The 57,671-nt window shown below is 54.0% G+C and carries 40 protein-coding genes and 2 pseudogenes; 12 read left to right on the top strand and 30 right to left on the bottom strand.

Annotation, left to right across the window (positions count from 1 at the left end; translation table 11 throughout):
- Positions 1-412 precede the first annotated feature (412 nt).
- From F1609_RS31485 to zorA, 7 genes are all read right to left on the bottom strand, one after another.
- Complete coding sequence (locus tag F1609_RS31485; protein WP_167081447.1) at positions 413-4,945, bottom strand: PIN domain-containing protein; 4,533 nt, start codon at positions 4,943-4,945, stop codon at positions 413-415.
- A gap of 125 nt (positions 4,946-5,070) precedes the next feature.
- Positions 5,071-6,576 carry a competence protein CoiA family protein gene (locus F1609_RS31480; RefSeq protein ID WP_167081445.1) on the bottom strand — a complete coding sequence of 502 codons (1,506 nt, stop codon included), beginning with the start codon at positions 6,574-6,576 and terminating at the stop codon, positions 5,071-5,073.
- Positions 6,577-6,599: 23 nt separating this feature from the next.
- A complete protein-coding gene (locus tag F1609_RS34935) occupies positions 6,600-7,787 on the bottom strand; it encodes a 3'-5' exonuclease (protein WP_229422164.1) in 1,188 nt (395 codons plus the stop codon).
- A gap of 486 nt (positions 7,788-8,273) precedes the next feature.
- Entirely contained in the window at positions 8,274-12,020 is a 3,747-nt protein-coding gene (locus F1609_RS31470; protein WP_167081443.1) for an SNF2-related protein, read from the bottom strand.
- The gene (locus F1609_RS31465) at positions 12,021-13,631 is read right to left on the bottom strand and encodes an EH signature domain-containing protein (protein WP_267876826.1); all 1,611 of its coding nucleotides are present in this window, start codon (positions 13,629-13,631) and stop codon (positions 12,021-12,023) included.
- Between the two features lie 59 nt (positions 13,632-13,690).
- Positions 13,691-14,407, bottom strand: a complete 717-nt coding sequence (locus tag F1609_RS31460; RefSeq protein WP_167081439.1) for an OmpA/MotB family protein — start codon at positions 14,405-14,407, stop codon at positions 13,691-13,693.
- On the bottom strand, positions 14,404-16,467 hold the full coding sequence (gene zorA / locus F1609_RS31455; protein WP_167081437.1) for an anti-phage ZorAB system protein ZorA: 2,064 nt from the start codon (positions 16,465-16,467) through the stop codon (positions 14,404-14,406). Before zorA ends, F1609_RS31460 begins: the two co-directional genes overlap by 4 nt.
- Before the next feature lie 614 nt (positions 16,468-17,081).
- Here zorA and F1609_RS31450 point away from each other — a divergent pair.
- The 3 genes and pseudogenes from F1609_RS31450 (at position 17,082) to F1609_RS31440 (ending at position 18,951) form a co-directional block, all read left to right on the top strand.
- Positions 17,082-17,243 carry a hypothetical protein gene (locus F1609_RS31450; RefSeq protein WP_167081435.1) on the top strand — a complete coding sequence of 54 codons (162 nt, stop codon included), beginning with the start codon at positions 17,082-17,084 and terminating at the stop codon, positions 17,241-17,243.
- An 84-nt stretch (positions 17,244-17,327) separates the two neighbouring features.
- Positions 17,328-18,079, top strand: a pseudogene (istB, locus tag F1609_RS31445) (IS21-like element helper ATPase IstB).
- A gap of 278 nt (positions 18,080-18,357) precedes the next feature.
- Positions 18,358-18,951 (top strand): hypothetical protein, encoded by a 594-nt coding sequence (locus F1609_RS31440; protein ID WP_167081433.1) that lies wholly within the window; start codon positions 18,358-18,360, stop codon positions 18,949-18,951.
- Here the strand turns inward: F1609_RS31440 and F1609_RS31435 are convergent.
- The 12 genes from F1609_RS31435 to F1609_RS31385 form a co-directional block, all read right to left on the bottom strand.
- Positions 18,919-19,920 carry a hypothetical protein gene (locus F1609_RS31435; protein ID WP_167081431.1) on the bottom strand — a complete coding sequence of 334 codons (1,002 nt, stop codon included), beginning with the start codon at positions 19,918-19,920 and terminating at the stop codon, positions 18,919-18,921. The two genes, F1609_RS31440 and F1609_RS31435, sit on opposite strands and share 33 nt — an antisense overlap.
- Before the next feature lie 82 nt (positions 19,921-20,002).
- Entirely contained in the window at positions 20,003-20,758 is a 756-nt protein-coding gene (locus F1609_RS31430) for a hypothetical protein (protein ID WP_167081429.1), read from the bottom strand.
- Between the two features lie 17 nt (positions 20,759-20,775).
- Positions 20,776-24,048, bottom strand: a complete 3,273-nt coding sequence (locus tag F1609_RS31425; RefSeq protein ID WP_167081427.1) for a RecQ family ATP-dependent DNA helicase — start codon at positions 24,046-24,048, stop codon at positions 20,776-20,778.
- A 439-nt stretch (positions 24,049-24,487) separates the two neighbouring features.
- Entirely contained in the window at positions 24,488-24,856 is a 369-nt protein-coding gene (locus F1609_RS35575; RefSeq protein ID WP_502572667.1) for an AcrVA2 family anti-CRISPR protein, read from the bottom strand.
- Positions 24,840-25,592: a hypothetical protein gene (locus F1609_RS31420; RefSeq protein ID WP_167081425.1), complete on the bottom strand. Its 753-nt coding sequence runs from the start codon at positions 25,590-25,592 to the stop codon at positions 24,840-24,842. The genes F1609_RS35575 and F1609_RS31420 overlap by 17 nt, the downstream gene beginning before the upstream one ends.
- Before the next feature lie 94 nt (positions 25,593-25,686).
- Positions 25,687-26,106: a thioredoxin family protein gene (locus tag F1609_RS31415; protein ID WP_167081423.1), complete on the bottom strand. Its 420-nt coding sequence runs from the start codon at positions 26,104-26,106 to the stop codon at positions 25,687-25,689.
- On the bottom strand, positions 26,103-27,335 hold the full coding sequence (locus F1609_RS31410) for a hypothetical protein (protein WP_167081421.1): 1,233 nt from the start codon (positions 27,333-27,335) through the stop codon (positions 26,103-26,105). The genes F1609_RS31415 and F1609_RS31410 overlap by 4 nt, the downstream gene beginning before the upstream one ends.
- 132 nt (positions 27,336-27,467) lie before the next feature.
- On the bottom strand, positions 27,468-28,442 hold the full coding sequence (locus F1609_RS31405) for a beta propeller repeat protein (RefSeq protein ID WP_167081419.1): 975 nt from the start codon (positions 28,440-28,442) through the stop codon (positions 27,468-27,470).
- A 16-nt stretch (positions 28,443-28,458) separates the two neighbouring features.
- Complete coding sequence (locus F1609_RS31400) at positions 28,459-30,030, bottom strand: PAAR-like domain-containing protein (RefSeq protein WP_167081417.1); 1,572 nt, start codon at positions 30,028-30,030, stop codon at positions 28,459-28,461.
- Between the two features lie 12 nt (positions 30,031-30,042).
- Complete coding sequence (locus F1609_RS31395) at positions 30,043-30,924, bottom strand: hypothetical protein (protein ID WP_167081415.1); 882 nt, start codon at positions 30,922-30,924, stop codon at positions 30,043-30,045.
- A gap of 215 nt (positions 30,925-31,139) precedes the next feature.
- Entirely contained in the window at positions 31,140-32,258 is a 1,119-nt protein-coding gene (locus F1609_RS31390) for a DUF2169 family type VI secretion system accessory protein (RefSeq protein ID WP_167081413.1), read from the bottom strand.
- Positions 32,258-32,572 (bottom strand): hypothetical protein, encoded by a 315-nt coding sequence (locus F1609_RS31385; RefSeq protein ID WP_167081377.1) that lies wholly within the window; start codon positions 32,570-32,572, stop codon positions 32,258-32,260. Before F1609_RS31385 ends, F1609_RS31390 begins: the two co-directional genes overlap by 1 nt.
- Before the next feature lie 2,017 nt (positions 32,573-34,589).
- Between F1609_RS31385 and F1609_RS35570 the strand changes: the two are divergent.
- From F1609_RS35570 to F1609_RS31365, 4 genes and pseudogenes are all read left to right on the top strand, one after another.
- Positions 34,590-35,213, top strand: a pseudogene (locus F1609_RS35570) (transposase).
- A 284-nt stretch (positions 35,214-35,497) separates the two neighbouring features.
- The gene (locus tag F1609_RS31375) at positions 35,498-36,232 is read left to right on the top strand and encodes a YozE family protein (protein ID WP_167081411.1); all 735 of its coding nucleotides are present in this window, start codon (positions 35,498-35,500) and stop codon (positions 36,230-36,232) included.
- 155 nt (positions 36,233-36,387) lie between these two features.
- Positions 36,388-37,230 (top strand): GIY-YIG nuclease family protein, encoded by an 843-nt coding sequence (locus tag F1609_RS31370; RefSeq protein WP_167081409.1) that lies wholly within the window; start codon positions 36,388-36,390, stop codon positions 37,228-37,230.
- Positions 37,231-37,294: 64 nt separating this feature from the next.
- The gene (locus F1609_RS31365; RefSeq protein WP_167081407.1) at positions 37,295-38,140 is read left to right on the top strand and encodes a hypothetical protein; all 846 of its coding nucleotides are present in this window, start codon (positions 37,295-37,297) and stop codon (positions 38,138-38,140) included.
- Positions 38,141-38,700: 560 nt separating this feature from the next.
- On the opposite strand, the gene F1609_RS35475 is transcribed toward F1609_RS31365, so the two are convergent.
- The 3 genes from F1609_RS35475 to F1609_RS31350 all read right to left on the bottom strand — a co-directional run bounded on the left by F1609_RS35475 (position 38,701) and on the right by F1609_RS31350 (position 43,917).
- A complete protein-coding gene (locus F1609_RS35475) occupies positions 38,701-38,841 on the bottom strand; it encodes a zinc ribbon domain-containing protein (protein WP_167081405.1) in 141 nt (46 codons plus the stop codon).
- Positions 38,842-39,932: 1,091 nt separating this feature from the next.
- Positions 39,933-43,040, bottom strand: a complete 3,108-nt coding sequence (locus F1609_RS31355) for a DEAD/DEAH box helicase (RefSeq protein ID WP_206752978.1) — start codon at positions 43,038-43,040, stop codon at positions 39,933-39,935.
- A gap of 46 nt (positions 43,041-43,086) precedes the next feature.
- Positions 43,087-43,917, bottom strand: a complete 831-nt coding sequence (locus F1609_RS31350) for a Hachiman antiphage defense system protein HamA (RefSeq protein ID WP_167081401.1) — start codon at positions 43,915-43,917, stop codon at positions 43,087-43,089.
- Positions 43,918-44,655: 738 nt separating this feature from the next.
- On the opposite strand from F1609_RS31350, the gene F1609_RS31345 reads away from it, so the two are divergent.
- A complete protein-coding gene (locus F1609_RS31345; protein ID WP_167081399.1) occupies positions 44,656-45,615 on the top strand; it encodes a hypothetical protein in 960 nt (319 codons plus the stop codon).
- On the opposite strand, the gene F1609_RS31340 is transcribed toward F1609_RS31345, so the two are convergent.
- From F1609_RS31340 to F1609_RS31315, 7 genes are all read right to left on the bottom strand, one after another.
- A complete protein-coding gene (locus F1609_RS31340; protein ID WP_167081397.1) occupies positions 45,612-46,100 on the bottom strand; it encodes a hypothetical protein in 489 nt (162 codons plus the stop codon). The genes F1609_RS31345 and F1609_RS31340 overlap by 4 nt on opposite strands.
- Before the next feature lie 476 nt (positions 46,101-46,576).
- Positions 46,577-48,076, bottom strand: coding sequence for a competence protein CoiA family protein (locus F1609_RS31335; RefSeq protein ID WP_167081395.1), 1,500 nt, complete (start codon positions 48,074-48,076; stop codon positions 46,577-46,579).
- Between the two features lie 5 nt (positions 48,077-48,081).
- Complete coding sequence (locus F1609_RS31330; protein ID WP_229422162.1) at positions 48,082-49,071, bottom strand: 3'-5' exonuclease; 990 nt, start codon at positions 49,069-49,071, stop codon at positions 48,082-48,084.
- Positions 49,072-49,111: 40 nt separating this feature from the next.
- Entirely contained in the window at positions 49,112-50,044 is a 933-nt protein-coding gene (locus F1609_RS31325) for an OST-HTH/LOTUS domain-containing protein (protein ID WP_167081393.1), read from the bottom strand.
- Positions 50,041-50,190: a hypothetical protein gene (locus F1609_RS35565; RefSeq protein WP_502572668.1), complete on the bottom strand. Its 150-nt coding sequence runs from the start codon at positions 50,188-50,190 to the stop codon at positions 50,041-50,043. The genes F1609_RS31325 and F1609_RS35565 overlap by 4 nt, the downstream gene beginning before the upstream one ends.
- A gap of 53 nt (positions 50,191-50,243) precedes the next feature.
- Positions 50,244-50,579, bottom strand: a complete 336-nt coding sequence (locus F1609_RS31320) for a hypothetical protein (RefSeq protein ID WP_167081391.1) — start codon at positions 50,577-50,579, stop codon at positions 50,244-50,246.
- Between the two features lie 1,274 nt (positions 50,580-51,853).
- Entirely contained in the window at positions 51,854-52,255 is a 402-nt protein-coding gene (locus F1609_RS31315; RefSeq protein ID WP_167081389.1) for a hypothetical protein, read from the bottom strand.
- A gap of 863 nt (positions 52,256-53,118) precedes the next feature.
- On the opposite strand from F1609_RS31315, the gene F1609_RS31310 reads away from it, so the two are divergent.
- Positions 53,119-53,523, top strand: a complete 405-nt coding sequence (locus F1609_RS31310) for a hypothetical protein (protein WP_167081387.1) — start codon at positions 53,119-53,121, stop codon at positions 53,521-53,523.
- Positions 53,524-54,181: 658 nt separating this feature from the next.
- Here F1609_RS31310 and F1609_RS31305 read toward each other — a convergent pair.
- Complete coding sequence (locus F1609_RS31305; RefSeq protein WP_167081385.1) at positions 54,182-54,676, bottom strand: HAD domain-containing protein; 495 nt, start codon at positions 54,674-54,676, stop codon at positions 54,182-54,184.
- Between the two features lie 70 nt (positions 54,677-54,746).
- On the opposite strand from F1609_RS31305, the gene F1609_RS35165 reads away from it, so the two are divergent.
- From F1609_RS35165 to F1609_RS31290, 3 genes are read left to right on the top strand one after another with little or no spacing between them, the layout of a single operon-like run.
- Positions 54,747-55,922: a tyrosine-type recombinase/integrase gene (locus F1609_RS35165; protein WP_308609585.1), complete on the top strand. Its 1,176-nt coding sequence runs from the start codon at positions 54,747-54,749 to the stop codon at positions 55,920-55,922.
- The gene (locus tag F1609_RS31295) at positions 55,919-57,412 is read left to right on the top strand and encodes a tyrosine-type recombinase/integrase (RefSeq protein WP_167081381.1); all 1,494 of its coding nucleotides are present in this window, start codon (positions 55,919-55,921) and stop codon (positions 57,410-57,412) included. Before F1609_RS35165 ends, F1609_RS31295 begins: the two co-directional genes overlap by 4 nt.
- Position 57,413: 1 nt before the next feature.
- Positions 57,414-57,557 carry a hypothetical protein gene (locus tag F1609_RS31290; RefSeq protein ID WP_167081379.1) on the top strand — a complete coding sequence of 48 codons (144 nt, stop codon included), beginning with the start codon at positions 57,414-57,416 and terminating at the stop codon, positions 57,555-57,557.
- Positions 57,558-57,671 lie beyond the last annotated feature (114 nt).

Raw genomic sequence — 57,671 nt, 5'->3', positions numbered from 1 at the left:
GCTGAAATGACTGTCCAGTTCGCGGCGCAACAGATGTCCCGTTTGCGTGAAATACGCACTTCTCTCTATTGGTAAGAGTTGTTCTTGGGGCAAAGATGCCCCCTACCCTGTGAGAATTCCAAGGTTCGCATCTTGCCCCCGTTGTTTCACCATTTGGGGATACCGGTTCGCGCGAATGCGCCGGTATTCCAGCCAGACTTCAAGCAGATTTGCCTGCGCCTACCTCACCTCTAGCTGCTGCCCAGTGTGCGCCCATGGTATCCCGCTTAGCGCGCTTCCAACCTATCGACCGCGGCGTGTTGAGCCCCTCCTTTGATTAAGTCCGTATACGGAACGGTTTTAGCCTTCTTAGGTATTCAAAGTGAATCTAGAGGACTCGTCCGTGAGACCTCGCGCCTAGGTACGCGGACCTTTAACCGGTCGACATGTCTTGAGGGGTGAGTGGGGGGATATCTACGTTGCCCACAATGGCATAGTCGCCTGGTGAGCTAACCGTGTCAGGGTCTTTTCGCTTGGAGGTCTCATCGTTTTGGAAGTAGAACGGACTCGTAAGACCATTGAGCAAAAACGGAGGGCTAGTACAGAACAGGACTCGCGCCTGTATAGGAGCATCCGTAATTTCGCGCCTAGCCGCGCTCTTGGCGGCGTTCACGGCCAAGCGAAAATAGCTTTGCGTGTCGACGTGCCATTCGCCTGAATTGATGGGTTGCCGTAGAAAGTTAAGGACACGTTCGGAAAAATGGTCAGGGCAGGATTTGTGGCGCAACAGTCCTTCAACGAGACGCTCAAGCAGTTCCAAGACCACACCAAACTGACAACCGCCTGAGCGAATAATGAGCCGAAGGAAGTCCAAAGTTACGTAGGCCGCCGAATTGAAATCAGTCGTATCTTGGGCGATGTGTTTAACGAAACGCCGAATGCCGGCGTCCAGCCAGTCACCTCCTTGATACACTAAAACTTGCAGGTCTTGCGCCCGTAGCGAGACGAAGTTTCGATTTCGGAAAAACATTTGGAGGCTCGCCCGAGAGTAGTCTCGTTGGGTCATCTGCCCCTTTGAAAGCTGCTCCATGAGGAAAACTTGAGGCCACACCCCGGTTAGACCGCAGTACTCAGCCATCATGCGGAAGCGCTGGTCTAGCGCAAGCAAAGTAGACTGATGTTCCAAAGCTACCAATAGAACTGCGTATTCCTCATCTGAAACCACGAACTCAACTTCGGAAAGCTGCAAAGGTGGTGTGGTAAGTCCGTATGCTGGCACAACCGTACAGTAGCGCTCAACACTCTCGCAAAATTCCGTCAGGAACGCGATTTCCTGCTTGTGGTTCTTGGCCGTGATTTCATGGAAAACGAGGCGCCCGTTCTCGGTGCCTGCTATGCCAGAAGAGTGGTCTGACTCGGCCCGTAGAAGGCGCCCCTTCAAAACATCAAGTGTCCTGGTGCTGACAAGTACTTTGGGGAGTAGTGCCAAAGCGCTCAGGCTTCCAATCTGGGCCAACTCCGTTAGAGTGGCAGCATCCACCACAAATGATGCATCGGACCGGCGTAGCAGTTCTAGCGCTATATCTCGCATCTCGCCAGAACCCTCCCCGACAACTAGCGCAAGTTTTTGTGCTGGCCACGACCGAACTAAAGTCACGATATCGCGCCCCAGCATTCGAGCAGTAACGCCAAGTGTAAAATGATGCGACTCATACAAGCCTAGAACCCCATTTGCCGCTTCTGCCGTCTTGTTGAGCTGGTCGGTCAACTTGTCGAATTGCAGGACCCCGTCTTTGTCCTCGTCGAGGGTTATCGACCTCAAGTTCTTTGATGGCTCGAGCGAGACGTTCAACGACACCTTAGCTAGTTCCAGCAGTCGTCTATAAGCGGAGCCCACAGATGCGACGGTGTAGGTCTTCCTGCCTCCAAACACATCCTCCACTACGAACTGGTCACCCGTCCTCTTCCCTAACAACTGCTTAAGCGCAGGCGAAGTGGACAACCGAAATTCTTCTGTCTCGGGCAATTCGTTGCACTCATCAGGGTCAAGGGTAAATGTAGACACTACACCATCACTACCTACGATTGTGACCGTTGTGCCGGCCTCGACAGTATCAAATTCTCTATTTAGTAAAGGGAGGTTGTTTGCTTCCAGCATGTGCGTCGAGATATAAGCAGCCGCCGATTCGGCGCTGTTGAGGTTGTTTCGACGCATCCGATACAGACGGAGCATCCCTTCGTCTTTGAACCCATTTGCGAGTTCAACGCTACCCAGCTGGGCAAGGTCATGAATGGACCCCTGCAAAAGGGGCGGAAGTGTGCTGATTGCCTGCGTCATATGAGCTTGTGAGATGCGCATCTCCACCATCAGCTTAAATAGCCAACTCATCGCCTTGGTCGGCTCCGCTCGAAGCTGAGCATCGACAACCCCACTTAAGAGGCTCCAATCTCCAGCTGCATGACCAAGCTCAATCGCCAACCGCCTTGCGACGTCGTCATCCTGCCATCCCTCCGGGAAACTACGAATCAAACCTAAGGCTTTCGCACGTGCCCCGCTCCGTACGTAACAGTAAAGAAGCTCGCCATGCAACTCACTAAATTGTCCAGCGGGTAAAATCATTTCGTAAAGAGCCGCAGCGTTCTTTAGCAACTTCATATACGACAAGAGCGATGCAACCATGTACTTCTCGCCAGGCTCTGTACTGACTAGAGCAAGCTTTTCCGCTCTGGTAGAAAATACTACGGCACGAGCCTCCTGATGATTCTTGTGCAGAAGCCTCGCTGCCGTAGTCAACATCGAGATAGAGGTCATGGAATTGGCGTCCAAAGCCCCGACTTCGGTCATGGCTAACTCTGTGAAGTCTGTGCGCGATAGTGCCTCCCATCGCAAGGAAATCAGAGCGTCAGTCACTGATTGCTCACTGGAGTGCAGGCGACCAGCTACCTCAATAGCGCGCTCAATTGCCGGGACGTTTTGCGCAAAATTCGCTATCTGTCCGAATGCGACAAGCCCACCTGGTGACATTGATTCCAAAACCTTTTGCCCAACTTCGAGCGCTTCATCGCGTCTTCCCAGTTGAGCCAAGGCCTCCATCTCCACGCGACCAATATTGGAATTATCGATTCCACGAATACGGGCCTCGCTAACCACTGCCAACGCTTCTCCAAAGTTTCCCAAGATGAGATGCCCAAATGCCAGCCTATACAAGGTGTCAGATAAGATTGCCGGTGCTTCAATGCTCCAAAGATTTTGGTGCCGGGGTTCAAACGTGGCCAAGACGAAACGAAGGTCTTCCTTGTCCTTTACCTCCAACATTCGAAATGACAAGTTTAGAGAATTTGACGCAATGTCCTCAAGCAAAAAGCTCAACGTCGAATTACGCGTGAAGAAATTTGACGTGCCAAGCTTTAGGGCCTCCATTCCTAAGGCGCGCGCTTCACCTACAAGGCCGCGGGCGTGCATCCCAAAAGACACGAGCTGAAACGCATCTGCTTGAAGCAGGTGCTCACGAGGGATGTCAGCTACGGCAACAGTTTCCTTGTTAGCTAAGCGCGCGTTCGTCACCGCTGCCCACACTGCCAAAGATTCAGGAAACCTTTCAAGCGCCTCAGCGCCGGCGGTTAAGGCGGCAGGGATATCTCGCCTCAGCAAAAAACCTCTAACACGTGCTGCCGCCAGTTTGTCGTCGTCGTCACATAGGCCGGCCGCTTTGATGAAATCGTCAGCCGCTCGCTCATCGTCGTCGTCATGATGCCAACGGCAGATACCTCGCATGTGATACCAACGCGCCCTCTGGTGATTGTCTAGAGCGCCCAAGTTTTGGCCGATTTGCTGGAGGCTACTCGCCGCTTCTACATATTTGCACGCTTTGATGAACGTGTTGATGTGGTCGAGCTGACCTGAAATTAACTTATCTACGGATGCAGAACGCGCGTTTGAAGGCTGGTCGGCACCAGTGTTCGCGATAGAAGCACCACCAACGATTCCTGCCCAGGCGGTGGTCGAAGCATGAGTTGCACCGGTGGAGGCCGGCATGGCAGACATGGCGGTAAAACGCAGAGATGTCTGCCCGGCCTGGCTTCTATACGCATCGAACCAAATGGCGAGGTCACCACCAATAACCAAAGCGAGATTGCTGAAATCTACGGCGCCGTATGTGGCGTTTAACATTGTGCAGGCGCTGACTAACCTGGCCCACACATGATTGGCGTCGAACGAAACGCCACATTGCGTCGCAGCCAGACGAATCAAGTTGATGTAGTTTAGGTGCTCTGCCGTACCCTCGACATCAAGGTCATGATTGCAAAAGTCGACATGACGCGCAAATTGGAAGAGCTCGTCATCCGATACGGTCGCGTCACTATAGACATCAACACTCTCTCTAATGGCAGCCAAAGCGTTCCGTTTCAAAACGCTGCCGGCACCTGCTGCTGTCAGCTTTTCAATCCATTCGCTGGCCAGGGTAGATAGCTGCGCATAGCGGACTACGTCGTGGGCGCCCCGCATGTCGTGGAAGCTCGACGCGTCGTGCACTATAACCAAGCGGTCGGCCAGCCAGACGAAGTCTACAGATTTGAAATCAAGCCATGCATTCCCGATGGCCTCCTCGAAAGCCTTGTCCGATTTCCGTGGGGTTAGGCCTCGCTTCATTTGCATTAAGACGCGACTGGTCAACCCGTTGCCACCTTCGACCGTACATACAAGGTCATCTGTGTGTGGCCCGTGCACTCGTGCTTGGAATTGTAGTCGTAGGATTCGAGATGACTCGGGCACACCCGGTGTCGCAGTCCCAAGAACGAGTCCTAGAAGCTTCACGGCTTGAACGCGATTTTCGAACGCGCCTCCGGCACCACCAACGGAAGCTGCGCTTGCAACCTTCTTTGCTTTTCCGCGCTTGGCTGGGCACCCTTTTTTTGCGGGCTTAGACTTTTTCGGTACCGCTTTTGGCTTGGGTGTAGTGGCCATGCAATGATTCCAGTGTTAGCGGTATGGGTCGAATAGCCAACCCGTTAGTTACCACCATCTTACTGGCAATCAAATACCGTCAGTAAGGAATTCAGAACCGCCTCGCGCGCACGTTGGTCGGTACTTCAAGGCTGGATGCGGCGCCCCGGGAGAGTGGTCGTTAGGACGAGCCCAAGCTTTTCAAGGAACGACATCACCGCATCTTGTGGAACTCCATGTGCCCTCATTACTTCCGCGCACTCAATAGGCTCACGCGGATGCCTGACCGGAGATATCTCTTGCAGTAGCGCTTCTAGCAATTCCCCGTACTCGGAACTGGCTATAAGCCTCGTGGCCTCTTCGGAAATATCGCTCCAGTTTGGCCAACTGGCACGCCATATCCAATGCTCGTGCGTGCCAAGCGCGACTGGTGTCGGTCTCGCAGCTATCGGAATTTGATGGGTGGCTTCCTTCGCCGTCTCTACTCGCTTCGGCGGCGCCAGTTCACCATGGACAACTACATAGCTTTGCCCTTCATGGCGGTAGAACAGGAGCTTTCTGAGAAAGCCACACGCGCATAGGTAGCCAAGGTAACGTCTGACTTCCACGTTGACCGCCTCAATAGAGCTGCTTCCGGTGTCGAACCTATCCAGTACCCAACTGAAAATCAGGCTTTGTTTGAGGTCGTAGCCGAGGTTAGCTTTATGAAAGATGAATCGAGCAAAAAGTGCAGCTTGCCATATCATCGCCTTCTCAGAAATAGCGCTACCGCCGACACTCTCCTTTTGGAGATAGTAGGGCCATCGCCCAACAATACCGAGGCGTTCCCGCAGGTCTTGTTCCTTGTGCTCCGGAGACATCTGACGGTACCGCTCAGCCGCTGCCTCACGCCGCGTCCTATCCTCATGAAGTTTTCGTTGCCGAGTCGCCTCGCGTTCTTTATCGGCAGCTGCCTTGGCCTTTTGTTCGTTGTTCGCCCGCCGTATCCTCTTCGCCAAGCTCATGCGGAGTCGATGCCGCTCTTCTCTTTCATTGGGAAAAAAGAGCCAGGATTTGAAGGCGGTATCGTGAATAACGCGCTGTGTAATCGCCTCGAAGCCAGTCGAGATGTCCATATCCGCAAGGTCAATTTCAATCGATGGCAACTTGAGGTCAGCAATTTTTCTTAGCTTATCTGTATCGACTTTGTGCCGGAAATACATCTCGACCAAGAGCTTTTTTTCCCCTCGATAGCCAACTACGTCGGGGCGAATATTTCTCTCCCACACCTCGGGCAGTGAGCGTTCAAAACGAATGGTGCGACGCTCGCAAAGAGTGCTCGACTCTTGCATCATGAGACCGAGCTTAGTCTGACTCGAAACGACGATTGTCAATTTCGGAACTGTCAGCCAATTCTGCTCCAGCAGTACTTGTTTAGCCGCAGCGTGAATTGCAGATTCAGCACAAGTCACGCCAATTTCAACCTTGTGGTGGGCGAAGTGCCACCTATTTTTCTGGCCTTTTTTGGCGACCAGAATGGCGCCACATCCAAAACAAGAACAATCGCACGCGAGTCCGCCTTCAACTTCGGCAGGCGCGTACATTCTTCCGGCCTTGAAGCCAAAAGCGGTTTGTGATGGGTCGGAAGTGACAGCTCGGATAGTAGAGTTCATGTTCGCCAGATGCCGCAGAGGCTTTACAAGTACGCACTGGGCGCAGGATTACTAAGAAGGGCATCAGTACCCCGTGGTACCGCTCCGTGGCCAGCCAACGCGCGTGCTGCAAGCAAGACGGCGAGCGCCGCACGCGCATCAGACAGCGCGCGATGTGTAGGCGTGGGCGCGTCATCAATAATTTTAACGAGGGTAGAGAGCTTATGTGACCGCATGTCGGGCCACGCAGCACGTGCTATAGGCAACGTATCAATAACAGGGCATATAAAATTCATCCCATTCCGCTCGAAAGCTGGAACCAAGAATTTCGTATCGAACGTCGAGTTATGGAAGAACAGCGGCCGCTGCGCAACGAATGACGCGAAGCCAACAAGGGCGTCCCGCTCGCTTATGCCGTGCTCATCTACCATTGCTTGCGTAATGCCGGTCAGCTCGGCTATAAATGAAGGCACTCTGGAACGGACCCGGACCAAGCATGAGTACTCCGAAATTACAAGGCCAACCGGACTGACCAGCAGCGCCGCCAACTCCAAAATTTCGCAAGCATCAGCATCGAGACCTGTAGTCTCGATATCAGCCACGACGAAGTCGGAGTTGGTGGCCTCCCATACGTTTTCCAGGGCTTCTAGCCCCTCCGCTCGCCGGTCGACACGCGTAGACACTGCCGTTGAACGCGCCCTATTCTCGTTATCGATTGATATGCTGAATTCCAACTTCCGGCGGAGTACCTGCGTCAGTCCCGCCTCTATCTCCGCCGGAGACAGGCGCATTTTGCTGCCACGAATTACCTCAGCTCGGCAGAAGCGTCGAACCGCATCGCGCCTGAGCGTGTCAAATAGTGGCTCAAATGAGTGATGCACCGATGGTTCACCAAACTCAGCAATCAACCATTTCACATCTGTTTTCATCAGTGAAGGCACCTTCGCATACCCCATCCAAGCGTACTGGCATCGCATTCGGAGCAGTTCATCAAAGGGAACGTAGTTGGTCAAATCGGCAAAGAACGTCAGCCGTTCGCGACCAAATGACTCCAATAAATCGCATAGCACTGCGACCCCGTAGAGGGCATGCAATAGCTCCTGATACTCTTCCTTAGCTTTTCGTTTCTCTCGGATTAGAGCACGGAGCGCTACCGCAAGACGCTTGTGGCCATTCACGCCTTGACTGATTAGCGACCCAACACTTGGCAAGGCAGCGACTTGATGCGACATGAATGGATGTATCCAGTCGCCCCTAGTTTGGTCACGTTGCTTCGCGTACAAGGGACAAGGGTCACCCGAAAACCATGGCGAGAAATTCTCTTCTGCGGGTACGACAGGGGAAAATACGTAGGCATACTCGTCTGACTTACGGCTAAGCTGCTCTGCCGCCGCACCATACGCACCGTTCGATTCGCCAATCGACGTGCAGATTGAAATTGAGAGGCGCACCGGCTCGCCACCAAAGGCCGCCTCGACCGTAACAGTGGACCGCTGGCTGCAGTCTGGGGTAGCCGTACTCGGAGGACTATTATCCACTGGAGGTGGGCCCTCGCTACCAAGGAAAGCGCTCTTAATCCTGTTGAACAGACTCATTATGATTCCTCGATTTCGAGACACGCTTCGGGATGCTCGGTTGTCTAACGATGGCAGGTATGCATTTGTGCAGACGGCTCGAAAGCATAGGGACGTTGTAGCATTCGCAGCGCCTTCTCAGGGCTAGCCCCACTCTGTATACAGCATGCGCTCCACCTCCAGCATCGTTACGGCGTGGGTGTTAAGCATAGCTTCCAAGTCCAGTTGGTCGAGCAGCTCAACTTGATTTAGAGCGGCGTTTTCTGAAGCGTGCGCGTTGAAGAATTGGTTCGTAATACAGACTTTCTGGAATTGCACTTTAGGATGACGTCTCCTGTAAAACGCTTCCCCAGCCACTACCTCTTTCACAGCTTCCCAACCCAACCTGGTGCCATCAGTTCCACAGGTCTTTGCCTGGATTAGCTTGCCCTGCTCGCCTCGGAGGGCGACAACGTCAACTCCGTAGTCCTTCGTCGTTGGCGTCCTGTAGCAATCATTGCCAAGCCTCGTCCAGAGAACTCCCGCAAGACACTCGAAATGTTGGCCGCTCATACGCAATGCCACCGCCAAGCTCACGCGCTCATCAATATCTCCTGCGTCGGCGCCAAATATGACATCGGCCAACGTGAACTCGCCCGGCCCTATATCTCCCGAGCCATTAAGCATGTCCTCAGCCAGCTTCCTCTTGTAGGTTAGGAGCTGGTCCAGTTTCACATCGAACGTAGTGAAGTCCTGCGCGCTGACGACTGGGTAGTACACGTAGACCGGCTTCTCTTGCCCGATGCGGTAGGCTCTATCCGTCGCCTGGTCCTCCTTCGCTGGATTCCAGGTACGTGTGTAGTGAATCACGTGGTTAGCTTTTTGAATGTTGACCCCGAAGCCAACGGCGACGGGAGAGAGAATTATCACTCCAAAGCCGGGCCTGTCCTGGAATGCCTTGATGCGTTTTTGCCGGCTCTGGGTATGACTAGCTGAGGCGCTCGTGTCTCCGTTGATGATATCGGGACGGAGCCCGAACTCGACCTCGATGTAGTGCTGCAATAGCCTTTGAATCTCGCGGAACTCACAAAAGACGATGGCCTTCTCACTCTTGCTCTTGATGCCTTTTAGCGTCGTAAGTAGCCAGTCAAGCTTCGGAGCTTTGCCACGATAGTCTCCCACTGGCTCAGGCTTGAACACGCCGAGCCCATGGGGGCGCGGGTCCGTACACACGAGGCGGAGGTAGTGCAGGAGGCCAAGGTGATTCTTAAACGGGGACATGCTTGCCTCGTCATTCCGTTTCTTGAAGCTTTCCACAGCCTTGGCGTAGAGGTTTCTCTGCGTCGTGGATAGGGCGAGGGCTCTGCAGTCCTCCACGATGATTTTTGGCGGCAGATTCATCGCGACGACGGACTTCATCCGCCGAAGTACTTGCGGCGCAATCCTCGCGCGGAGCTCTGCGACGCGTTCCTTCTCTTCGTCAGTGTTCGCCTCAATCGGCTTTCGATAGCGTTTGCCAAAGTCGTTCAGCGCTCCCAGCAGACCAGGCTGAACAAAATCGAACAAACACCACAAATCTGCCAGAGTGTTCTCGACGGGCGTGCCCGTGCAAGCGATTTTAAAATCGACGTTCTGCTTCTTTGCCGCACGCGTGACCATAGCGGCCGGATTCTTTATTTTTTGTGCCTCGTCGCAGACCATGAGCGACCATTTTTGGGCAGCAAACGAAAATTCCAAGTCTCGCAAAGTCTCATAGGTCGTCAGCACAATTTTGGCAGAACCAACCCAGTTTGGAACCAAGAACTTGACCAACCTATCGTCTGTTTGCAGCCGCTGCTCAATCTGACTCCGCGGAACCTTGAGTCCATCTAATCCTGCCCCGTATGCGGTGAGTAGCGGTAGGGAACCAGGCGTGAAGAATTTCCCAGCCTCCTCTGCCCAGTTTTCAAGAAGCGAGACCGGTGCGACTACAAGCATCGGCGAGATTGACGGGTCACGCTCAAGCAATCCGGCCATCAACGCCAGAAGTTGAAAAGTCTTTCCCAGTCCCATATCGTCGGCTAGTATCGCGCCGCGTACTTGATATTCATTTTGAAGACTGTACAGGTGCTGCATCCAGGCCAACCCTTCAACTTGATGCGGCAGCAGCGACACCTCCGGGCGAATCGCCATAGGTATCATTGGAACGTGGGGTATCGCCTCCAACGCCTCACGGCGAAGTTCCTCGTACTCGACCTTTTGGATGTTCGCACGTAAGATTAATTGGGTCGGAGGTTCGCCCTGATGCCCCTTCGTTTTTCCGCCGCTCGGCGGAAGAGAAGAGCCGGACATCTCAATTTCCTTAAAGATGTCCTTAAATGTCTCAACGATAGCCGTTGCCTCTGCGACGGCAACCGCGTCAGGCAACCAAGACACTCGCACCGTATCTTTGCCTGCGTTGATGGCCGCCGCAGTCTCCCGCTCTAGCGATTCTATCGCCAGCTTTGTCGTCGGTACGGCGACAGGTTCGCCCCCATCCATGGGCCTGTACACGACCAAGGGAACGACATTGTCCGGGAACCAGCCATCGCCGGCAGTCTTCTTCGCAATGTATGCCGAGTGATACTGCTTTTCGACCCCAATTCCTTCAATGCGAGCAGAGTACCCACTAAGGTCATGAACCTGAGCGTACGATACTAGAGTCGAGGCACCCTGCCAACGCACAAGCGCGGTCTTCAGCTCGTCAAGATTGCGTTGTGAATCACCCTGAAGTTCTAATTCAAAGCCGCTCCATGCCAACAGTTGATGCCCTACTCGTAAAGCCTTTTCAGCGGTGTTAATGAATGCAGGAAGTGTCGTTTCGTCGAACCACTCAGTCTCGGACGAGGCAGGCCCGTTAACGTCAGCAGTCTCTATCAGAATGCCCACTCGCACGGGAAATCCGACACCGTCGTGTTCGACCACCGGCGAGAACCGTTCATAATTTAGACCAGCCGCCGCCCGCGCGTTTTCAAACTCAGTCTCATCAATGACATCAACGGCATCCGGCCCAAGCGCGGCGTACGGATTTAAAATAAACGCCTGCGCTCGCGCCCCCGCAACTCTTCGGTGCTCAAGGCGCTTTACCTCTTGCAAGACCGTTCGAACCTTTGGCTCAATCAGAACCTGCACGATGCCTTCGTCGGTGACAACATCGTAGCGGTCCCTCACCTCCTTACTGCTGTCGAACGTCTCCAACCATCTTGCTGGAGCACCCGAGAACGTCGGCATAATTTCGACAACGCGGTCGTCGGTCACAACGTCTGACTTCCGCATCTCCAGCATTAATTTCTCTGGAGTCAGCACAGTTGAGCGGATGAGAAAATCGTCGAGCGCTGCATCAGCCTGCAATGCAAGTTTTCGAATGCGGCCCCATGCCTGTCTATGAAAGATGTCGTTGCGTTGCTCGTCCGGTCGCCGGGAAAAAGCAACCACAGAAGTGAACAGGCACCATTGAGAAGGCAGCATAAGCCGTTCTTGCGAGCCGTCCCTCATAACCGGCCCCGTCAACTTCACCGGCATCGTTGAGCCGTTGGCGTTACGCCAGGAAGCCACCGCAATTGAGAAATCCAAATCTGCAAGTGACCCATTGCTTCGCAAGGCAATCCTAGCCGCAGTGAAGCTGGGCATTTCTAGAACCTGGGCCAAACCATCAAACGTAGATTGGCCGACGGCGTTGTAATACGATTCCCAGGTAACTGCAATCCCTTCGGGAAGTTCTGTGGCCAACCCTTCATCGAGAAGTTGCGAAGCGTAGCCGTTAAATTGCCCGCTGTCGACCCTGCGGGCTGAATCGTCGCGCTGTGCTGACACCAGGATACCTGTAGCGGTAAGCGTTCTGAAAATCTCGGGCAGTTTGTCTGCGAGTCCGTCTTTTTTCAAAAATTTGAACATCTATTTCCACCACCCTTTACTTGGCTTGTGACTAAATCCCCAGTGCGTCAGCACACGCGTCACGTCCTCATTTGCCCCATCAGTGCGTGCCCACAGACTCCCTCCGAGAGATGAGTTGTCGTCTATCTCAAATCCCATCTGCTTGCCAAACATCCTCAACGCATCAAGCGAATAAGGCCTGCTCGCCATTGCCAAACTCGGCTTCTTAATTTCGGTCGCAGGGACTGGTGATGCTGGCGCGCGGACTGGCTGTCGAGGTCGGGGAATTGCCTTCTGCGGCTCGATTCCGAAGTCTCGCAGCAAAATTGTTTCGAAGTTTTGTTCCCATTTCGACCAAGCACCTGCCCCGTCCTTGTGTGACTCCCAAAGCACACTGCGTGCCTTTTGCTTAAGCGAGTTCTGCGCATCGGTGGGCAGTCGAAGGATTTTCTTGGTATCGAAAGGCAATCCCTTTCGGACGTCGTACCCGTAGAGCGCATTACCCATCCCGCTGAACTCGACGACCACGAGGTCCCCCATCTTCATGATGAATGCATTGTTCGCGCCTGACGTATCGAGATGACATGTCAATCCTTGCATCTTCTTTCGAAGTGCCACGAAGTCCCGTTCGGTCGAATTTCGCGCGGTTGACCCAAGTGCGAACTCCATGTGGTCAATAGATTTCACGTACCGTTTCCAAAACTGCATACGACGTGGGTCCGCTGACCCATCCTCGGCCAGCTTGGTAAAGAACGTCTCAATAATCTCGGCTTTGAGCCAATCCGACACCATTGCACGAGCCTCAGGAGTCACCCCACCCCATCGTGTTTCGTTCGATGGAAGCCACGGATTCCCCCACCAATTTACGGTAAGCTCTTGCAATCGCGCATGCAGAGGCGCAGCCGGAACATTGACATAACGGTCTAGAAGCCGCACAAGACCAGGGTCACGAAGCACCTCGTTCTCAGCTAGAACGTTGAGCAGCCGTGGTAGCAGCCTAAGGTAATCCTTGTCGTCCATCTGGACAGCGCGCTTTACTTGGGCCATCACCAGACGTTTTAGGAACCAAGATGCTTTGCCTATGTGGAGGTGTTCGCAGAGCACGTCGACAACTGACGAGTCTCCCCAAAGCAGCGAATCCACGTACGGCGCGTAAGGCTCACTGGTGAATAGGAGCTTGTTTTCGACGGCGGTGCTCACCCAGTCTGGTGCGGCTCGCGTATCACCAATGCAGTCGTTCCGCTCAAGGAGGTACTCGCGAAGGAAGCGCCAATTGTTGTAGCGGCTCTCCTTTTCTTTTGTCTGTGCCGGAGCGTAGCTGAAGTAGCTTCGGACCAGTCCTTGGTAACACCGGCGGTATGCTGTTGGTTTTTTCGTCCAATCGTCCGCGCCGGCTAATACGCGCTCGAGCCTTGGACGATTATCTAGGACACAGTCCCCATCTGGACGATGAGGCAAACACAGGCCCCAGGACAAAAGATAAGCATCTCGAAAACTGGAAACCTCCTGGGTCTCCCAGAAGCGGCGCACTGCATCTAACTGGTGGTCCTCGGACATGCGAGGCCTTGTACCTGCCCTCGCGCGCGATTGTAGGTCCGCGATGACAGCGTCTATTTGATGAGTCGGAGTCATGGCATTGGCGCCCTCCTGTGTTCCGCGCACCAAGAGACTGGCCAAGTTGGCGAGGGCACTCATATGAGGGCGCACTCGCCGAAATTTCCGGGCAGCTGCGAAACTTCCTGCCTGCGTTCGTCGACCCCGAGGAATTCCAGGCGCATTTCAACGCGGCGACTTTCCTCGTCCTTGTCCTTCGCGGCATTGAATGAGTAGCCCCCTACCAGGAACAAGCTCCTCACCTGCTCCTTCTCCGAATCCGAGAGCAGAGTGCTACCCTTCAAAGCGAACATTGAACAGAGAACCCGCTGGCTCCGTTGCAAACTAAGGTTCAGGTTACTGAGGTATGTCCCCTTTTTGTCCGTGTAGCCCTCAACAACAAGTCGCTTCAACACCCTTTTTCCAAGCTCATCATTGGAAAGCTTTAAGATTTCAGGGACGAATCTGCGGAGCACTTCTTCCTGGCTCTTTTCAAGATTTGACCTTCCAAATGCGAAGAGCGCCCGTTGTCCAAAGTCGATAACCTGACGTTGGCGGTCTATCTTGATTCCGTCCTCTTCGTGTCGCTTGGCAGCTGCCTCAAATCGGTCCAGGATTATTTCGATTTCCTTTCGATGCTGCGCTTCCTTTTTTTCTCGTTCCGTGACGTTCTTTGTGACAGCTAGTAAAGCGACGCCCATCACAACCAAGAACAACACCATCAATGCTGTCATCAAGTCGGCGAACGAAATCCAAAATGGCTTTTCTGCCTCGTCCTTTCCGCCACGTTTCAGGTATATCCGGGGACCAGTCATGCGGATTTCCTAACGGGCGCCATTGTACCCATGGACGCCAGCGTGACCTCTAATTCGGAAACGGCGGACGAGAGCAATCCGACGGCCGAACTAAGCTTGGTGTGGAACTCATTGTTTGCCTTGTCCAATGTCCGCTTGACCTCGGTGGCGAAGGTCGTATGCGCATTGCCCAAGACCTCGCTAACGCCAGCTAAGTACTCGTCGGCTTGTTTCTGAGCAGTCCCAAGTTTCTGTGCAGAGCCCTCTATACGAGCGAGTATATCGCTGGTAAGGCTGGCCTCTCTTCGCGCGGACTCGACCGTGGTACGCAATTCGGTAACCAAGGTGGCCACGGCAGCACGCTGCGAGCTGTAGTCCCGGAGCAGCTCTTGAATTGCCGACGCGCCGCTTGTGAGGGCGCCCGAGGTCTCGGAAAATTTTGCAGACACCGTAGCAGCTTGCCCCATGACCCCAGAAACGCGGTCGCCTGCTGAAGCAAAATCTCGCGAGGCGGACCCCAGTTTTTCAGCACCTGCATACATTTTTTCGACCGACGTCGACGTCACTTGGGTGAGCGACGATACGCTCCTTGCTATTTCGCTGATGGCAGCGTTCAGCTCCATGACCACAGACTCGACCGATTCGGACATGGCACTAACAACTTGGCTGGAGCGGTCGGACATCGCCTGCTCTCGTACCTGGTTGCTGTCGAATACCTGCTTCTGCGAATCATTGAGCTTGCCCAGCATCGTCTCCACCTGCGAGCCCATCGTCTCCAGCGTCGACTGAAGTTTGTTGCTTGTCTCAGTCTGCGACGTCGACACAAGTTGTCGAATCTGGTCAATGAACTCACTTGAAGTTGCGTTTATGGACTCCTGGCGCGCTTCCATTTTCTCGATGGCGTCTGCCATCCGTTCGGCCATTGTGTCAGTTGACCGGCGACTCGAATCTTCTATATTCGAGACAAGTGTCTGCAGTGTCGTCACAGCGTCCTGCATGCTCCGTGCTGTCTGTTGATTGAGGTCGCTAAGGCCCGAAATCTGCCCACCGAAGAGGTCGTTAAGCCGCTGGCTAAAGCTGGACATGACGACCTGAAGCATTCGAGACGCATTTGAGCTTTGGTCACCACTGGCGGCCTTAACGGTCTCGGCGATATCCTTCATCGGCCCTTCCAAACTTTGCCTGATGCTGTCCGCAATGGTGCCGCCGAGAGCTTGGTTATCCTGCCTGGCAAGCTCCGCTTGCTCCTTCGCTGTACTATCCAAACGGCTGGCAAGCGCCTCCTGCTGCTCCTTCGCAGCGGCAATTTGCGAGGCCGTCAGCTCTCGAAGCAGCTGACTCATATCCTTAACCAGAGCGTCTTTCAGAATCTTCGCTTGACTGGCCGAATCTTCAGAAGCCTTCACTAGGCGCGATAGATATTCTTCGCCCGCACCCGATTCGAAGTGCGCATCGATTGCTCGGACAATATCCTCAGTTTGCTCATACAGTGCTGCCAGTAAGAGCTTTTCGAGAAGCGTAACTAGCATGGCAAAAAAAATTGCTGCGCCGGAAATTATAAAGGCCTCGCCAACTGTATGCATCAGGGACTCTAGGCCGGCGCGGACAATTGCAGCGTTCTCACTAACCTTGAATGCTTCCAATCCTTTGATGAGGCCGCTGAACGTTCCGATGATACCAATACCAGTAAAAATCCCCGGAAGATGTTTGAAGAACTCCGTTCTCAAACGCCCATCCACGACGGCATGCTCACTGAAGTACATTTCTGCGGGTACCGTAGAACGCGACTTTACGACCACCATCTGTCCATCGCGCTCTTCTTCTTGGTCATGCAAGGATTCGCGAAACTCGGTCCAAAGATGTGCCAGTCGATGGTCCATCGAGAACACTGCTGCAAACTGGGCGACGACGTCGACTTCAGTGAACTTGGCTACACGCTTCTTGATTTTTCGCAGCCGTGCCAAATGCAATATCCCTGGTATCAAGAAAACGCCAATAAAGGCGACAATTAGAATCGCGATAAAGGCGCCCGAAATAAGTACAGACGAGGGTGTATTTGCAACGATTTTTTGGATACTCACGATAAATCTCGGGACAATGTCCAATTTATACCGCCACGCTTCTGGCCATGCGCGATAGTGATTCTTAAAGGATGCCTACGTAAAGGCTCAGCGAAAATAGGCCGCTAAAATTTATATATTTATTTCATAAAAGATACTTTAATTTTCAAAAAGCATCGAATCGGAGGTATGATACCTTACAAAACCAAATGCTCATAGCCCAATGCTCAGAACGATACAAAGCGATAGATGATTTCTCTGCACGAAAATTTGTCTATGAATGTATTTTGGACTCAGTTTTCACACATTCTAATTTGCAACAAAAACCTGCTCGTTGTGGAAAGTGATTACAAGGTTTGTAATAGCGTTATCTCTCACCTGCAGTCGCGCCATTAACGGCCAAGGCTCGATTTCTCATGTCAATGAATCAACTACGTAGATAGTTGCGTGACTATGTAGCTGCGTCAAATGCTGCAAGGATGGCGTTTCTGATGGTAGCGCCGCAGTTAGCGGCGGGTCAATACCCAATCAGGAGCTGCCTGGTGGCCATGGGGGAAAGCGCCGACACCGCACTGGCCGCGGCTGGTCAAGTAAATACCAGGCAAGTGGCCACATCCGCATCAAGTGTCCCTCAGTTGTCTGCGTGCCCTGTCGCTGCGGCGAACAACCTGCCGCCGCAAGAAACGCGGCGTACGCTCAACCCGCCTCCGCGCAGGGACGCGCAGCGCACGCTCGACCTGCCCGAGCACGAGAACATGCGTGGCGCGGCCTACTACCAATCGAGCCAGATTCACTAAAACAAAGTAAACGGTATATACCGTTTATATCGATATCGTGGTGCGCCGCCAGCCGGCGGCGCATCGCGCATGAAAGGATGACCGATGCTGAACCACCCGACCTACGACAAACTGACCCGCCTGAAGCTGTTTGGCATGGCACGCGCCCTCGCTGAGCAAAGCGCGCTAGACCTGGACCACCTTGGTTTCGAAGAACTGCTTGGCCTGCTGGTCGAGCACGAAGTGAGCGAGCGCGATAGCAAGGCGCTGGCGTTGCGCCTGCAGCGTGCCAAGCTCAAACCCAACACGGCCGCCGAAGACACCGACTACCGCCATGCGCGCGGGCTCGACAAGGCGCTGTTTCAACGGCTGCTCGCCGGCCTGTGGCTCAAGGAAAAGCAGAACGTGCTGCTCACCGGCCCAACCGGCATGGGCAAGACCTGCTGGCCTGCGCGCTGGCGCACCAGGCTTGCCGCATGGGTCGCAGTGCTTATTACGTACGCCTGCCGCGCATGCTTGACGAGTTGGCCATTGGCCGCGCCGATGGCCGCTACATGAAGCTGCTCAAGCAACTGGCCAAAATAGACGTGCTCGTGATTGACGATTGGGGGCTCGCCGTGCTCGACGACGCGCACCGGCGCGACCTGCTGGAAGTGCTCGACGACCGTCACGGCAGCGGTTCGACCATCGTCACCAGCCAGCTTCCGATTGAACATTGGCACGCCGCCATCGGCGACACCACCCTGGCCGACGCCATCCTCGACCGCCTGGTCCACAACGCCCATCAGCTCAACTTGAAGGGAGATTCGCTGCGGAAAAAGCGGGCAAATTTGACAAGCTCGGCCAGTCCGGAGTAAAACCACACCTCCACCCCGCGCCGTCACGCCTAAGGTGTCCAGTTTGGCATGGAACAGGTGTCCAGTTTGCGCTGCAATGACTGTCCAGTTTACGGCGGAACAGGTGTCCAGTTTGCGTGGAATACGCACCGTGGCACAGTGAAGTCCCGATTGATGCAACAGAAGCGCCTGCACGGATGAACATTAAGCACCCGAACGGCCATCAAAAAGCTAGTTCAGGTCAACAACACGCTAGCGCTTGCGCTAGTACCTAGACTGCGGTTTGGAGAACAAACCACATGATGAACCACATTCTGCAAGCATCATCCGGGGAAATAATACCGCTCTCGTTCTTTCCACGCACCCAGGCAGAGGCAATTTCACAAATACAGGAGGGATTCCCTCGTCCCGTAGCCCTTTGTTCACGCTTCAACTTCACGTCGACGTCGGAATACTCCATGGACGGGTATCCTTGGCGGCTTGTATTGGCCGAATACAGTCTCGTGTTCTACAGCGACGAGACTTATGGGTCGACTAAACTACGCGCCCTCGTAGGACAACTCGATTTACTGCAAGCAAAGCACGACGATGTACACCAGTGGTTGAAGATGGCTCTGAGGAATATCGACCGTTGCGCCCTCGTCCTTTCCACCAACAAATTGGACGACGGTAGTGACTGTCTACTTCTAACCCACCAAAAAACATCAACGACATTTGTCGAGCTGTTCATCGACACGTCGGATTCACTCGAATTTGCTCTGCTGCCCTTTCGAACTCTTAAAACTGGAGGACTGTCGACGGAAATTACAGTTCCGAATCTTAAGTTTGCGCTTGACTCGGTACCTTCCAGCCTCCGTCTCTTAGGTTTTGATGTGCAGGTGGTCGAGCGATAGAAGTTCGATACAGTTCAACCCGTCTCGGACTGTCATCACCCCATAGGCACTCCAACTTACTGTACGGTCGGCTGCCTGGGTCTCTGCCAACTTTTTCAGAAGACTTTTATGCGCGCGCGGTAACTCGGCTCGGTCCACTCCAGATAGGTCGAATAACACCACAGCAGTAGCACCAACTGTAATTTTTTTTCCGTTGGTTTCCAAGGCCGTCGCAGTTGCTTCGACGGTACTCGGCGATTTCGCTGTGCTCCTTTGCAAAAACGCTGAGTTAATTGTTAAATTTTGAGCCGAAATCATTACATTCCCGTTTGTGGCCTGGAAAATGCGGGGCGCCTGGCCGGCGCGGACGTAGTTTGCCCGCCAAAACGCTGTCGAGTAGTTCAGTTTCTGCTCGAAAAGTTGTAGTGGGTACTTTTCGAGGTACGAATTCAAAAATGCTTTCTCCTTCGCTCCCGTCAATCCTTGTTCTTTCGCCTTCGCAAACGCAGCACTAACTAAATGAGCTTTTGCTTCAATGAAGGAAGCGAGAAGACTCGACGTGAAACGCGAAACGCCATATTTCTTTCCAGCATTCATTCTCCTCCGCTTGATTTCCGCTTCAGATAAGGGCGTGGCAGGCCCGCCCTTAGGGCCAGATACGACACTTCGCGTTGGCGGCTTTACGACCAACACTTCAGGAACCTCGTGCTCGCGTTTTACCACCTTTGCACCAATGCCGCCCCCTTCGACCGGCGCCACAACCAACAACACTTCACCATTGCAGTCGCCAATATGGCTCCGTCCTCTTGCGACTGCGAAATGAGGAGCCTTGGCTACACTGGTTTCGTTATAGATGGCCTTTGCAATGTAGGGAACCTCACAGAATGCGCATCTGAAGCTTTGATACTCAGTCCCCTCTCGCTTAAATTCATCAAGGCACTGGAAAGAAGTAACCTCGACATCGCATTCATTTAATGCAATATATGGCATAGAACTCCGAATAAATTAGTATATTCTGAAAAGTGGGCGCAATGGTCGCAGCAACATCGCTGTTATTTACGGACTCGCAGGCCTAAAACGAGAATCCTTTTTTCTTAACTAGAGCGTCAATCAATACTCGTTGCTGTTCCATATCGAGCTTGAGATTAACCATATCTTTCTCTCTAGCCACGTGAACATCGTCGCGAATTAACTTCAGAACTTCCATTTGTTGCACCGTTGAACTTTTCAACGCGTTCGAAATAGCTTCCAAACATTTAACCGTCATAGCATTTTCGTTCGCAAATGTCGCCATTGACTCGGCCACGGACTGTGCTAACGCGTCTTGCTTTGAGACTAGCTCCGAACGTAGCAAGCCAATTGCCGAGTTCACATTTTCTTGCCCAGACTTTAGAAATGCGATTTCAGCTGAAAGTTTATTGAATACAGTATCGTTGGCGGCCCGAAAACCGTCTGAAATATTTTCAACCTCGACTAGCGCTTTTCGAAAATCCTTGAGGTCATCTCTACTGCCAGCAATTTCAGTCACAAGAATCTCAATAGAACGCCCTACGTCCGAGCTCTCAATACGCTCAATGACGCCAGGAATTAGATTCTTCAGCTCCTCAACTTTGAGAGCGACGGCATTGACGCGCTGTTCGACAGCTGCTGCACTTCCATATATGACGCTTAGCGCACCTGGCACCTTCGCAATATGAGCGGCAGCGTGCGAAATCGAATTAGTTAACTCACCTAATCTAGTCGTGTAACTCTGTTGCTGAGCTAATGTTTTTTTGATTTCCTCAAGCTGCTCCGCCGCGTCAATAAGCACCTGCAATTCTTCTTCCACTGCTCTTACTCCTAAATTTATACTTGTCGCTCTGGAATTTCTTGATTGGCCACAATTAGCATCTCATTTACTATGCTCATCCGTGAAGCCATGCTTTTTCCGGCATGTGACAACGCAAAACGCGCTCCAAAGTGCTTGTAGCTCCAGGCACCGTAGACGGCCTTTAAGAAATGGGCCAAACCCTCATCAAAGTCAGTGCAGCAGTCAAGTGCCTCCTCTGCCGCACCTGCCGCGTCGTCGGCCGAATCTTGCTCCAATACGACTTTTAACGCAGCCTGAAATTCCTCTTTGGAGCGGTCCCGCTCAACGGCAGTCGGGTTGCGACGACTTACAGCACTTAAGAACAGTAGCCCTGCATTCGTAGGGTAGCTTTCGAGGACACGAACAGCAGCGCCATGAAGTTCATCTACTTCAGCCGGAGCCTCGACAGCACGAGCGATTTTACTCCACGCCTTAGGGTGTGGCGCAATCTTTGCAAGCTCCTCTAAGTCGTTGGTGAACTTGTCGCTCGCTTGAAGATAAAAAAGAAGCTGCTTTCTGGCCTCCGCGATATCCATACTGCCTGCTCTGGCCAGCCCCAGCATTGTTCTCGTAGATGTCCGACGTCGACGTTCAATTTGCGAATAGAGGTACTGAATAATGGCCTTGATTCCAAAAACTTCTACCTCTTCGAAGGTGGTAGAGGAAGACAATTCCTGCACCAGGGGTCCGACTCGGCGCGTCTCATATCGCCGCACATACGCTTCGAAACTCCGCAGAAAATACTCCCTATATGACTCCAGGTTTTTTCTCGAATCAATCCAGTGGGGAGAAACAGATAGCTCAAAGGTCTTCGCGTTAAAATCTTTGGTGTAGTCCAAGACAATGCCAAGGTGAATTAGCCGCACTAATGAGTACTCAAGTGGCCCTTGCGCGTTCCACGTTGTAGATGTCTTGTTCGCATCGTACTTTAAAACTACAGATTCCCCTTTATCAAAAATGGACTTAATCGAATTTAAAGCGGCGCTCGCGCACGAAACCTCTTCAGCGACACCGGTGAATCGGTTAGCATGAAAGAAGAACGTTGTGAGGAAATCCCCAACTGGCATGCCCCGCGGGAGCGACTGATGCAATTTTCGGGCCTCTGAAATATCAGTCTCCGGAGACAGAATCGTATCTGTTATTTCCGCCCGCTCATCTGAAAAAAGCATGACGGCAGTGGCTGGCTCCCTGTCTCGGGCCGCACGCCCGACCTCTTGGTAATATGCCTCTGGAGACTGGGGGGATAAATAATGGATGACCTTTCGAATGGATGGCTTATCAATTCCCATTCCAAACGCAGACGTGGCCACCAGTATTTGAAAAAAATCTCCGCGCGGGTTGATGAAGTCGCGCTGAGACTGTGATTTCTGCTTATCCCACTCCGCTGACGTCACGGCCTCACTAATAGCCTTAGGGCGCTCTCCTGAGAAATACCTGACTTGTCGTCCAATTTCTACTGATACAGTATTTGCTAGTTTCGTGGCGATATCAAAGACACCGAGTGCCCCATTTACGTGCTGGGTGAATACGAGTAGTCCAGCATTTGTATTCGCATGCGCCGAGAGGAACCCTGTTACTTCACCTGCAAGAGTTCGAGACTTTTCGGACGCAGCAATTTTCCTGAATTGCAGTTCTAACTCAGGTCGGTCAAGCCGGTTTGCTCGAACGATAGCTGCGGAATCCAAAATCCCGAGTTCGCGCCGCACATCGTCAAGCACGATACTCGAAGCAGTACCAGTCAATGCTACTACCGGTGCGGCGCTACCCAGCCGGGTGGTTCTATCTCGCACAATACGGCTGAGACTAAGGTACGCGGGCCGAAAATCGTGTCCCCACTCACTAACGCAGTGGCATTCATCAACAACAACTTGCGTAATTGCACCAAAGTTTGCTTGATAGGTTTGCAAGAGGCTTCTAAAATTCTCCATCAAGAAGCGCTCGGGTGCGACTTGGAGCATCCGCATCTTGCCTGCTGCAAAACGGCTTTCCTGGCGCGTTCGCTCCGAAGTATTAAGCGCGCTGGAGATGAAGCCACAACCGTCAATCCCATCAATCTTCAGGCGTTCAAACTGGTCTTGCAACAGTGACTTCAACGGCGCTACGTACAGAGTCGCGCCTGGCAAGAGTAATGATGCCAGCTGATAGGTGAGGCTTTTTCCGCCCCCCGTGGGAAGCAATCCGACGGCGTCGTTGCCCATCAGGATTCTACTTAGGATTTCATACTGGCCTTCACGAAGCTCGCTTTTTCGAAAGAAATCTTGGGCGAACAACTGAAGTACTTCCCTTTCCGGAGACTGGGATAGATATTCCCTATTTGTAAACTTAAGGCTTGGCTCGTCTACATATTTATTAGCCGGTCTTGAAACCGCTCTGGCACCGTGCTCAGCGGCTCCCTCGAAATAGGGATTGGTACAAGAGACGGCTATTGATATGTTGATGTCTTCGCTGCCCCTATCTGCAATCACAATATCGGGGAGGTCGGGGAGCCCGTACATTCCACGCAATCGACCAAACCAGTCAAAAAAGTCCCCTATTGCCAATTCAGCAACATCCGTATCGTCTTCTTCGATGTGAAGAGTCCACGGTAACGCAGACGGGAGAACTCCTCGCTGTAAAGCGATAAGCAACATGAACTGAATTCGTGCGACCGCAGTTGCGCCCCAAACGGCAGTCATCACCTCGCGCTCTCTCGGCTCTGCAATCGACAGATTTACGCCCCACTCGCCCCCTTTGACCGAACCCAAAATACGCCACAGCTTATCGCGCAATCGCGGCACATCGTCCATTTCAGTGACCTGCACCCGCCAGATTTGCCATCCGCATTTTTTAAGAGCGGAGTCTCTTGCTTTGTCCAGGTGTTGTTGAGCGTCGCGTTCATAGTGTTGGCGGCCATCGACCTCTATCACTAGCCTGAGTCCGCGCCCAGTATCCAGGGAAAAATCGGTGCGTTGTCGCGAGAAAATCGCTCCATCAACACCGAGGTCCTTGAGCTCCGCCTGAAACTGCAGGTAGTCCAGCAGTGGAAATCCTAGCGTTGGTACGAGAACGAGGTCATAGAAGTGCCGTTCCGCAGGGCTACCGACTTCTCCACTCTGTAGCGCGGCGGTCGCCCACAGAAGCTCAGCGGCATCCTGGTCCACTTCGCTGCCGAGTCGGCCAGAGGTTAGCGCCAACTTGAAGAGGTCCATGCGAATTTGTTTAGGTTCAAATCCAAGCCGCCCTGCTGCGGCCGGGTACGACGTGAACTCGCCTAACGTCGCACGTTCCATTCGACTCGCGATTTCTTGTTCTACCATCCAGCTGCAGGGTGTCCAAGCACCCCGTTGCAGAAGACCCAAACCCAACTCGATGACCGTTAACTCAGTGCCCGTAGGAGGCGAATGGTCTGCACAAGGGTCCGAGCAGAAATCCCACGCATGAGCAGACGAAAACTCTCGAAGGTGTCGAAAGCGCGCGCTATCTTCGATGGACAGCCGCGGGTCAAGCGCACCACGCCAAAATACTTGCGACTGAAAGAAGCAAGGTAACGCGGACAACCGTCCAATTGATAACGCCAAATCCAGCTCCTCGTCTCGCATTTTTTACCCGACTGCGCGCTATCACTTTGGGATTAGCTGCCTGCTCAAATATCTTTGTCGGGTGTCACAATTTAGTGCTGCGCTCTCAAGCCGGTCTTTCCGAACCAGCGTCGGCGCGATGAATAATACCTTACGTAGAGAGTGATGTGGACCGTGCGGCTGCATAGCCGGCATGTCCGCGGCGCCAGTGCGGGGACACTTCGTCAAGGACACCATGGCCAGGTAGGGACAGCGGTCCTAGCAGGATTCTGTCATATAGCCTGTCTACATGACGCTGCAGTTTGGCAGCCTTCTTCGGACCGAGCCGCTTGAGTTGCTGCATGGCGTTAGAAAACGGTTGCTGCTTTTCAGTGCGCACCTGCTCCAAGTTCCAGTAAAGGAAAACTTTCGTGCACAGTTGTGCGAGGACGCGATGATGGAGCCGTACCCAGGTTGGATGTTCGTCACAAGTACGCTCGATGACATCGACCAAGGATTCCTTGTCATCTCCAATTATCATTTCGATGGTACTGACCGAGAAAGTCGGCTGACCGCCCACTCCCAGATTGCCACCAGCGCGACGGTCCGCTGTTCTTCACGCACCGACTCGAAAACATAAACGCCCTCATCCGGAGGTGTTGAAAATCCTCCGACTGCGCTAACAATACGGCGTGCTGCATATCGTCGCCAAACCGGATGTAGCACGCAGGCACGGGCGGACGCAGCAAGCCGACCGGAATATCGTCGCCCAAATCAGAACGGTCCAGGAGCTGCTGGAGGGGCGCCGTCAGTTCAACCAATGCGTGTGGTCGACGCCAGAACATCAGCGGCGCAGCCGCGAAGACACCGGACATATCCAGTTCTTCTTCTGACGGGCCCGCAATGATGCCTTTTAGCCCTACCGAATCATTTCGCATCCCCTCTTTGATTACATCAACGCATTTATCGAAATTGTTACGCGCATTCGTAAGAATGCGGTCCGCAACGGAAGAATTATCCGACGCTCCTTCCTTCCACGAACTCCATCGTTGCCATGAAGGTAAAAGCCCAACATTGCGTGCGGTTACGGGATGAGGAAGTGTAGTCGCGCTGATGCAATCATTCAATGCGGCCAGGAATTGAAGCGAGTGTAGAGGCGCTTTCAATGTCTTCTGCACGGCGGCGACTGTTCGCATTGACAGCGCCGGCTGGGCGCTCGAGAGCGGCTTTGTTTTCCGCGCTAAACCCCGCTGCGGCAAGTTCACATTCATTTTCAAGACTCACTCACCTCGTCGTCGAACGGCAACCGCCGCGCCGGTTGATGAAACTATCTCGATGGCCCCTATTCCCGACGAGGCATACAAATCCTCATCAGGTCGCCCAATTTTCCATGAGCAAGCGCGACCGAATACCCGGGTCCTTGGAGGCCACGCGAACTGAGCTTTGGTCGTGTAAAGCCTTGCGAATTAGACTAACTCGTTCGTCAAGCGACTGAGGCGTCTCTGCTATCAATTCACATGCGATTAGTTCGGTGGCACGGTAGGAGAGCAACACGGGCAGACTCTCCGGTGAGTAGTCGCCAATGAATTCGGAATGGTCCTCCAGGTCGAGCCAAAGCCATACTTCATCCTGCTTGGCTTCCCTAGCGAGACTGTCAAATTGCGGCCGCAAGTCCCGGCATTTTATGCACCATTTTTCAGCGCCGACCAGGATAAAAAGTAGCGCATGGGCCGTGCGAAGCCGTTCGGCAAGCAGGCTGGCATCATCCCATGGGTCCAGCTGGCTAGTCATCGCAACCCCTCATCATCAAGCAAAGTCTGTATCTGGTTCATGGTGGCGAGTTGTCGCAATACTGGTGCGCGAACCGAAACTCTATTGTGTGGATAACGAAGCTGCAGATACTGGGCTGCTATATTGCGTTGGGCCTGCGGGGCCGTTCTTAAGACCGTCAGCGCATTCGCAGGAGTCAACGCCAGGCCAAGTAGATAACGCTGCCCATCGACCAAACTCGCCGTGGAGAACCGTCGGATTGCTTCAACATCAGGACGGGCAAGGCCAAGGTCGGCGTCCATTGGCACTTCGCGGATTGCCTCTGCCTCAATGTCCAGAGCCGGTTCTGGCAAGCTCAAACCTGCCGTTGATATATCTACGCCGGTGACAGTCTGCCATACCCATCCGGCATACAGAGCCTCACTTTGGATGCTCATCTGCTTGATGACGTAGGGCAGATGAGCCGAATCGCCATGATACGCAATAAACCGTAAGTTCAAACGGCTCGGCAGCATATCGAGCACTGCGGTGCAATCCTGTCCAACCGGATAACGCGCGGCCAGATGCTGTACCCAGCGAGTCAACCTTCGCAACGCTTGTTTGCGATACCAGCCCGTGGAAGCGTTAAGCACTGCGGCCTGAGCGGTCACACACTCGCTCAAGGCCTCGTACGCCTGTACGCCATTGTCGCTGGTCGCACTTGCCCCCAGGTAGCGGCTAGTGCCAAGGGCGATAGCCGCTTCGGCACGCACTGTCAGCACTGGGTCCAACAACCGCTCGTGTAAGGTGGAGAAGGCCCAATCCTCGCTCGGCAAAAGCGCCGCGACCCGGCACGCGGCGGCGCGCACGTGTTCGTCCGAACTGTTGAGGAGTGGGTCCAGTGGCTGCCCGATGGCGTCAAAGGCATCAGCACCTATCAGGGCGACCGAGCGCAACGCCGCTACCTGCATGACGGCATCGCTCCTGGCACCAGTCCATTCTTCAATAACGGAGTGTGCTCGCGTGAGCGGAATCCAAGCGAGGGCGCTGATAACACCGCGTAAGAGCTCATCGGGGCGTGCGCGGATTTGCGCTAGCAGGGCTTCACCCTGGCTAGCATCAGCCAGACCAAAAGCAGTATGGGCGGCAACGAAGGCCTCGGCCGGCTTTTTCCAACGCTCCAAGGCGGCCAGACATAGCGGCCAGCCAGCCGCCCCTGCAACTGCCAATCCCTCAAGATGTGCGGCGAGCGATTGACTGAACCTCGCCAAGCCCGACAAGTCCAAGCGTGGCGACTCGGCCGAACCATCGTGCTGCGCCCAGTAGAAGGCCGCATCTTCGACGTGACGGCGAACGAGTGGTCCGATTATGGTGGGTCTACTATGCGTCGTCATAGAGGGAATTTAATCAAGATATGGCTCAATAAGACTGCGCCAGTTAGTGCCATCGAAGCTTTGCACATATTCGGCGCCGGCGATAACAAGCAGGCCGTCATAAACATCCATATGCCCGTTCATGTGCACTTGCTCGTTTCCGTGCATAACCGGCTCCAACGTCTTACCCCTCAGCTGCCGGAATTGATAGTCTGACGCCAACCAGAGCTTATCCTGGAACCACAATACGTCATTCCACAGAATACTGGAGCCCCCTTGGTATATGGGCTTCCAAGTAGACTTTCCGCCAACCCACAGACTCCCGCCCTCGCCGGAGATATACACATTGCCGTCACCCGCGCAGGTTACGGTGCCGAGCTGCACATTGCTCGGAAAACCCATTTGCTGCCAACGGCTACCGTTGAAATGCCAGACATCACCATGTCCGCCCACTGCGTACATATCCGATTCAGAAAAAGCATCCATGTCGTTGAAACCAAGCGCACTAGACGGAGCGACCTCAGGGAAGCCGTCGTTGAGGGGCGTCCATTTTCCAACCTCAACTCGTTTATATATAGTGCGCGCGGCGCCTACCGAATAGGTGTACCCATTTATACATTTAAGCCGCTGGGTCCCCGGCCATTTGCCTGGAGCGATATGCTCCATCGGCCCACTCCCGCCTCCGCGTGGCCATACATCCCCGTCCTTATTGAACGCCGCAACTAAACCACTTGGACGTGGAAACGGGTTCCTAGAGACGCCAACAACCGGATATCCCATTCCGGACAATTTCGTGAATCCACAATTGTCGCCTGCGGGTCGGTCCGTAAACAGAGTTATCAGCCGAGTCGGTATATCCGGGTCCAATAGGTGAGAGGCTTCTTCATATGTCATTCGCTTTCTAGCGCAAAGCTGAATCTTATTTCGTTCTTGAATCGCAACGTCCACAATCTCAAACTCAGAAAAAGCTTCAATCCACCGCTTCTTCTCTAAGAACACGTCCATAAAGGGTTCCTTTTAATTAATCAACTGGACCATCGTCCTCAGGCGGCAGCGTCTGTTTAGCGCTGGAATCAACCATTTTTGTCCGAATAGAGCCGCAGGTTTCTTTATAATAAGCGTCTAACTGTGCCCGTATGCAATCTTTGTCGCAGTTCGAAAGAGGGAATGCCTCACTGTGAGATTGTGCTGCGGCAGCTAGAGCATCATCTAAGGTCATACTGCCATCAGAGGCGACTTTGCGTGCTCTCGCCAGGTTAAAATGTTCCTTCGCGAGCGCCCTATGAACGCGCTGATGACTACCGAAGAACTGGCTTGTCCCTTCTACGCAAACCGTTGGTGCCAAGCCATGAGTGTACCCCTTACACTTTCCGTCGAGGGACTCCTTAGGCACCAAATGATGACCTGTCTGGCCCGGGCAGCAGCCCCCTTTATTTGCGTGCTCCATGCTATTCGGCAATAGAGGTTCTCCGTTGGACCGAGTATGGGGGACCAAATTGCATTTCCTGGCGCGAGTACAGTCATTCAATGTTGCCAGCACTTCTTGGGCGTCGACGGCTATCCTGTGCGCGACTTTTGGGTCCAACTTATCCAAGGTTTTTGCATGCGTCTGCAGTTCTTTCAACGTCGTTTTTAAAATATCCAGTTCCTGTAATGCCTTTGTGGCAACGCGCTTAATCTCCTTAACATCACCTATCGCCACTACCGCGTCGTATAGTGACCAAATTGCCATGGCAATGTTGCCGGCGACTGGGACAGAGCTACCGGCGGCTTGTTTTATACCGGCTTTCAACGCTAACTTACCGGCAGCTTTTCCCGCAGCGTTGGTAACCATCGACTGGAGTTCGGATTTGACTGCGTCAAGCACAGCTAATTCATCTGGCAGGGTCTTAAAGACTTCATTCATATCCTCCGCATACTTCTTGGCCGTTTCCGCGCTGGCGAGTGGCACTGTAAGTCCGTCGCAATGGTCATCAGTCCAATGCCAGTCGTTAACGCGTTGTCCACCGCCTTTCGTCGTGCTGCGCTTTGATTTCAGCAGTTTGTGGAGCTTGCTTTTGGCGTTTCTTTCCTTTTTAGCTTTAGACTCATCTTTTTCAGGTCCGCATTCCCGGATTATTCTTGCTTCCTCCTTATTGCATGGCGACGGAAATATGCTGCGAGCAATGTACGGGAACAGCGGCGTATTCCCTGGAACCGAGCCGTGATTGTGGCTGACCATGTCGTTGTGTCGGGGTACGCCGAAGCCTTCAAAGACGACATCAAACGACCACTGCGCGAAGTACGCCTTGCCCGTGATAATGCCGGTCGCTACGCCTTTGCCAAACGCGTTGGTCGCGGCTTCGTTGCCCGTACTGGTCGCAAAGAAAGATTGGTCTTCAATGGCGACTTCTTTACCACTAATAAATACGGTGCTGGTACCGTTGCTAATGCTGTCGGCAAAACAGGTATTCGGATAAGGTATGACAATAGGCCCTGCGCCGGGGCCCGGTGGACTCCAGCAAGGGTCAGGGAAAGCTTGAGGAGATACTCCGTCGTTGCCCGCCGCCTTGCACGCGATTTCCTGATTGTTTGCGTAAACATGTGTTTGCATGGATTTTCCTGTCTATCCGGTGACCTGCGAGTGCGAGCTGTAGCGCACAATCAATGCAGTGCGCTGACCATTATCGCCGGCAAAATGCAACAGCCCCGCGCTCCCCGGATTGGTTGGGTGCGCCATCAGGCCAGCCAGCCAGGCTAACGTTAGCAGAGGGCTAGCCGCACCGGTTTCGCCGACACTGCGCGCGACCATAAGGTGGGGGAACTCGGGCTTCTTGCGTTCCATACAGCGTGCGAGCGCCAAGCCGACCTCTTTGGCATACCAGCTTTCTCCGGTCATACCACTAGCGTGAAAATCGAGCGAAGCAATCTCGCAGTTTGCAGCTTGTCCTGCACCCCGTATTGCTGCGGTCAATCCTTCAGCACGTAAAGGGGTGTCCGAATCGAGCCTCCAGGCTTCTTGTGCGGTGGCAACGCCTTCAATCCATAGCGCCGGGGTGGCCGCAGTCGACCTGGTGAGCAAGACTGCTCCTGCCCCTTCGGCCGGGATGAAGCCGTCAGCGTTTGCGTCGGTAGCAATCCGTTCCTCGGCAAGAAAGCTCTCTACGGCGCCGGCATCCAACAACGAGTCGACGGCCGCCAATAACACATATTCCGGTCCGTCTTTGCTGGCCAATAGTTGAGACGCTTGTGCCAATGCCTTTCCAATACCTGCTTTTCCGTAGTCGCAAAACTGGGTAAGTGCGTGAAATTCCTTTCCGTGTTGCCGCGCATCGTCAAGTATGGCGGCTAAGGCATCGGCCAAGCAGCTGCTCGGCCTGCCGGGTCGTTGCGGTTCTGCGCCTATAGCAAGAATCGCAATCTGCGCTGTGTCGACAGAAATGTGCTCTATCAGTGCTTCGTCAACTACCGATTGCAGCATGTAGCTGAGCCGTTCTGCGCCCCACATATCGACTTCAAACAGGGCCCCGCCTATTATTCGCGCACTGCCGCGGGAGACGAATTGTGTCTCCCGGAAGTGGTTGAGCCGCGCGTTAATGGCAGCACTAGCCGCAAGAGCTGTGAACCCAACTGAGCAACACATGGCACGAGACACAACCCGAAGCGGCATCCAGCCTCGAAGGCCTTCTTTGCCGCGGCCAGTCGAGGATAGTGGCCAGAGTTTCATAACGACACCTCGTCTTCAGCATTCTCATCGCCGCACCCAGCACAGCCCGACACATCGCGCCCCAAGGATTTGTCGTTCCACCAAGCTGCATTTACCGGTCCAATCGCCAAGGTATCGAACTCTTGCAACCGCCGCCGGATGGGCACGCTCACGCGCCAGACAACTGAGAAGCGATTTTCGTCCGGTTCAAAATATAGGGTGTCAGCCACCGGGCTAAGAATTTCATTGCTGTAGTCGGTACGCAGCATGCGTACCGTTTGCTGGTTGAGCTGCGGTAGTGCGAATCGCACGTCAGGACGGCCACGCATCATATTGCGCAACACAACCTGCTCACCCCCTTGCGGATAATCCATTTGCTGACCGTCGGGAGCGCATTGATTATGGCGTTCGTCATAGTCGGCCGGCAGGAGCGGAAACACGTTCTTTCTCCAAGCATCGTCATAGGTTCCCGCATAGTCCTTGCGAGGCGCCCAATGACGGCCGATGGCAGAAAAGGCGGCAGCAATATGAGCCCCTTTCGGGCTTCGGATAGCGTCATCCATTGCCTCTAAACTAGGGGCGGGTTCGTCATGCAGCTGCGAACGTGTGCGCGGTCCTGCCCAGCCGACCCCGGCAGGATTTTCCAAAAACGTTTCGTACAAAATTTCACCCGGATTTTTCTCGTACTGCCGCGTGCCGCCAAAAGCGAAACCGTAGTGGAGCGGTTGGCTGGTGAACAGCGCCGGCTTAGACAGCGTCATCAAACCCAAAGTGTTACGCCAGGTCCGAGGCCCAATCACGCGCAGCCCCTTGCGCAGCGGGCCTACTTGCCACGCGACTAGCATTTCGGTCACTGGAAGTCCCTCGGGTGCATGTGCGCTAGCGTTGAACAGAACGTCGCAGCGGGGTTTAAAGCGCGCAAAATCGGCGCCGTAGAGCATTGCACTTTCGCCAGGCTCACCGGCATACACGTCGGATTGGACAAGCGGCTGCGGTGGAAGCGGGCGCGGCCGTTGGCCAGGCAGCGGAATGGACCATGTACTCTTGGCGGCAATCACCAAGTGCTCGCGGCCCGCCACATCCAATGCGATAGCAATGTCCGCCGTTACGTATTTGGAGTCGATGACGATTTTCATTAGTGGCTTGACCCCGACATCGTCAGCAAAGTTCTTTGGAAATTGACCGAACCGCCCAAAATAAGCTCAGTTTCGCTTGTGTAACTGGTGATATAGGTGTCGCGCAGTTGGATGCGCCCGTCAGCGCTCATGATGAGGGCTGCATTGCCGCAACGCAGCTCAATCTCGGCGCCGCCTCCAATCACCGGCGCACCTGTCGAGTCGTCGCTCAGCTCCGGTCCATCGTCGCGCGGGAATGAAAGTCCTAGGAGGCGGGCCCCCTGCCGCGCCTCAATCAGTAGATTTAGGTCGTCTACGACGTTGAGATTTGTCATGCGTATTGCCCAAAATTATTATCACTCACAATAGTATCAGAAATGCACTATCGACATTCTGACTTGGGCATGATATGTCAGGAATGTATTGGGAAAAATCAATTGCAAGCCCCTTTATCCCAGGTCAAATTGCCTTCAGACACTGATGTAACTCAGACGGAGGGACGAGGATTCCCTATACTTTCCGGCTTCATATGGGACGGCGAACGGTGGAGCCCCACCCTGCACGACAACGTGACGAACCATTTCCCAAACCGACATTACGCGTACATGAACATCGAGACCCGCAGGCAGCTCTCCACCGGTTTGCAGACCTACCGTGTGGCGTTAGGTCGTTCCTGTGCCGAAACGCGCAAATGCCATGCTTGGCTAACGGCCTGTAGAACCAGGTATGCCAGGTATGTCAGGCGCAGCAACTGGTTCCTCGCACGCCCTTCCTAAAAAGGCCACGGTTCTGCGGCTCACGCCGGCACCACTGCTTTTACACAGACCACGCTTACTTCGCAAGGGCTGCTTTTGCCGGTGCCGCTCAGTGGCGGAGGGGAACCCTTCGGGGGAGGCGGAGCCTAATCGCCGGCGCCTGGTCTGGGAGTAGCGTCGATGGCCCTGCCCGCTCACGCCGCGCCGCCGGGATTAAGGAGGATTACAAGGATTACCGCTCTGGGAACGCTTATGCGACAAAGGCTCCTAGCGTTTAGGAGGGGTGAAAAGGCGCACTTATTGGGGGTGTAGAAGCGCATCTAGGGGGAAAAGAAGCGCACGGGTTTTCTTAGATTTGAGGTCGGAAGGGGGTGTAAAAGCGCATCGCGTACTCGCCTCGTCCAAAGCCTATTTTTTGCATAGTGGCGCAATATCTGAACAGAATTTTGAGCGGCGTACCTACACGTAGAATCAACAATAATAAACAAGAGTTCTTCGCATGTCCTCTGCCTCCAACCTCACCATCGAGAAAACTCGCTCTCCTGGCGCAAGCTGAAGCCGAAAAAAAGAAAGCCCCGCCGGGCACCAATTCCCCGGACACGCTCCCTCGCGTATGTTCGCGGAGCTACATGGGTATGACGACAGGGGCGCTGTCGGTCGGCCGGTGGGAAATGCGGGCAGTATCAGTGCAACGGGACGTTCGTTTCCGTTCGCGTGGCAACTGCGACTTGGCCCCGGTGAAGAACCCGGGCGCCTCCCCGGAAACATACTGATAACCTTGAGTTGATGGCATTGATGGCCGACTGGCTTGACCCACTTGTGAAGGCGCCGTGGTCGGAGGTCGATGGCGTTGGGGATAGGAATCCGCATGGGGGTCTCTGGTAAGGCACGAGACCTTCCGCATTGCGGAAAATGCTGGCCAAAATCTAGCATCCTCTGGTCGCCAAGTCATGCGATTACTCATCAGTTCAACTATGACGTCATCGAGTGTCATCGAGCCGACGTGCCCCCACCAATCACTCTGAGTCGCATTTACTTTTGCAGCAGACTTTGCGAGGCCGCGCCAGACACTTGAATTCATCTTTGCTTCCTTCCGCAAGTTCTCCCCGAACTTGAGTTGGCTAACCGGGCAGCCGAAGCGGACCAAGCCCCCCGCCATTTCGTTCAGCTCGTCCAGCTCGTCCAGCGTAAGCATGCGAACAAAGCCTCGCTCGTTGCACAATGGCTTCATCGCCGTGGGTTCAAACCTTGGATGGGTAGAGAACCAAAGAATTGGACGTTCGGGCCCACTTACTCCAATGCCGGCTGGCAAGAGCGAACCGGATTGTTTGATTAGCTTGTATTTGTCGCCTGTAGTGTAGTGCCAGGAAATCATTGAACTTCTTTTCTTTAAGCGATGTGGGACCCTGTGGTGGTCGCAACCAGGATGGGTCGGGAACTTGCTTCTGGACCCATACTTAGCAGAGCTTCAAAAACGGTGTAGGACCCACCTTTTATATTTGCGTTCAAGAAGCGGGGGGCGGTCCGACAGTTCATCAGCCATACGCTGAGCTGTGTCCAGCGAGGATGTCGTATTTCTATCTGATGAATTTGCTTGATGAACCTGAGCAGACAAATTTTTACCACAAGGACGGAATTCACAAGGACGCGAGCACGCGTAGCCGGCACGCCCATGTGGACCAGAGCGCTCTCCCCTGTTAAGGCCGCAGTTGTTCAGCAAAGGTCTGCGAGCCGCATCGGGATTGCCATCACGGAGTGCGCGAAGACGGTCACGGCGCTGGCCAAGCGATTCGCATCAACTGAGTCGGTCGTCATGAGAGACGAGGACCCGTCGTATGCGTCGTTCGAACGGCTGTTCGCCGACCACCGCACCGTCAACCATTTGTAGGAGTTCAGCAAGCCCGATGGCACCAACAACAACCAGGCAGAGAACTTCAACTGGCGGGTGCGGCGCACCGCCGAAGGCGTCTACCTTTCGGCCAGCAACAAGTATCGAAAGGACTACGCGGCCGAGCAGGCCTGGCGCGAGGACGGGCGTCGATTATCGACAGGGAGGAAGGTCGCACACCTGTTCCGCGTGGTGATGAGCGTTGGGCGGTCGCTGTGGTGGTGTGGCTATTCGCAGGGCAGACATCGAGAGAACGAGCTGCTGTTTGAGGGCGCTGGCGCGGCTCCTGGTCGAGGAAAACAAGTTGGCGCGAAACGGAAGCCACCGCGATGACGATAAGACCAAAGCTGACTCGGACTCGCGCGTGGAAAGCGCATCAGGCGCTGGCCACTACTCGGGGACAGGTGGGCCGAAATTCGCCTTATTCAAAAGACTTCCCCCGGTACCGCTTATGTCGCTATACTGACGAAAGCAGCCGCGTCGCCGGCTCGCCCGCCCACAAGGCGCAGCCGCTCGCGGCAGCGAATTCCAAAATGAGTCTTGGTTCGACCTTTCCAGGTCACCGCGACTCGATGTGTGGGCGCATCGACTCGAAGTGGCCGCCGGAACCGTCAACCATGTCTACTCGTACACCTGCGCAAATCACATCTGCTCAAATCGAACAACTCAAGCGTGCAGCCAAAAAGCTGACTCGCACTTCCACTTTTACGCACGCCGACGCATTGGACCACCTCGCACTTGAGAACGGCTTCAAAAATTGGTCGCTACTGGCGAAGTACAGTAAACGCTCGACTGCAGCACCCCCTGTGCCACCGGTGCCAGCACCTCCGGCGGCGGCCACGAAGCTGTCGCGGTCACGGCGCCGCCACCTTCACGGTGACCAAGCCGAGGACGACACCACAAAATTCTACTGCGCTCAATGTGACCTCTTCACGGAAGCGGGCCACTTCCGCTCGCAGCACACTTGGGATGAGTCGCTCCAGCGCGCTCTCGATTCGCTGAATCGCTGGGAGCGCCGCCCTAGTTCGGAGACGATGCCTCAGCGTCCCAAGGACGCGGTCAATATGCTGGAACAGCCGGCACGCGCCGCCGCGGCAGCTGCAGAAGCCGCGCGGGGTCCATTCCATCGCTGGCTCGAACAACAAAAGGGCAAGGATACTATCGTTGGTGACATCGCGAGCGACGTGATAAGCGACAAAAAATTCCCGGTCGGCGCTACGACGTATGCGGAAGTGCAGGACTACCTCGAGCACTTTGCATCCAGTGCCGCCATGGAGGGGCTAAAGGAGGCTTGGAAGAAGTTTCAAGCATCAGTGAAACGAGCGGAGAAGCGCACGGCCGGCAGCGTCTAAGCTTCAACTAGCAGGGAGCCTTGGCGGGGGCATCTTCGCTGCCATCAGGGTTTCTCATCCGGAGCATTTGACGATACTAACCAGCTTGCCTCTCTGGTAACATGATTTCTGGTCGCAACACGAAAGCTGCGCACAGAAAACGAGAGGCAAGCGTAATGGCAGAAAGTCTCAATAGGTTACTCGCAATTGGCTTCAAGCCTGTAGGTAAATGGTCGACCGTCAACAATGTACTTAGGCTGACGCTTGAGCCTGCCGTAATGCATGAGCAGAACGTCCTATATGCATTTGTGGTCGACGGAGCACTTACCTATGTTGGGAAGACGACCCAGAGCCTGCTGAAACGCATGCAAGGATACCGGTCGCCCGCCAGTTCCGCGGAACGAGGTGGCTCAACCAACATCAAAAATAATCGAAATATCCTGAACGCTCTCAGCATTGGTTCGACGGTTGACATCTATGCGTTGCACGCCCTACCAAGCCAGCAACATGGGGAGTTCAGTGTGAACTTATGCGCGGGTCTGGAAGATAGCCTCATCAACGCCCTGCTACCTCCGTGGAACGGAAGAGGCACTGCCAGTAGTCCCTTGCGTGGCGGGAACCTGTCCGACTTGACACCTAAACCCGCCGCAGCGGACCCTAGTGAATCGGCGGCTGCGACACTCCCGCTTGCGGCAATCATGCCAGCCTCACCTGGCGATAGCGTGGCCGTACCTACGGCTGATGCCTTGCTCATGTTCTGCAACAGTGTGCAAGGCGAACCCTTGACGACGATGGTGCGTAAAACGCAGTTTCGCGTTGAAGTTGTCGACAACATTTTGGAGATTACCCCGGTGTCCTCCGGTGGCGTGAGGCGCGAAAACAAGACCAATATCGACGCATTACTCGCCCGGTTCGATAAAACGCGTTCTTTTCAAATGTCGGATTACCAAGACGTCAGTTTCAATGCCTCATACGTGCTGGCTCTTGTGAAAGCCTGGCAGTCGCAGTCCCGAAGATAGTACGAATCGAGCGGTAAGGCGGCTGTACTTCCAGCAAAGCCCCTACAAAACATGAGGACCTCAAATGAGCGAACATGACCAGAACGGCGCCGATGTATATGACGCAGTTTCGGCGGCCGGTATCAAGCAAATATCCAAGTCCTGGCGCCGGCTAAGCGATGCCACCCGTGCGCGGCTCGCCCAAACCGAATGCTACCGCGACGATGGCGTGCATAAAACAGAGACTTCGTCCTCGTTTGGTGATGACCTTGGCGACTTTGAGTACAACCTCGGCGTTCTCGTGCTTGCCGTCGAGGCAAAGCTACCGGGCCGCCATGAACCGGAAGCCCCAATCGGCGCCGAGGTCCTTAAGGATGACGTGATGACTGCGGCAGCCACGATGCTGTATAGCCCATATGGCCGCGACGCGGCATTCTTGAGAACCGCTATATTTGCGGTCAGAAAGCATCAAATCGCAAATCTTTTGACCAGGTTGCCGCCATTGAAGTCAGAGAGCGCCATCATCGGCATAGCGAGGGCCATCCTGTACATCTTAGGCTTTACGGGGCTGTTGCTCGCGGCACCTGCAATTCTCGCATCCGTGCTGGTCGCTGCCGGCCAGGGGAACCAGGGTGATGCCGCGCTGGGCCTGTATGCGCTGGCGGTGTTGGGAACGCTGTGGGGTTACTCCAAAAACTCCAAGGCATCGCGGGAGGCAAGTACGATTGAAGAGCAGACCTATCTGTCTTGGATTAGCTTGGACAGCTATCTAGTCGGCGACCCCACTGCCCGAGGTGCCGGCGCAAAGGCTTATTTTGAAAACATGCTTCGGCAGGGACAAACAGTACCGCCTGTGCTATTCGACCTAAGCGAGACGCTTATGGAATGCACACGTCATAGCTACGAGCGACCGCAGTCTCAAAATAAATGAGGCAGGCTGACCGGCGTTGGTATGCGCGGATGGTCTAGAGCGCGTTTGACGAAAGCCTCGCAAGGTATCGGCGAGCAGCTGCTTTGGCGTCAGGTCGACCGTAGGCGCGGGCCCAGTAGTTCGTGGCAGCGATTGCGCCCGTATCGAGGTTCGGGTCAAACTGGTTGAGCGTCAATGTGGCGGCTGTACGTGAGCCGGACAGGTCGACTTGTCGTGCCGCCAGCAATGGTCCTTGCTCGGGCATCTCCGCCAACAATCTGCCCAAATACTCGAGTTCACCACCCAGGTTGGCGAGTAGCTTCGCTAACCGCGGATTAGGTCACGCTTTTCAATGTTGACATCCTCCCCGTCCTAAACGACGGGGATTCCTACTGCTAAACGACCATGACCGGCCGCGGCCCGGGGCGACAAGCCGCCCCGAAAGTATTATTCACCACAGCACTTGGCATCTCTGCCTTGCCCGCCGCCGCAGCAAACTCACTCTCCAGGCAGTCCAGACCCGTGTGCAAGATGTTCTGGCTAGCGTTGCGGTCTCGGTCGTACGCAGCGCCGCAGCCGGCTCATGTCCACGTGCGTACCGACAGTCCGGCCAGGCCCTTCGGGCCGGACCGGGTCTGGCACATGTGACAGGTTTGGGTGGAGTAGCTTTTGTTGACTTCTTTAAACCATACGCCTGCGTCATCGCACTTGTATCTGAGCATGGTTCGGTAGGTGCTTCAGCCGGCGTCGAGCACCGACTTGGACATCGAGGTCTTGGCAACGCCGGCAACGCTCACGTCGTCGACGAAAACGGCAGAGGGCCGTCCCACCTTGCGCGGTCGACAGTTTATTCAGGAAGTCCTTGCGGCGGGCCGCGACCTTGGCGTGCAGGGCACGCGTACGAGCTCTCTTAGGGGCAGGCTGCGACGCCGCAATCGTCGGTTCGAGGTCGCGGAAGAAGCGCTGTGCCTCGATAGATGTGCCATCGGAGGCGGAGACGAAACTCTTGAGCCCCTGGTCGATGCCGAGCGCGGCCGACGCGACCACCACACGAATCGGCGCAGTCTTCTTGACCTTGACGCAGATGTTAAGTTATCAGCGGCTGCGGGGTTCTTCGCTGAAGCTGCCAGCACCGAGCTCGTAGTCTGCTAGGCCGTAGCTATCCCATAGGAACAACTTGAGGCCCTGAAATCTGACTCGACCTGATTTGTAGGTAAGCGAGCGGCTCTTGCAGGGAATCCAGCCTTGGCTGCTCCGCGGGCCGCCGGAGCTGCGCCAGCGCAGCTTCACTTTTTTGGCTGGGCGGCGCTTGATGACGTACTGCTCGGAGACTTCCTTCTTTGCTGGCGCCGCGGGTGTAGGCGTTAAAGTCGAAGCCGCTGATGAATCGGTATGGGAGTGCTGTGCAAGATGCGCCGGGCAAACAAAAAAGGCCACCGAAGTAGCTTTATTCCTGCCCAGTTTGAGGAGGCAACGCTGGCAGGCGCGGTCGTGACGCGGCCCCTGCCAATGCAACCACTGCTAAGAAGTCAAACAGCAAACAGCGGTACTGTGAGAGACGTTACTTGGATTTCTGGCGCTGACCGTTCGCGCTCGACGAGGTCACTTTTAGCTCTCCCGTTCGAACAGTGTGCTGGCCACCACCAAGGGACACTCTAACCGAAGCAGAACTCAATGTCGCATTAGCAACCCTTTTTTGAAGGATTTGGACCGCCTCTTTTGTGGTGGGGACACCCCCGCTTAGAATCCGGTTGTTAGAAATTGACATAAATTACCTCCTATGTTTTCCAGCAAGCTGGTTCGATGCGTGTACTCACGCATTGGTGCGGGAATCCTTGTCCACGATGTTGGCGAAGACATCTGCAAAGAATGTGGGATAGTTTTGCAAGATTTCGTTAATCTCGTCAAAAAAGAGAGGAAGCAAACGCTTGACCTCGTCGATTGTAGTGCAAATATCCCAGATGGCTTCCCCAGCGGCCTGCGCCACAACTCGTTCCGCGAACCCTAGCTCGAAGAGCAAAACAGACTTTCGGTCAGGTAGGCCGTACTTGAGTCTTTTCTGTAGCTCCTGGACCGGTTTTGCAAGCTTTTCTCCTTCCTCAAACGGTGCCAAACTCATCAACGACTCCGATACTGCGGCGAGATAAAGTGGAAATTCGTAAGACAAGACACTTTCACAAAGTCCCACAATGATATCAATATTGAATTTGCGTCTTTGCTTGCCGTAAGGATAGGTGGCCTTGGTGGCGGTGATGTTCTCTAGGAGAGTCTTGTACGTGTCACCGTTTAACCAGCCTTCAATCAACTCGGAAATGGCGCCGTGCGGTTCAGTACCTCTAACAAGGCTATTCGAAGTCAAGGAAAACAATAGCGGCGTTAAAACAGCGAAAAGCTGGTCTTCAGAGGTCATGAAAATTAGGTCAAACAGGTTCTCCTTCACCCAATCATCAATTTTCAGCGCCTGGTCGACGCCAAGGAGTGTTTTGCCGTACCTAAATTGCAGTTCCTTGTCGGGTACCGCTACGCCGATTCGCAAAGCGATATTTGCAAAAACCTCTCGCAACTGTAGCTTGGCGTCGTCTGTGGCTAAGAAATATGCGAGGGTTTCCTCCGCTAGCGCCTCTGCCTCGCTTACGAAATCCTTACTCGTGGAGCTTCCCTGAGTTTCCATGAGAAAGCTCTCGATAGCGGTTACCGCGAGGAATTTGTTCCGGAGCTGTTTTCGCATTTCGTTGGCGCCAAAGCCTTGCTCCGGGTTTGCCTCTACGAACTGGATTAGTTCAACGAGTCCCTTCTCGCCTCTGCTGGAGAGAATGTCGGTCACTGCGCCAGCGCTGAGCGACTGATAGCTCTCCGTTCTGTAATCATTTTCCAGAGGGGCCACGAGTTCAAGCAGCGAACTGCCGGTGGGCGCACCACTACTAGGAACCAACAGCTTCAATGTATCGGCCCAAGCATATCTTCCCCGCCCAACTCTCCTATCGTCGTACAGTTTCGGGTCAGTGAATATCACGGTGCCTTCAGTGTGCATGCCGGCCCTGCCCACACGCCCCATGAGGTTTCGGAAGTCACGGGGCTTAATTGCGTCAGCGCCCTGCGAAGCATTTGTAATGAACAAATATCGAATGGGGAGATTTACTCCTTGGGCGAGCGTGGATGTGCAAACCACTAAGCGAATCCAGCCGTTCCTCATCGCATATTCGATTGCCAGGCGTATGCCGTGGGGCGTGTTGGCATGGTGCGCAAAAATGCCGAGGGCTGCCCCGAGCGTGAGATACGATTTAGCGCCAAAATTGTCACTGTAGAGACGAACAAACCGAGCAATTTCGTCCTTGTCTGAGTGCACACTAGCTGCCGCCAGCGCCACGTCTCGCGAAAAAATCTCTTCGACTGCATCTCGTACGACTTTGGCCGCCGAGAGCTTGGTACTGCAATAAATTGCCGCTGCGCCGTTCACTAACTGTTTAAGGGCCAGATAGAGCGCTATTGACGTGCTCTTGCCCGTCGGAAAAAAACGCTGGGCCGATTCAGATTTCTTGATTGTTAGCTCCTGTCGACTGATGACTCGCGGGACGAAGAAATCCTGTTCGCCTTCCCCTGCGACATTGAAAACAAGCTGGCCGCCTCGCCCCGGCGGGAAGCTCGCGAAAGCGACAAGCCGCCTGCTCTGCAGTCGCTGGTCGGAGACAACGAGTCCATTTTCGCTAAATAGCCAATCGGCCATAGCTGGAGCGTTCTCAATCACAGCTGAAATTAAGAGGGTTTGTACGTGCTGAGATAAGACTTTTTTAAGAGAGGTCAGCAAAAGCTCGTACGTGATACCACGAGGTCCTGTATCGAATTGATGTCCCTCATCGAAGATTACCAAGCCCACATCTTCAGCGAGTTCGGGTTGCTGACGCAGCGCGTACAAGAGCTTTTCGGGCGTCATAACTATCACTCGAGGTACCGGCCGCACATCTTCGGACTCCCCAAACACTTGTGCTATGTAATCGGTCTGCAGGCTATCGGAAAGCTGATTTATCAGATACGCATCGCCTTGAAAAACCTTCTCCAGGTCGGCTGAAATTTCCTGGCATAGGGCCCTAAACGGCGCGACGATAATCGCAAAATTGGTTCGCCCCGACATGAAAGCCGAACGAATAACAATTTCAATCGCCCGCGTCTTACCGGCGCTCGTCGGCATTTGGATTATCCCCGACTGCCCGCTGTACAGTCCGGCTTCGCCTAACACACGTTGGGACGGCCATAGGTCTCTGATTGCGCCATCGCGCTTCAGGTACGATTCCCAAGCCTCCGGAGAAATCCCCGAGTAGTTAGGAAGAAGCTTCCAAGCCGAATGTGCTACCCTCGTGACCGAAATAGCGCTCAACACATCAGAAAAAAGTAGCTCATGAGGTGTCCCATCACTGTAAGCGGCCGTCACTAACTCTCGCGAATAGCGAATGACGGCACCCGAAGTGGTCCCAAATTGGAAATGGTCGTAAAGGGCGTTGAGAACCCTTCTGGCGAGTTCGTCTGCAACGTGCACGTCCTCATGCCGTTGCCATGGACTAGCTATCGAAATCCAAACTGCTTTACCCAAGGCATCATCCTCGGGCAAACCGCTTTGTACGAGCTTGCGGGCCTGCACAAGCGCTCGGCCGGGCATATCGGCTAAAAAATACGCCGCGGCCGCTAAAATCCCAAGCTCAAACGAGTACTTTTTGTCGATTTGCGATTCGTCGAATGCTTGAAGCACTTGTGCCGCAAAAACTAAATCATCAATGCTTTGAGAATCGACGGACGCCTCGCCGTTGCTGAGATTAATCGTCCTGGCGAAGTCCCCGATGGTCCCAATTGCCAACGGAAACTGCAACTCCAAGTCAAGATTTTCAGGCATGGCGACATGGTGCTCGACAGGCACACCGTACTCGAACATTTTTCCTTTAGACAAAGTGATGGCTGCTGCATACCGCGCTCTCGTACTAGGCCTCACTGGCAGCCCTTTCGTACAGGAGGTGCACGAGTTTCATCATATGAGCGCCATGTATTACAACCAGAGATAAGTTCGCGGCGTTATCGTGGTCGCTCGCGTCAGTTGTCAACTCGACGTCATCAGGGTCGAAGACGGTTTTACAAAAAAGCGCGGCTGCGCCAGTCTTAAGCTTGTAGGGGCGCCCCAGAGGGTCCTGAAAGCGCTCAACTTTGAGAACCTCATCTTCCTTACCCTGGTCATCCAACCGTTGCTTAATTGCGTTCAATGACTCGGCAATGCGATATTTGTCCTTCTTCGAGTCGATTACCGCGTTTTGGAGCCGCGGCTTTGCGCTTGTGCCCGAGAACTGTGCTTTGGACTCGAAAGAAATTAAAATGTCATTCTTCGACGGGGCGTCGAGGTCATCGGAGACTATCTTGAATCCGATTACATCGGTTCCTTTGGGCGACTCATTACGCACCATCTTTGAAATATAGCGAGTCCTGGGCACCCAGTAGTTCAACAGACCCTCTAACAAATCAGAAACTAGGATTTCGGCGAAGTCACCAGAGCGCGTCGCGGGACCGAAATCATGTGTAGCGTCGGGAAAGACTAGCTGCGTCAGGTATTCTGCCCGGGAGAGATTGGTACCCTTCCTCATTTTGTCGATTTTGCTATCTAGGCAATAGTGCTGCCGGAAGTGCTGCGCCCAGGCGGTAAGCGTAGATGTATCGGCTCCGTCAAATTTTAGTTCGTAGACTGTTATCTCCTGGCCAGATTGACTCGCTAGCCTTTTGACCTTCTTTTTTAGCCAGCTGACGTGCGGTAACTGCGTGGGCATGGTCTCACTTTGGTCGTAGTTTAGGATGTGTCAAAGGAACATGGTCAAAGCGGCACACTCAAAATATGCATAATCGTTGCTTGGAACCAATTGACTTTATCACATCGAACGACCAATTTCACGAATATATTGGAATGGTTAAGACGGACTAACCAACCAACCGGAGGGGTACGCCCGCTCTAATCCGCAAGAGGAAATTGAAACCGCCTACGTAGCGCCGCCACGGACGGAATGTCGGCGCGCCACAAGCAGACGGCGCCACAGTTAGCGCGTCACTTCTTACTCCGGCGCCAAGCAGTCATGCATTCGCCTCGGTTGCAATCGACGCGGAGCGATGGCATCGAAAATTTTTGCCAGTGCGACTACAGGTCGTAAAAGTCTTCCTCGACTACTGCTTTAGTTTCAGCTGAGAATATGGGCCAGCGGCATCCCGCCAGGCCTAAGGTGGCTGTCTTTGGGCTCATCGCACTCAGCAGCTGTCTCACCGTCGTGATGCACCAACTCAGCGCATGCTTTAAGGCATTAGCGTGTCCCAAGCAGTGGCCTTCCCCGGGCAAGCCACCGGAGCCCTACCTGGTGAGAGCGAAGATGAGCCTCTCGAAAAGCTCTACCGCCTCATGTCCGCCAACACAGGTCGCACGGAAACTAAACGCGTAACCTAGGTTAGAATGACACAACGCATCCTGCTGAACCTGAGCAGACTAAGATTATTGTCAATGCAACGCGACAGGAAAAAGAATGAGCGCACTTGGTATGAACGCAAACGGTGAAGTGCGAACCGCATCGGAATTTAAAGATATCTTTGTCGATAGCGCTGTCTCCCACGAGCCTTACAGGTGCCCTTTTTGCGAGGTCCCCTATGAAGCCAGATGCATCACAACAGTCTGCGTAAAAGCACCTCACTTTAAGTTACCGGCCAACACTGAGCATATCAACGGATGCAATGGCGAGGCCGGTAGTGACGCGTTGATAGCAATCGCCGGCAGTCCCGGAAAGCAAAGGCGAACTGTGGTTGGTGAAATCGAGTTGCCTGAGGTACTAATAGACCGGCGCAAAGCGCAACTCGTTCGCCGTCCAGGCGATGATGGCACGGGACCACCGCCAGATGCTTTTGAAGTGGCGCGTCGGCGAAAGCTCATCACGTCAGATGAAGTTACGGCAAGTCGCTTTACTACGTCGCTGTTGGGGCAAATCGTAGACGCATACATTCGTCTGCGCAACGATGCCCGTGACACAGCCCTGAAGGCTAACCTGAAAAGCGGCACGCCCGAGTACAACGCCAAGTACAGCGAAGTTGTCAATGCTCACCCTCTGTCGCTCTACAAGCAGAAATTTACCTACGGCAAAGCGTTCCAAGGCAAACACTTACGCCCAGCAGGCACAGAGCGTGTCTACAATGGCAGAGGTGTCGTTCGGGCCGAGAATGGGCACTTCATTATCCTAGACAATGAAAAATGGCCTACCGAAGTTAAGACGAAGGACTCCTTAGTTCCATTCGAAGTAGTAGTCCGACAGGCCCCAGTAGCTGGCGCGCCAACAAGCCATCTAGCAATCTTGAAGGAATTAGACGGGCTAGCAGCCTCAGGTAAGGTTGTCCAGTGGTGGGCATACGGTTTGCCAACGCTTCAGGCCGCGAAATTCGAGCTCATCATTGATTCTCTCGACCATCTCTACTGGCCCGACCAGCACAAACGTTAAGTGCTGTGTGTAGCGCCACTTGGCACTTTCAGCAAAGTTACGTCCGCTTTCAAAGGAACAAGTGGCGCTGTATTTTCCGGGCGCAAGTCGAGCACTGCTAGCGGACCCAAGCCTTCCTTTTCGAGCTGCTCTGCGCTTACCGGTTCGATTGTCCTCACCAGGCATCTGCCCGAATTTCGACGAACATACGACTCGAAGTCCATTGCCACTGGAGTCACCGATTCCGTGAGCTGGGAGCTCTGCGCTGGGTGCGAAATATACTGCACGACCCACTCCGCGTCTTTCGTGCAGCTTAGCTCGACAGTTGCGAGCACCACAGCTATGCCCAATTCCTCATCGTCTTCGTCGGCAGTGACTGCAATGCGTACTTCTTGGGCGACATCTCGAGTGAAGGACCGAGCAAGTTCAACGACACTTTCACGGGTAAGCGGGTAAAACGTTGAAGTTTTCAAGTGGTTCAGCGTAATATCGAAGATAGTAATCATCTTGTTTCAATCATGAAGTTTGGTGGGTACGTCAGCCCGAAGATGGACTATTCATGTGTAGAAATGGGATTTATCTTCAGCTCTCCACGCGCCCTAGCGACTGGGCCGGTAGTTCGAAGCAGCGTACTGGCCAGCCTTTAAAAAAAGCAAGCGGCACGTCAAGGATTGGCGCCCTTCACCGCCGCCGCGCCTGTCTGCTGTCAGCATAAGGACGTCGCGCGCAGGGGAAGCATCAAAAAATTGACTACTGGTTTTTGTACTGCGTCAAACGTTCGCGCAGTGTTGGGGTCTCGTCGGCAGGCTGAACGGTTTCCCGCAAAACGCCAAGAACTCTGGTTTCTAGCAGAGTTAGCGAAGCTTGCCGCAGGAGACACCATTTTAATGGCACGCATACGGAGACCGAAGGATATGGCATCGAAAACGCCCAGAAACTTGCCCACTTTGAACAGTCCAATAAAGCACTAAGGCTTCGGACGCTATCTATTCGTGGGCCGGTCGCGACCTGGGAGACTGCTCTTCAAGACTAAACCTAACGACTCGAGGAACGACATCACCTCGGCTTGAGAAACGCCATGTATTTTCATAATGGCCGCGCATTCAAGCGGTTCGTCCGGACGCCTGAAAGGCGACAACTCATGTAAGAGTGCCTCGAGTAGCTCCCCATGGGAGGAAGCTGCGATGAGCTCTCCGGCCTTTTCGCAAATGTCGTTCCACATAGGCCAACTAGCGCGCCATATCCAGTGCTCATGCTGCCCACGCACAGGCTTGACCATCTCAGCGGGCACCGGCGCCTGCAGAGGCGGCTTTTTTGACTCTTCGACTCGTTTCGGAGGTACAAGCTCGCCATGAACAACGACATAACATTGACCTTTGTGCCGGTAAACTGGAAGCTTTCGGAGGAACCCACATGCGCACAGGTAGGCCAGGTAGCGCTTGACCTCGACGCTTACCGAATCTATTGAATTGCTACCCGTATCAAACCTCTCCAGCACCCAGCTTAGAACTAATTTGTAATCCAGGTCATAGCTGAGGTTGGCTTTCTTGAATACAAACCGCGCAAATAGCGCTGCTTGCCAAATCATCGGCTTTTCCTGAATTGCGTTACCGTCTAAACTTGCCTTCTGCAGGTAATAGGGCCAGCGACCGATGATACCCAGACGCTTCCGTAAATCAAGCTCCTTGTTTTCAAATGACATTTCACGGTAGCGGCGAGCTGCCTCTTGCCGGCGCGTAAAAGCCTCTCTAAGCTTGCGTTCCTCCGCTGCTCTCCGCTCCCTAACCGCGGCATCTCTCGTCCTCTGCTCGCTATTGATGAGCCGGATTCTTCGTGCCAGCTTCGACCGCAGACGTTTTCGTTCCTCCTCTTGATTGGGAAAGAACAGCCAGGATTTGTGAGAGGCATCGTGGACTACCCGCTGCGTAATGCTATCGAAACCAGTTGAGACGTCCATATCTGAAAGGTCTACCTCAATCGCAGGCAGCTCAAGGCGCGCGATTTTGCGCAGTTTCTCTGCGTCGACCTTGTGATTGAAATACATCTCCACCAGAATTCGACGTTCTCCCCTATACCCAACGACGTCTGGCCTGACGTCTGTCTCCCAAACTTCTGGGGCTGAACGTTCAAAACGAATCGTCCGCTCTTCCGATAGGGTAGTGGATTCGTACATCTCGGGACCAGATTTCGCACGGCTAGAAACATCTACCGTTAACCCCGGCACGCGCATCCAATTATGGTCCAGGAGCACCTGCTTCGCAGCAGCATGGATTGCTGACTCGGCACATGTCTCGCCAATTTCAACGTTATGGTGCGCAAAGTGCCAACGTTTCTTATGCCCCTTCTTCGCAACAAGAATTGCGCCGCACCCTACACAAGTACAAGCGCAAGCCAGGCCTGCCTTCACGTCAGCGGGCGCATGTATTCTCCCGTCTTTGAAGCCAAACGCAGTTTGTAAAGTTTCGCGTAACAATGCCCCCATACGCTTTACACTCGCTCGTTGTCGAGCTGGCCTTGGTTCGCTATTAAGCTCAGGTCATCTCGCATAACACCCGGCTCAATTGATGACGCGCCAAACCCAGCAAGCTCGCGTGCGGCCAGCAAAACCGAAAGAGTCGCGCTTGCGTCAGCCAGCGCGCGATGAGTCGGCACTGCCGCGTTGTCAATTATCTTCGCCAGGGTCGCTAGTTTGTAAGACCGCAGGTCGGGCCAAGCGGCTCGCGCTGTCGCTAGAGTATCGAACACTTTATTATTAAAAACCAGCCCATGCCTGGCTAGGGCGGGCGCCAGGAACGCAGTATCAAAGGTAGCATTGTGAAAGAAAATGGGCATTCTACCGATGAATGATGCAAATTCCAGGACGGCGGTTTCCTCGCTTACGCCGTGTTCGTCGATGAGAATCTGGGAAATTCCCGTTAGTTCAACGATGAAAGGTGGTATTTCCTCGCGCGCCCTTACTAGCACATTAAATTCGCGCAATACGACGCCTGCCGGATTAACTAAAAGCGCAGCAATCTCCAAGATTTCGCAAACCGTAGCGTCCAAGCCAGTTGTCTCGATATCCGCCACAACGAAGTCTGAGTTGCTGGCCTCCCACAAGCCCTCAAGTTCCGTGAGCCGTTCCGCACGCCTCAACGACCGCGTGGCCGCTGCGACGGCCATCGCATTATTCTCGTTTTCATTCGTTACGCTAAACTCAACCTTGTCTCTCAAAAGTTGCGGCAGTCCAGCAGCAAACACAGTCGCTTCATCTATGGAAAAGAGCTCTGAGTAGTTCCCTGGAGAGAATGGTTTAGGCCGCTTAATGCCGTTGAATTTGAGCAAGCACGTGACCCACGCTTTATGCGCCCACGGCCTAACAATCTTATTTCCCTCATCATGAAGGATGCTGCGGTTCCCCATGAGCGTACCCCTGCTTGGAACGGCGCGCATTTCGCCCCAAGGGTCCACGCGATTTTGCAGATTAAGTGAAGTCATTTTATGGCCTTCCAATAGTTTCCGGTTTAGCCAGGTGGCGTCACAATACGGCCGCCTTAGGGGCCCCCGGGCCTTCAGAACGACTACGGTACCACGCCCTACCTACCGCACCGACTGTGGACGCGGGGCAGCGAACTTCGAACAGTCCTGATTTCCTCAAGACCTGGCGCCAGGTCTTGCAGCCATAGCGACTTGGCACTTGGTCTCGATTTTCTTTCGCGATAAATCCTATGGCGGCGTCAATGGACGTCCACCCGTCTTCCTGACAAGCCATCTCCGCGTTGCGCAAGCACTCGACTATCGTGCTCTGCGGCCAGCACACTGAGCCGTCAGGATTGATTCCGTGTACGAATGCATCCTCGAAGACCTTTGACTGCACGTATGACGCCATCAGCGCTCGGGTCTCCTCTAAGCTCATTGCCCAGTCCTTCAGGCGTAGAACGTGCGCATCAATTTGCTCGTAGCAGGTGTCGAGGTGGGTAGCAGCTGCACGGCAGCCGTTTTCGTCAAATAAATCGAAACGCTCAATGAGGTGATGGACCAGGTCGTTGCGCAGCGCAACCAGCTCGGCCAAACCATCCTTGGTTTGCGTGTAGCGCTCAGGCGACATCGAGAGATTGAAGCGGGTGCTGGCCCAAGCGACATCAACAGGTTGCCCGATGGAACTAGCGTCATCATCCGGTTCAGCCTCGACGTCAGTTGATGCGGAAGTTAAGTGGTTACCGGTGAACATGCCGACGAGCGTGCCCAATGTCTTGGTGCTCATGCTGGCGCGTTTCTGGTCCTGCACGGCTTGCAATTGCGCTACCGGACCTTCTACAGCCATGCCAGCGACCATAGCCTTGAACGAACGCTCGTACTGCTGCAGACGCAACATGCAGCGGCTCAGTTTACGCTGGACTTCATGCTGAAGCGCTTTCAAAACACCGTCCACATCAACTGTGGATTGAGATGACTCTGGCTCTGTCGTCACTTCCTCCCGATGCTCTTGTACGCACCGAGCGCTGCACCGGCGGTGGCCCCGGTCACGGTGCTAATTATCCGAATTGGAATCAAGGAAGCCAAGACTCCGCCGACTACTGCACCGGCGGCGGCGTCCTGGACAAGTTTTAACTGCAGAGCAGTCTCTCCAAGTTTAACAAGCCCTGCTGCCGCGGCGTCGGCAACCTGACTCAGACCGCATCAGTCCCCTCATCACTAAGCCCGAGCCAAGTTTGTGCGTCATGACGATGGGCACTTTCCGACTGCCAGCCCTCTTCGCCGTAATTAAATACATCACCATCACGCCCCTTCGCAAGAATCTGTCCTTCACCACCTTCAACTAAATCAATCTTCGACTGCAAAAGGAAGAAGCCCAATGGAGTTAAACATCCTGTCGCCAACACTGCAATCGTGCCTGCGTCAGCCTCAAGTACAAATGGCCAGTAGCTATATTTCTCCCTAAATCCATTCAGGGCTTCCATCGACCTAACTAAAATTCCACCGTGCGATTTGATAGTCTTATTCATATTTCAATTAAGTTTTTTATATTGTGTTTTTATTTTTATTTATAACTGTTCAGCCCCTATGAAGGGCTATCAAAGACGAGCAAATTTGGCTTAAAAAAACGTGCAAAAACGCTTCTATTTGCTCAATTTTTCAGCAAAATCCCAAGCTTTTTACCTACCTGTCATAGAAGCTGAACAGTTACTTTTATTTTTGCCGTACGATAGCACAATACTCACAGAAAAATAGTCTTCAATTATCCCCTATTCCTAGGATTAGCGAAACGTCCACGCACGTATTTTCGTAGGGCAATTGAGGTCAAGAAAAGAAAAGACGTTCGGTGCGTTGACGATGCGGCCATTCGTCACAACGTCGCGCAGGAAGTGCGCGCGGAGCGCGATGTGGCCCGCCGCAAGAAGGCCCAGGAGTAGGAGACCGCGCAGAAAACAAGGAGGCGCTGCTCGCGCTGCTCACCGCGTTCGAAAAAATGGCGAAGGACCTGGACCGTGCGCGGTCGCTTCGCCGTTCTATGGATGAGATTGCTGCGAGCCCAGCGGCGCCCGCGGAGCTCGTTAGTAGCCTGGAGCTGATGGCACTGATGGCCGACTGGCTGGACCCGCTGGACCCGCTGAAGGCGCCTTGGCCTGAGGTTGATGCAGTTGGGGAAAGGAATCCGTATGGACGTCTTTGGTAGCATGCGCGCTCGGGTCGACGTTTGCGTAAGACGCGTAACGGTCCAACCTGCTGACGGCGCTAACGCATTGCCAGTTGCATCCCTTTCGTCGTCAAACCCTTCCCAATACATAGCGGTGCACCTGCCGACGCTGCGCCGGCAAGTGTTGACGGCGCATACACCCAGTTGGTTGCCGTACTGAAGCGTCGGCTTCAAGGCCGATTCTTCACTCGCCCGCCGCCTCCCTATTACCAACTGCGCTTAACGTCGAAGACCATCCTCTCCTCAATCGATTCCACCGACCGAGAGAAGAAAAAAGACGCGTACCAATTCTTCGGCATGAACATTACGGCGACTGGCTAAACTCAGGGAATCCGGAGTTAGCTCAAGCTCTAATTGAGCTGCGTTCAGAGGCGGAGTTGCGCCCGTTCGGGGTGCCGAAGCGGGCCTTGGACGACTACGACGTTGAAGGAACCGAGGCGCTCATCTTGAGCATCAGGGCGCACCTCATACATCGCTGATTTACGCCGGCGAGACCATTGGATATCTAAAGGGGTGGCGCGACCGCCTTATGAAAAATATGGGAGGCATGCAGATAGCACGCCCCCCCATTAAATTAAATTTCTAAAGGTCTTTCAACTGGATTTCCTCGGTTGCCAATTGTTCATTTTTTAGCGTGCTAAGCGCCGCAGATTTTCGTGCTTCTTCAAGCAAGTAGAAGTCCTTCTTTGCGGCTGTGTGAGCATTTTCATACTTTACTTCTGCACTCCTGTATAAAACCTCGGTCTTCGTCTGCAAAGCCGCTAGACTCCGGTAGACCGTCGCAAACAACGCCTCTTCTTCATGAAAGCGATTTTTTTTCAGTGCCCGCTGCAGTTTGTCAGCGTGCTCGTACATCTCTAGCAATGCGCGCCACCGGAACTCGACAGAGTCAGCCGCTTCACGCGCAGCAACTCGGTTTTCGACGGCCGCATTGAATTCAGTTTCAAGTTTTACAAGGTTCGACAGGTGGGATTTTGACAGCATAATTTTGTCCTATTTGCAAGTAATTTTGGGCGCAGGATGCTCCCATCTTTGGTATAGGCACATGGTGCACATCTAGTTATATGCAGGTGCGAGAAAACCGAATTAAGGGGGGATTGGCTGTTCCAACCTAGTCTACGTGGCACAGCGGACACCCAATACTTCTGGCGGCACGCTTCAGCTCACGTCACAAACGTTTGCAACCCGGCTCCGACTAACCGTTTGAAGGAAGCCACGTTAGACTTCTCGCCGCGAGCGAGCCTAGCGCAGTATCTACTGGCATTTGGCACCCTCCTCACCTGCGCCGAAGACGCCGACCCAATAACCAAAGCAGCCAGTTCATCGTTGAAATTAATTGCGGCCTGTATTACACCCCGCCCGGTATACGAAAGTATACCGACGGGAGATACTTCCCAAGGGGAAGGTACCGCAACCACGGCAGCGTGAACCCGGCTCTTTAAATGAGACGATTGTCAAAGGTTGCTCCGACTACCTCGACCTAACCGAGTGAGAAAGTCGGCATAGTGAGTAGGCCAAGTCGTTAGCGGACCGAGCGCTTTGCCAGAACAATCCCCAGGGCGGGATAAGGCTTCAGGAACTCCTCGAGGATAGGCACCGACTCGAGCAACACGCGCCAGCGGTGCGGTGGCTAAATCCATTCCACAGCCGGGACTGATGAAGACGGGGTCATCAGTTAGGCCCCCCTTCCTTAATCGGGGCTTGTATGGCTTGTGCAACAGGGCGGCACGAAGGCGGTCCGCGACGAGCTGAGCCTACTTTTCAAGGATACTCATCGCCGCCTTCTAGACTGAGAACTGGACGTTGGAGTATGATGACAAGACGCCTATATCGACGAAAAAGACAATATGAATACTGAACTCGGCGATGAGCGACAAGATGAATCGGAAGCCGCGCTCTTTGCCGCGCTGCCGCCAGATTTCCCACGTCCAGCGAACCTAGGCGCCGTTTCAGGCGCACAGGCCAAGTTCCTGATGACTCGCTACCAAGGCCGGTTCTACAGCCCTGGCTGCACACCACCGGAGCTGCTCGAGCGCTGGAACAACTGCGAAGACCTGGCTCAACAGCTTGCGGTCAAGTCGATTGAGTCCAAAGGTGGGAAGCGCGCACACATGTCGGAGACCGAGATTCTCGAACAATATTTGCCTCGGCTGATTGCGACGGGCTGGGTATCCGAACCGGAGGCTAAGTGGGTAATGCGCCGAACCGCCGAACTGGTCGAGTGGGAGGTCCCGCCATCTGCGGCCCCCTGAGGAGCCGGCGTAACTAACTGCACACGTGACAACTTCCATTGTCCTTCCTTTAGCCCAGCGCTTCCAGTGCAGTCAACTTCAGTGCGATGGAGTTCCTTGTGAAAAAACGTACTTCGACTCATCGGGCAATCCCCCAAGGCCTTCACCCCCCTGCCTAGTGCTCACAGCTCGTAGCTATCGTCAGCAAAAAACGCCGGGAAGTACTCAAGTGCGGAGGGGACGGTCAGCGAGAATAGACGCCCTGTTCTCAGCGCCTCGTTTTTATCCAGCGCCGTCGGCCTCCCAGCATCTCTATGAGCTCGTCTTTCGGGACTAACTCCGTGCTTCGGATGCGGGGCGCCAGGGCGCGCTCGAAACCCAATCGCATGCTGGTTATAAACTCAGCGTTTCGGCGAGCCAAGTCCGGGTTTGCGTCCGACTTCATCTACCCCGTTCGACCTAGACGCAAAATAGCGGCGACCCTGAAGTCTTGCACCGCGATTCGGCGAACTCATCGGAAGGACGGGCATCAAACGCATCCGGCATCGTAGATTTTCGCTTTGTCGACATTGGAGTCTTTCGGACCGATTCATTGTGATGCGACCAGGCTGCATCTGCGCGCGTGAGCTTAGGCGCAGGCAGCGCGCCAGCTTTCTACTTGCTCGCTGAAGTTTAACTATCAACCCCCCAGCCGGACGTTGAATGTTGCTAGCATTTTGCGGATTTGGTCTTGAACCGCTGGCTCACTCAGCCCCAGACGGTCGTCCGTTTTGATGAGAAGGTCGCGGCACCATGCGGGCCAGTCATTTTCGTCGTTGTCGATGGCGAACCAACGTTCAGGCATTCGACGCTCGACGTCGGCGCAAATCTGCTGTCCCCGTGACATGCCATCAAAGTCGTATTTCTGGGTCACTCTATTGTCGAACGTTGCTCCTATAACCCTAGACTGTAAATTCGTCGTTAGCCGGCTTTTCGCGAATTCAAAGCCCTTAAATCTTACCCATGATGTGCTCAACACAATCTTCACGTCAGGGTATGGTGCGAGCATTTCTTCCATAATGGGTAACCATTCGAAGAGAGTTCTTCCTGGCGTGCGGATGTGTATACCACCTTGCCGCGACGAGTACACGGCATCGTCATGGGTTACTCCGTCGATTATATGTAAGTCCTCCAAGTGTTGCCCCTGGCAGAAAAATATAAACAACGGGTTGTATACCAAAAGGTAAAAACAACCCCGTTGCCTTATGCTTATCAAAATAGCCGTTGCACCGTACTACACGCTTGTTAGCCCGAATGGAATGTTGCCTCGTTACTGGTCTACCGTCTGGGCACTCCTGACGCCTTCCGGCCCCTCCTCATCTAGCCGCAAAGATGCGATGCGGCATCTTGACTACTTCTATACGTTCTGTGACGGCCGGCTAGGCCCCGGCGGCCTGGACGATGCCCTGGGCAATTCGGACACGAGTACGATTGTCAATGTGCTCCAAGCTTTCTATGTCGAGTTGAGCTCGCGCCCCGAACACACGACGTACGCTGTAAGGCGATGGTACGTCGCGAAAGCGTTTATTCAGAATCTCTGCTCACATCGGCGTCACCTTGGGAATAGTTGGCGGGAAGTCGAGCAGATATGCGTGGGCTTTCCCCCAGTTCGAGCGACAAAGTCCCGCAAACCTCGATTTGTTCGTGCACTTCCGGCCGCGGTGCTTGCAGACCTTCTTAAAATAGTGAATCCGGAAAGCGAACGCAACCCGTTCCGCTCCCACGTGGTGCGCCGGCGAAATTGGCTCTTAGTGCACATGATGCTCTTACTAGGACTACGCCGGAGCGAGTGTTTAGTCTTGCCTGTCGATGCTCTGAAACAAGGCGTCGACCCAAAGTCGGGGGAGACACGGTGGTGGCTAAACGTCGTCGAACACAAAGACGACGAAGACTCACGATTTACATTGCCAAGCATCAAAAACGAGCAGTCTCGCCGCCAACTGCCGGTTTCCCCCTCGTTGGCTCGCCACATCGAATCGTACGTGGGTGAGTTTCGCGGAGAGCCGGAACATGGCTTCCTATTCACGAGCCGCTCTGGAGCACCCTTGTCTGTTGAGTCAGTCAACAATCTGCTAACCGTCTCTTCAGCGTGCTTGAGCGAGCAGGTGGCCAAGGAACTGACGGAGCGTACGAACGGAAAGAACCAGGTTAGCCCCCACGACCTGCGGCACACCTGCGCAGTGATTCGGCTTAAACAATTCCTTTCGTTCGGAATCTCGCACGAGGAAATGATGCAACGAATGCGTGGCTTCTTTGGCTGGGCCTACGAATCGCACATGCCCCTTCACTACGCGAAAGCAGCTTATGAAGAAAGGCTGGCCGACGTTTGGAGCAACACCTTTGACGAACACACCAACATTTTGCGGAGCCTACCTCAATGACCCTCACCCCTTCTCGGTTGAAAGCCGGCGTCACCGCCCCAGGAAATGATTACGCTCACTTTGTACCCCTCGACATGTGGCGCCTGCCACCGCTACCGGAAACGGTGAGCTACTTCGACAAGGTAAAGGGCTGTCGCATCAGCATCGACACCGTATCAGACGACTGGGTGATTTACTACAACGGGGGCCGAATTATCCTGAAATTTAGCTCGTTTGCAGAGGAGGTGGTGCCCGTTCTTAAGCGAGCGTGTGCGCACTATATTCTAGAAAGTGGGACAGCAGCCGAGGCATCCAAAATCACCCGTTTGTACTACGTGGACTTGCTCGGATTACTGAAGGCGCCGGTCACCGATTTGAAAATTTGGTGGGAGCAAAGCGGGCTGGCGACGAAAATTAGCTCCGCGATGCCTGCCCGACGGCTACTTCATTGGTGCCGCGAAGCTCAACTGGGGCATTGGGCGTTCGCGTCTATGAAGCTAATTGAAGGTCTGCGCTGCGATTTAGGCCTGCGACATCAAATCCTGAATCGCAGCATGATAATTGAGACTGCGTCCCAGGCGAAAATCACCCGTCTGCTCGACGAAAAAAGTCGCCACGCTGCGGACCTTACAACCCTCGAGCTCAGACGACTGGTCGCTCTAGCGTGGTGCTTTCAGCACGGAATGCGCCCGGTGCAACTGCTCACTGTGGACGTATCCGACGTACGACTGTACTCGGACGCCCGCAGTGCACAACAAGCTCACCTGGTCTTCCATAAAGCAAAACAGCGTGGAGAAGGTCACGAGCCGCTCGTTCGGCAAATGAAACCGGAATGGGTGCCTCTACTGAGCGAATTGTTGTTACGGCCAGAGACTATAGCCGCTGGACGTGTCCTTGGATATTCCTCGAACTCACTGTTGACCTATAACCTGCGCCAAGCCCTAGCTTCAGCTGAGATACATGAACAGCTTAGTCCTTACGATTTCCGCCATACCGCAGCACAACTTTTGGCGGATGCAGGCCATCCAAGGGACTTGATTCAAGACTTCCTTGGCCACGCGACCGTGAACTCGGCGAAGGCTTACATCAGGGCGTCGACGAACCAATCTGAGATGTTAAATACAGCGCTCGGGGCTTCCAAGCTGTACACGAACATCGAAGCAATCGCGAGTGGCCGATTTGCCTCGATAGAAGAAATTGAACTAGCGGACGAAAAGCAGCAGATTGCTGGCGTCGTCGGAACTCGGTCAGTCGCTGGCCTGGGGCTCTGCTCAACAGGCCAACCCAGTTGCCCCTACAACCCCGTAACGTCATGCTATGGCTGCGAAAAATTCATACCGTCCCTAGACCGTGCTGTCCATGAGGAAGCGCTCTCCGGCATGCGCGAACAAGTGATTAGCTTTGAGCGGGCGAGTATGGGTGAAGAAAGGTCTCCAGCTTATGTTCAACTAACTAGGCCCATTGCGGTCGCTCAACAAGTGCTTGCAACGCTAGAAGTGGACGATAAATAATATGACCGAGACAAGCAAACAAATCCAACCTGCAGCCTATGCCGAATACTGGCGGCCGTTTGCACGCCATGTTGAACTGATGAAGATATTGGCAGAAGAAAAAGGACTGGCCTGGGACTTCCGTGTCGATGTTGCTGTGGTCTAATTTGCTCGGACACCTCAATAGGTGGAAAATCCACCATCTGAGGAGTAATACATGGCAACAAGAAAGCGGAAGACATTCGATCCCAGCCTGAAGCTGGAAGTGGTTCGAATGATC

The sequence above is a fragment of the Massilia aquatica genome (genome assembly GCF_011682045.1).
In the GTDB taxonomy this organism is placed as follows: domain Bacteria; phylum Pseudomonadota; class Gammaproteobacteria; order Burkholderiales; family Burkholderiaceae_D; genus Telluria_A; species Telluria_A aquatica.
The sequence above is the reverse complement of the archived record's forward strand: the minus strand, read 5'-3'. Positions and strand labels throughout refer to the sequence as shown.

Excerpts from the sequence above, each read along its gene's own strand:
- F1609_RS31485 (WP_167081447.1), bottom strand. The coding sequence starts at position 4,945 with ATGGCCACTACACCCAAGCCAAAAGCGGTACCGAAAAAGTCTAAGCCC.
- F1609_RS31480 (WP_167081445.1), bottom strand. The coding sequence starts at position 6,576 with ATGAACTCTACTATCCGAGCTGTCACTTCCGACCCATCACAAACCGCT.
- F1609_RS34935 (WP_229422164.1), bottom strand. The coding sequence starts at position 7,787 with ATGTCGCATCAAGTCGCTGCCTTGCCAAGTGTTGGGTCGCTAATCAGT.
- F1609_RS31470 (WP_167081443.1), bottom strand. The coding sequence starts at position 12,020 with ATGTTCAAATTTTTGAAAAAAGACGGACTCGCAGACAAACTGCCCGAG.
- F1609_RS31465 (WP_267876826.1), bottom strand. The coding sequence starts at position 13,631 with ATGACTCCGACTCATCAAATAGACGCTGTCATCGCGGACCTACAATCG.
- F1609_RS31460 (WP_167081439.1), bottom strand. The coding sequence starts at position 14,407 with ATGACTGGTCCCCGGATATACCTGAAACGTGGCGGAAAGGACGAGGCA.
- F1609_RS31440 (WP_167081433.1), top strand. The coding sequence starts at position 18,358 with ATGATGAACCACATTCTGCAAGCATCATCCGGGGAAATAATACCGCTC.
- F1609_RS31435 (WP_167081431.1), bottom strand. The coding sequence starts at position 19,920 with ATGCCATATATTGCATTAAATGAATGCGATGTCGAGGTTACTTCTTTC.
- F1609_RS31425 (WP_167081427.1), bottom strand. The coding sequence starts at position 24,048 with ATGGAACGTGCGACGTTAGGCGAGTTCACGTCGTACCCGGCCGCAGCA.
- F1609_RS35575 (WP_502572667.1), bottom strand. The coding sequence starts at position 24,856 with ATGATAATTGGAGATGACAAGGAATCCTTGGTCGATGTCATCGAGCGT.
- F1609_RS31415 (WP_167081423.1), bottom strand. The coding sequence starts at position 26,106 with ATGACTAGCCAGCTGGACCCATGGGATGATGCCAGCCTGCTTGCCGAA.
- F1609_RS31405 (WP_167081419.1), bottom strand. The coding sequence starts at position 28,442 with ATGGACGTGTTCTTAGAGAAGAAGCGGTGGATTGAAGCTTTTTCTGAG.
- F1609_RS31400 (WP_167081417.1), bottom strand. The coding sequence starts at position 30,030 with ATGCAAACACATGTTTACGCAAACAATCAGGAAATCGCGTGCAAGGCG.
- F1609_RS31395 (WP_167081415.1), bottom strand. The coding sequence starts at position 30,924 with ATGTGGGGCGCAGAACGGCTCAGCTACATGCTGCAATCGGTAGTTGAC.
- F1609_RS31390 (WP_167081413.1), bottom strand. The coding sequence starts at position 32,258 with ATGAAAATCGTCATCGACTCCAAATACGTAACGGCGGACATTGCTATC.
- F1609_RS31385 (WP_167081377.1), bottom strand. The coding sequence starts at position 32,572 with ATGACAAATCTCAACGTCGTAGACGACCTAAATCTACTGATTGAGGCG.
- F1609_RS31375 (WP_167081411.1), top strand. The coding sequence starts at position 35,498 with ATGTCTACTCGTACACCTGCGCAAATCACATCTGCTCAAATCGAACAA.
- F1609_RS31370 (WP_167081409.1), top strand. The coding sequence starts at position 36,388 with ATGGCAGAAAGTCTCAATAGGTTACTCGCAATTGGCTTCAAGCCTGTA.
- F1609_RS31365 (WP_167081407.1), top strand. The coding sequence starts at position 37,295 with ATGAGCGAACATGACCAGAACGGCGCCGATGTATATGACGCAGTTTCG.
- F1609_RS35475 (WP_167081405.1), bottom strand. The coding sequence starts at position 38,841 with ATGCTCAGATACAAGTGCGATGACGCAGGCGTATGGTTTAAAGAAGTC.
- F1609_RS31355 (WP_206752978.1), bottom strand. The coding sequence starts at position 43,040 with ATGTTCGAGTACGGTGTGCCTGTCGAGCACCATGTCGCCATGCCTGAA.
- F1609_RS31350 (WP_167081401.1), bottom strand. The coding sequence starts at position 43,917 with ATGCCCACGCAGTTACCGCACGTCAGCTGGCTAAAAAAGAAGGTCAAA.
- F1609_RS31345 (WP_167081399.1), top strand. The coding sequence starts at position 44,656 with ATGAGCGCACTTGGTATGAACGCAAACGGTGAAGTGCGAACCGCATCG.
- F1609_RS31340 (WP_167081397.1), bottom strand. The coding sequence starts at position 46,100 with ATGATTACTATCTTCGATATTACGCTGAACCACTTGAAAACTTCAACG.
- F1609_RS31335 (WP_167081395.1), bottom strand. The coding sequence starts at position 48,076 with ATGGGGGCATTGTTACGCGAAACTTTACAAACTGCGTTTGGCTTCAAA.
- F1609_RS31330 (WP_229422162.1), bottom strand. The coding sequence starts at position 49,071 with ATGACTTCACTTAATCTGCAAAATCGCGTGGACCCTTGGGGCGAAATG.
- F1609_RS31320 (WP_167081391.1), bottom strand. The coding sequence starts at position 50,579 with ATGAATAAGACTATCAAATCGCACGGTGGAATTTTAGTTAGGTCGATG.
- F1609_RS31315 (WP_167081389.1), bottom strand. The coding sequence starts at position 52,255 with ATGCTGTCAAAATCCCACCTGTCGAACCTTGTAAAACTTGAAACTGAA.
- F1609_RS31310 (WP_167081387.1), top strand. The coding sequence starts at position 53,119 with ATGAATACTGAACTCGGCGATGAGCGACAAGATGAATCGGAAGCCGCG.
- F1609_RS35165 (WP_308609585.1), top strand. The coding sequence starts at position 54,747 with ATGCTTATCAAAATAGCCGTTGCACCGTACTACACGCTTGTTAGCCCG.
- F1609_RS31295 (WP_167081381.1), top strand. The coding sequence starts at position 55,919 with ATGACCCTCACCCCTTCTCGGTTGAAAGCCGGCGTCACCGCCCCAGGA.
- F1609_RS31290 (WP_167081379.1), top strand. The coding sequence starts at position 57,414 with ATGACCGAGACAAGCAAACAAATCCAACCTGCAGCCTATGCCGAATAC.